Genomic DNA, 56,951 nt, shown 5'->3' with positions numbered 1-56,951 from the left:
TCGATCAGCTCGTCGAAGGCCGGCAGCGGGATGGGCAGCCGCCGGGCGGCGTCGTGCAGGGCCAGCAGCACCGGGTCGTGCCCGGCCGTCTCCGGCAGCCGGTGCAGCGCGTCGCGGACCTCGTCGAGGCGGCCCAGGCGCTCGTCCGGCGGCCGGGACCCGTCGCCGATGTCGTCGATGCGGCGGGCGGTGGCGTACACCGCGGACAGCGCACGCCGGCGGTCCCGCGGCAGCAGCCGGATGCCGTAGGAGAAGTTGCGCGCCTCCCGGCGCGTGATCTCCTCGCAGTGCCGGTACGCCGCCGCGAGGGAGCCGCCCGCGCTCACCCGGCGCTCCTGATCATCAGGCCCAGCCAGGATCTCGCGATGTCGCGCCGGCGGGGCCGCGGCGGGCCGGGCAGCGGGTCGTAGCCGCTGCGCCTCAGGGCCCGCAGCGTGGCGCGGCCCCCGGCGACGTATCCGCCGACCGCCACCCGCGCCCAGCCGTGCAGCGCCCCGACCAGCGGCGTCCCGGCGTCCAGCCACGCCCGGGCCCGGCCGGCCTCGAAGCGCACGAGCGCGCGCAGCGCGCCGCTGGCCGTGGCCGCGGCCAGGTCGGTCTCCGCCACCCCGAACCGGTCGAGGTCGGCCGCGGGCAGGTACACCCGCCCGCGCCGGTGATCCTCGGCGATGTCCTGGAGGTGCTCGAGGACCTGCAGCGCGGTGCAGACGCGGTCCGACCGCGCGATCAGCGCCGGCTCGGGCCGCCCGAACACGTGCAGGACCAGCTCGCCGACCGGATCGGCCGACAGGGAGCAGTACCCGACGAGCTGCTCGACGGTCTCGTAGCGGGTCACCGTCTGGTCGACCCGGTTGGCCTCGATCAGGCGCAGCAGCGGCCCGGCGGGCAGCCGGCACGCGGACACCGTCGGGGCGAGCCCGCGCAGCACCGGGTGCCGGACCGGGCGGCCGTCGTAGAGCTCGCGGACCTCGGCCTCGAACGCGTCGAGCGCCGCCGTGCGGGCCCGGGTGCTCAGGCCCGGCACCGGTTCGTCGCCCAGGTCGTCGACGAACCGCGCGTAGCGGTACAGGGCCAGCAGGTGCTCACGCGTCGCCCTGGGCAACATGCGAAGCGCCACCGGGAAGTTCTCGCCGCCGGCCCGCTGCTGCGGTGCCAAGGGCCCGTCGGGCAGCGCCGTCTGGGTCGTCATGCCGGGCATGGCGGCGCGCTACCCGCGATCCGCGCTCGTAACCTTCGCGGCGCTTCCTGGTGGCGGTCCGGCATCCGGCGCACCGGGGCGGCGCTCATCGGAGGTGGTCGCTCATCCGGGCGAACCGCAGCCCTTGGCGCTCGCCGTCGCCGGCGATCGCCGTCAGCGCGCCGAGGGCCGAGCCCCAGGAGCCGGGCACCGCCGCGCAGTCGCTGTCGTGCAGCAGCAGGGTGGCGCCGCCCCTGATGCCGCCGGAGCGCAGGTGGGCCAGCACGGTGGCGGTGGTGGCGCCGGCCTCCCAGTCGCGGCCCCAGGCGCTCCAGAGCACCGGGCGCAGGCCGAGCCGGACGCCGGCGAGGAGGCTCCCGGTGGACAGCACGCCGTACGGCGGGCGGAACCACCGGGGCGGGGCTCCGCAGACGCCGAGAATCAGCTCGGCCGTGCGGGCGAGCTCGCCGTGCACGCGCCCCGGGCTCATCCGCAGGTGACTGCGGTGGGTCCAGCCGTGCACGCCGATCTCGTGCCCCTCCTCGTGGATACGGCGCAGCAGGCCGGGCGCCCTCGCCGCCATGGTGCCGAGCACGAAGAAGGTGGCGGGGATGCCCAGCCGCGCCAGCGACCGGAGGAAGTGCGGGGTGGAACGCGGGTCCGGGCCGTCGTCCAGGGTGAGCGCGACGGTGCCCGGCCGACCGGCGCCGTTCAGCGCCGGCAGGTGCCGGCGGACCGACGGCAGCGCCGTCACCGCGGGGCCCGCGTGCAGCACCGCCGTGGCCGCGGACACGCTCATCGCCAGAAGCCGTCTGCTCATGCACTCCTCCACGTGGCCGGGCCGGGCGGGACGGGCGGCTACCCGCGGCGGTCGCGCCGAAACCGGGGCCGGTCGCGCCGGCACCGCAGCAAGATTGGAGTTGGGTCGCACCGGCGTTCCCGCCCGCGCGGCGTGCGGCGTGCGACCGGGCCGAACGGCATCGAGAGGAAGGACGGGGTGCCGTGAGTATTTCCCGCCGCCTGGCCGATCTGTTCCGGATCAAGGCCAACAAGGCCCTCGACCGCGCCGAGGACCCACGCGAGGTGCTCGACTACTCCTACGAACGCCAGCTGGAGATGCTGACGAAGGTGCGCCGCGGCGTGGCCGACGTCGCCACCAGCCGCAAACGCCTCGACCTGCAGCTGACCCAGCTGCAGCAGGCCGCCGACCGGCTGCAGGACCAGGCCGCCGAGGCGGTCGACGTGGGCCGCGACGACCTCGCTCGCGAGGCCCTCACGCGCCGGGCCGCCGTCGCCGCCCAGATGGGTGACATCAGCGCCCAGCGCGACGCGCTCACCGGCGAGGAGGCCAAGCTCACGATGGCCGCCACCCGGCTGCAGGCGCGGGTGGAGGCGTTCCGCACGCGCAAGGAGACCATCAAGGCCACCTATACCGCGGCCGAGGCGCAGAGCCGCGTCGGCGAGGCGGTCTCGGGCATCTCCGAGGAGATGGGCGACGTCGGGATGGCCGTGCAGCGCGCCGAGGACCGTACGGCGCAGATGCAGGCCCGAGCCGGCGCGATCGACGAGCTGCTCGCCTCCGGCGCGCTGCAGGATGCCACCGCGACGACCGCCGGCCGCGACGACCTGCGGGCCGCCCTCGACGCGGCACGGGGTGACCAGGGCGTCGACCGCGAGCTCGCCGCGCTCAAGGCCGGTCGGCCCGCGCCGGGCATCGGCGGCGGAGCGCAGCCCCGCGCGGTGGACGCGGGGCCGCCGGACGAGGGGGCCCGGCGATGATCATCAGGAGCACCCGATGCGCACCCGATTTCGCCCCGACCGCCGCCTGACCGCGCGCATGGCGCTGACCGTGTTCCTGCTCGGGCTGCTGTACGTGGCCTTCATCGCCGTCCTCGTCACCTTCTTGCGCTCGGTGGTGGCGGTCGTGGTCATCGCGGGCGGCATGCTGGCCGTGCAGTACTGGTGCTCCGACCGCCTCGCCCTGGCCGGCATGGGGGCCCGGATCGTCGACCCGCGGCAGCAGCCACGGCTGCACGGCGTCATCGACCGGCTGTGCGCCGCGGCCGACATGCCGAAGCCGCGCGTCGCCGTGGCCGACACCGAGCTGCCCAACGCGTTCGCCACCGGCCGCAACACCGACCGCGCGGTGGTGTGCGTGACCACGGGCCTGATGCGCCGGCTCGAGAACGACGAGCTGGAGGCGGTGCTGGCCCACGAGCTGTCCCACATCGCCCACCGCGACGTGGCGGTCATGACGATCGCCGCGTTCCTCGGCGTCGTGGCCGGCATGGTCACCCGCTTCATGTTCTACTCGCAGCTCTTCGGCGGCCGCCGGCGCGCCGACAACCAGACGTACCTGCTGCTCATGCTGGTCATGGCCGTCTCCGCGGTGGTGTACGCGCTGAGCTTCCTGCTCATCCGCGCCCTGTCGCGCTATCGGGAGCTGGCCGCGGACCGTGCCGGCGCCATGCTGACCGGCCGGCCCTCGGTGCTCGCCTCCGCGCTGACGAAGGTGACCGGCGAGATGGCCCGCATCCCGACCCGCGACCTGCGCACCGCGCAGGCGTTCAACGCGTTCTTCTTCGTCCCCGCGATCGGGCCCCGGCCGAGCCTGGCGACCCTGCTCTCCACGCATCCGCCCCTGCGGCGGCGCCTCGACCAGCTGGCCCAGGTCTCGGCCGAACTCGAAAGGGCGGCGCCGCAGGCATGAGATTCCTCGACGCACTGCTGGGGCGCACCAGACCGGTCCAGCCCGACCTCGACGCCCTGTTCGCGGTCCCGGCCGCGGCCACCACGCTGCAGGCCGCCCTCGACCTGGAGCCGACCGGCGTGGGCGCCGTGTGCTTCAGGACGGCCGAGGGCCCGGCCGCCGCCCGGGCCGAGTCCGAGGCGCTGTCGCTGCTCACCGCCGACCAGGCCGCGCGGGTGTCCACCAGCCGGGACGAGTACGGCTACACCTGGATCGCCGGCCGGCACGACCGCGACGACCTGGCCGGCCTGGTCACCGACCTGCACGCGGTGAACAGCACCCTCGCCGACGCCGGCTACGGCCCCAGCCTGCTGTGCACCGTCATCGGCTTCACCGGCGCCACCGACGCCCGCCGGCTCGGCCTGGTGTACCTGTTCAAGCGCGGCACCTTCTACCCGTTCGCCCCCACCGGGGCGCAGACCCGCGACAACGCCCTGGAGCTGCAGATCCGCGCCCAGCTCGGAGGCGAGCTTCCCGTCGAGGCGGATCTGAGCCGCTGGTTCCCGATCTGGACGACCCCGGCCCTGTAGGCCCTCGCAGCGGGGGTTCGGCACCGCGGGACCGGCGTGGTGTAGGCCCGGTGCGGCGGGGTAGTCCGCGGCCCATGGCTGCGGTGCGCTGGCTGCGCGAGAGCGGGCTGACCGGGGAGCTGGCGGCGGAGTTCACCGGGACGATGGTGCTCATCCTCTTCGGGTGCGGCGCCGGCGCGCAGGTCATCGCCGGCGGGCTCGGCGGACACGACAGCATCGCGTGGGCGTGGGGCTTCGGGGTGACGTTCGGGGTGTACGTCGCCGGGCGCATCAGCGGCGGGCACCTCAACCCCGCCGTGAGCGTGGCGTACGCCGTGTTCGGCGGCTTCGAGTGGCGCAAGGTGCTGCCGTACTCCGCGGCCCAGACGCTCGGCGCGTTCGTCGGTGCCCTGCTCGTGCGCTGGAACTACGGCTCGATCCTGCACGCCGCCGATCCGCGGCACACCGTCAAGACGCAGATCGTGTTCTCGACGCTGCCCGGCAACGGCACCCTGCCGGTCGACATGCGCGGCGCGTTCCTCGACCAGGTCATCGGCACGGCGATCCTGCTGTTTCTCATCATGGCCGTGACCGATGCCCGCAACAACGCGCCCCGGTCCAACCTGGCGCCGCTGCTCGTGGGGCTCATCGTCGTGATGATCGGCATGGCCTGGGGCGCCGCCGCCGGTTTCCCCATCAACCCGGCCCGCGACTTCGGGCCGCGGGTCGCGTCGTTCCTCACCGGCTACGGCGGAGCGTTCGTGGACCAGACCGGCTACCCGTACTTCTGGGTGCCGATCGTCGCGCCGCTCGTCGGCGGCATCCTCGGCGCCTGGGCGTACCGGCTCGCCATCGGGCGCTACCTGCCGGCCCGGCGGCACACGCCGGGGAGGGTGGACGTCAGCAGTGGCTGACCGCACCGGCACCCTGTCACCGGCCGCCCGGGACGACGCCGCCGCGGCCCTGACCGGCACCGAGCTCGACGTCGTCGTCATCGGCGGCGGCGTGGTCGGGGCGGGCTGCGCCCTCGACGCCGTCACCCGCGGCCTGAGCACCGGGCTGCTGGAGATGCGCGACTTCGCCAGCGGCACCTCGAGCCGGTCGAGCAAGCTCATCCACGGCGGCCTGCGCTACCTGGAGATGCTCGACTTCCGGCTGGTGCGCGAGGCACTGCGCGAGCGCGGTCTGCTGCTGAGCCGCCTGGCCCCGCACCTCGTCCGGCCGGTCCCGTTCCTCTACCCGCTCACCCACCACGTGTGGGAGCGGGGCTACGTCGGCGCGGGCATCACGCTGTACGACATCATGGCCGGACGCGACCGGGGCGCCCTGCCCCGCCACCGCCAGCTGAGCCGCCGCGCCGCGCTGCGGGTCTGCCCGGCGCTGCGCCCGGACAGCTTCGTCGGCGCCGTGCAGTACTGGGACGCGCAGGTCGACGACGCCCGGCACACCATGTTCGTGGCCCGCACCGCCGCCGCCTACGGCGCGCACGTGCTGTCCCGCGCCCAGGTCATCGGCTTCCTGCGCGAGGGCGGGCGGATCACCGGCGTGCGGGTGCGCGACCTGGAGCGCGACCGCGAGTTCGAGGTGCGCGCCCGGCAGGTCGTCAACGCGACCGGCGCGTGGACCGACGACACCCAGGCGCTGATCGGCGAGCGCGGGCAGTTCCACGTCCGCGCCTCGAAGGGCATCCACCTGGTCGTGCCCCGCGACCGGATCCGCTCCTCCACCGGCATGATCCTGCGCACCGCGACGAGCGTGCTGTTCGTCATCCCGTGGGGCCGGCACTGGATCGTCGGCACCACCGACACGGACTGGACCCTGGACAAGGCGCATCCGGCCGCGACGCGCGCCGACATCGAATACCTGCTGCGCGAGACCAACCAGGTGCTCGCCACGCCGCTGCGCCACGACGACGTCGAGGGCGTCTACGCCGGCCTCCGCCCGCTGCTGGCCGGGGAGTCGGAGCTCACCTCGAAGCTGTCGCGCGAGCACCTCGTCGCCACGCCGGTGCCCGGGCTCGTCGCGGTCGCGGGCGGCAAGTACACCACGTACAGGGTGATGGCCGCCGATGCCGTGGACGCCGCGGTGCACGGGCTGGGCGGGGCGATACCGCCGTCGTGCACCGACCAGACGCCGCTCGTCGGCGCGGACGGCTTCGCGGCCCTGTGGAACCAGCGCGCCGCGCTCGCGACCGGCAGCGGCCTGCACGTCGCCCGGATCGAGCATCTCCTCGGCCGCTACGGCAGCCTCGTCCCCGAGGTGCTGGAGCTGCTCGCCGCCGACCCGCGGCTGGCGCGGCCGGTGCCCGGCGCCGACGACTACCTGATGGCGGAGGTGCGCTACGCCGTGCTGGCCGAGGGCGCCCGGCACGTCGAGGACGTGCTCACCCGCCGGACCCGCATCTCGATCGAGACGTTCGACCGGGGCGTGACGGCGGTGCGCCCCGTGGCCATGCTCATGGCCGACGCGCTCGGCTGGACCGCCGAGCAGGTCGACCGCGAGGTGGACAGCTACCGGCTGCGCGTGGAGGCGGAGCGGGCCTCCCAGACCCAGCCCGACGACCGCACCGCCGAGCGGATCCGCCGCGCGGCCCCCGACGTGGTGCCGGTGGTGCGCGCCGCCTGACGCACACATCGACAGACTTCCCTTCGATCGGCGCCGCTTCCTGAGAGAAGTCGCAGGTGGCCGGGGTGCACAAGGCATCTCGGCAGTTCCGATCGAGGGGTTCACCTGCGCCTGAGAAGCCGCTATGGTCATGGGGCTCGCCGCGAGTGATCGTCACCGTTCCGGTGACGGCGCGGCGGCCCGCCGAGTCGTGCTCGAACGAGCCGGGGACCCAAGCATCACAGGGGTGAATCCGTGCGGCCACGCGCCGCACGGTAGGGCGATCCTCCCGCCCGAATCCGTCAGCTAACCCGGTAGGCGGCACCGGAAGGAGCAGCACATGCACGCCCTCACGCGGGGCCCCACCTCGGCTCATCGCCCAGCGGACCCACCGGCCCGCCCGGATCGCCGCATCGGCTGACGCTCCGGCCCGCACACCGCTGCCCGATCACAACGCCACGACCGCCACTGTCCGCAGTGGACGGTCGATCGCGCATTCCCCCGCTCCGCACCGGACCCCCGGCCCGGAGTCGAACACTGTCGAGGTTTCCCGTGCAGTACCAGTGCAAACCCAATCGTCCCGACAATCTGAACCGTTCGCTCCGGCCGAGGTGCGCCCGTGCCGGCCGATGAGACCATCGGGCGGCACCGGCGGCAGGAGCAGCCCGGCCGTCGCCTCCCGGCCCGCCGCGGCATCGCCCTGTACTCCGCGGCCGCCGTCGTCGCGTTCGCCGTCATCGGCGCGCTGCTGTCGTTCACCTCACACGGCCCGAGCGCGCTGGCCGTGGCCCAGAACGAGTCGTCGAACCTGAGCGCCGACGAGCGGGCGGCCGACGCCGTGAACCGCGCATCGCGCGGCGAGGCGCGAACCGGCGACACGCCCAGCCGGCAACCGTCGCCGAAGGCGAGCGCCGCGGCGAAGCCGTCACCGGCGAAAACCACGGCGCAGCCGCCGCCGGGCACGGCCACCGCCGCGCCGACGACCGCCCCGCCCACGCCGGCGGTCATCGCCCCGATCGGCGGGCTGAGCCAGGCCGAGATGAACAACGCCGTGACGATCATCCGCACCGGACAGCAGATGGGCCTGCCCAGCCGCGCGTTCGTCGTGGCCCTCTCCACCGCGCTGCAGGAGAGCCACCTGCACAACCTCGCCAACTCCAACGTTCCCGAGTCGCTCAACCTGCCCAACGAGGGTGTGGGCAGCGACCACGACTCCGTCGGGCTGTTCCAGCAGCGGCCGAACTGGGGCACCGTCGAGGAGCTGATGAACCCCGCGGAGTCCGCGCGCCGCTTCTACAACGCGCTCATGGAGGTCTCCGGCTGGCAGCAGATGGACGTCACCGTCGCGGCGCAGACGGTCCAGGTGTCGGCGTTCCCGGACGCGTACGCCCAGTGGCAGTCGCTCGCCGAGCAGGTCGTCACCGCCGTGCCGTGATCCGCCCGCGCCCCGGGGTTTGTTAGGCGCCCGGGGCGGCGGGTAGACGCCTGCGGAGACGAAGGAGGTGGGGCGTGACCCAGACCCAGCACCAGGACGTCGTCGACGTCCTGAAGAACCAGCACGCCGAGATCAAGGTCCTCTTCAACCGGCTCGCCGGCGCGCAGGGCGACCAGAGGCGAGCGCTGTTCTTCGACCTGGTCCGGCTGCTCGCCGTGCACGAGAGCGCCGAGGAGCAGATCGTGCACCCGGAGGCCCGCCGGGCGCTGGGTGACCGCGGCGACCAGGTCGTCGACGCCCGGCTCCACGAGGAGTCCGAGGCCAAGCAGGTCCTGTCGGAGCTGTACGACCTGGGCGTCGACCACCCGGAGTTCGACGAGCGGCTCAGCGCGTTCGCGGCCGACGTCATCGAGCACGCCACCCGCGAGGAGGCCGAGGAGTTCGAGCAGCTGCGGCGCACCGTCGAGCCGGAGAAGCTGCGCCGGATGGCCTCCGTGTTCGAGGCGGCCGAGAAGCTCGCGCCGACCCGGCCGCACCCGGCCACGGGTGAGTCCGCGACGGCGAACCTGCTCGCCGGTCCCCCGATCGCCGTCTTCGACAAGATCCGGGACGCTCTGCGCCGGACCTGACCCACGAAGGCCCGCACCGGCCCGCCCGGTGCGGGCCGGAGCCGGTTGGTGTCAGGTGCCGGGCGGTGGGTAGTTCACGCCGCCATGACGGCTACGCAGACGGACGCCGCCCGGGCGGATCGCGGCATCGTGCTACCCGGCGTCGTGCTCGGCGCCGGCCTCGGCGGGTTCGTCGACGGCATCCTGCTGCATCAGATACTGCAGTGGCACCACATGCTCAGCAGTACCACCAGGTATCCGGCGGACACGCTCGCGGGTCTGCGGGTGAACACGCTGTGGGACGGGCTGTTCCACACCTGCACCTGGCTGGCCGTGCTGACCGGCCTGGCGCTGCTGTACTCCCGGATCACGGCGGGGCGCGCCCGGGTGTGGGGTTCGCGTGTCCTGTGGGGCTGGGTGCTGGTCGGCTGGGGCGGCTTCAACCTCGTCGAGGGCACGGTCGACCATCAGATCCTGGGCATCCACCACGTCCACGGCGGACCCGACCAGGGCTGGTGGGACCTGGGCTTCCTCGTGCTCGGCGCCGTCCTGATCGCCGCCGGCTGGCTGCTGCAGCGCTCCGCCCGGCCGGGCCGCCGCACCCGGTGAGCCACGCCCATCCCGCCGGCGGCGGCCTGCTGCCGGTCCTGGTCCTCGCCGGTGCGCTCGGCTACGACGCGATGGCGAGCCTCGGCCGCCGCCACTGGCCCTGGTGGCGCTCGGCGCTGTTCCTGACCGGCGCCGCCCTGCTGGCGGCCGGCCTGGACCCGGCCGTATCGCCGTGGCCGGCGGGCGACTTCCGCACCCACGTGCTGCAGCACCTGCTCGCCAGCATGCTCGCCCCGCTCGGCCTGGTCCTCGGCGCGCCGGTGACGCTGCTGCTGCGCACCGTGCCCGCCCCGACCGGCCGGCAGCTCACCCGGCTGCTGCACACCCGCCCGGCCCGGCTCCTCGGCAGCCCGTGGACGGCGCTGACCCTCACCTCCGGCGGCCTGATCGCGCTCTACGGAACCCCGCTCTACGCCGCCACGGCCCGCGACCCCGGCCTGCACGAGCTCGTCCACGCCCACATGCTGCTCGCCGGGTGCCTGTTCACCTGGGTCGTCGCCGGCCCGGACCCGGCGCCGCGCCGCCCCGCGGTCCGCGTGCGGCTCGTCGTGCTCGGCGTCGCCATCGCCGTGCACGCCACCCTGGCCCAGCTCCTCTACGCCGGGCTGTTCCTGCCCGGCGCGACCGTCCCCGCCGCCCAGCGGCACGGCGGCGCCGCGCTCATGTACTACGCCGGCGACATCGCCGAGTTGCTGCTCGCCTTCGCGTTGGTCACGACGTGGCGTCCCGTGCCCGCACGGCGATCACGCGAGCGCGCGCTGGTGCCGGCGGCGGGAGAGGTCACTCATTGCGGGCGGTCTCCGGTCCGGTGATGCGCGACAGCAGCGGCAGGGTCGCGGCGATGATGGCCATGGACACGGCCAGGCCCAGCGCGGCCAGGGCGTAGTAGGACCAGTCCGGCGCGGCCAGGGTGTAGCCCATCTGCGCGCGCAGGAACAGCTGGGCCGCGGCGAACCCGGTGACCGCGGCCAGCACCGCGACCGCCAGCAGCGGCACCGCCGACTCGAGGGCGACGACGCGGCGCAGGGCCCGCAGCGGGACGCCGGTGAGGCGCAGCAGGCTGAAGGGGCGCTTGCGGTCGGCGATGCCGGCGGCGACGCTCACCGCCAGGCTGCAGCCCGCGATCGGCAGGCTGAAGAGCATGATGACGTCGGCCAGGCGCTGGAACAGCGCCATCTGGGTGCGGGAGCTGCTGCCCCGCTCGAGGTCGGTGAGCGCCGGGACCTCGTAGTCCGGGAAGGCCAGCGTCAGCGCGGTGCGGGCCCGTTCGTGGGCGGCGGTGGTGCCGTCGAGGCCGACGACGACGCTGTCGGGCGGGAGCGCCGCGACCTGCTCGGCGGTGACGGACGCCGCCGGCCAGACGGTCGCCGCGCCCGTGCCGGTGCGCGTGCGGTCGAAGCCGACGAGGTTGCTCCAGATCTGGGCGTACTCGGCGCCGGGGGCGCACGTGCCGTACTGCGGAATCCGCGCGAGATCGGCGCACGCGACGATGCTGGAAGGGCTGGCCGGCCCGTCCTCGGGATTGTCGTGCAGCACGAGGGCGAAGGTCACGCCCGGCACGCGGCGCAGCCGATCGGACACGTCCTGCGGCAGGGTGCCCTGCGGCCCGACGTACTGGTCCATCGTCACCGCCGCGAGGTCGCTGTAGAGCACGCCGCGCTCGAGGTTCATCGTGGTGATGACGCCGGTCGCGACGCTGACGACGAACAGGGTGAGCATGACGCCGCTGATCGCGCGGAACGCGGCCTGCGGGTTGTCGGCGAGCCGCCGCGCCGCCACGAGCGTGGGCAGCCGGCGGGCGTGCCGGGCCATCAGCCGGGCCCCCACCATGGTGATCCACGGGCCGGCGATCACGAGGCCGACCATGGTGATCAGGAAGCCCGGCAGGAAGACGGCGGTCTGTCCGCCGGAGGTTTCGGGCTTGTGACCGATGCAGTACGCCAGCTCCGCGAGCCCCGCCACGACGGGGACCGTCCGCCACGCGCGCGGCGGCTTCGGGGTCACCTGGCGGGCGACGCCCAGCGGCGAGATCCGGACCCGGCGCATGGCGAGCGCGGCCGCGGCGATCGCCCCGAGCGGGACGCCGACCGCGACGAGCACGGCGACGGGCAGGCCGGGCGAGAGATCGGCGGGGAAGAACCGCTCGGTCGTGAGCGGCACCGCCGCCATGGCCGCCCGCAGCGCCGGGAACAGCGCGAAGCCCGCGATCGTGCCGGCCACGGCGGCCGCGCCCGACTCGACGGCGGCCAGCTGGGTCACCTGGCGCGGCGTGGCGCCGATGAGCCGCATCGCCGCGAACCGCTGTTCCCGGCGGGTGGCCGACAGGCGCGTGGCCGTCCCGACGAAGACGAGCAGCGGGAAGAGCAGGCCCCCGGCGACGACGGACAGCACCAGGTCCATGGCGGCGGCCGGGATCTTCAGCGGCTCGGTGGACACCGCGGTGACCTCGTGGGCCCGCGGGATGCCGCCGACCTCGCCGGGGGTGCGGCCGACGACGGCGACGAGCGAGTCCGGCGACTCCAGCGCGTCCGCGTCGATGATCCCGGCCTCGTGCCCCGGGAAGCGCGCGGCGAGCTGGTCGGCGGGGTGCGTGGCGATGAGGTCGTGCAGGGCCGGCGAGACGTAGTACTGCCCCGGCGCCGGCAGCCGCGGCAGGCCCGGCACGGCCGGCGGGTTGGCGCCCTTGAGACCGACGTCGATGCGCCACATCGACCTGCCGCCGAAGAAGTCCCCACGGCCGGCCCAGACGACCGGGTCGGCCGCGGGCCCGCCGGCGGCGGGCTGGCCGCGCAGCCAGGCGCCCCGGCTGACCTGGGCGTCGAGCGCCCGGACGCCGGCGATGGTGGCCAGCAGCAGCCCGGTGCCGAGCGCGACGGCGACGGCGATGACCACGAACCGCAGCAGCGCCTCGCGCCCGTTGGCGAGGGCCAGGCGCAGGCCGAACCGGATCACGACGCGGCCAGGGCGTGCACGCGACCGTCCCGGACGATCACCTCGCGATCCGCGTAGACGGCGACCCTCGGCTCGTGGGTGACGAGCACGACGGTCGTACCGTGCTCCCGCGCCGCCGCCACCATGAGGTCCATGACCTGCTCGCCGGTGAGCGAGTCGAGGGAGCCGGTGGGCTCGTCGGCGAACAGCACCCGCGGCCGGTTGATCATTCCCCGTGCCAGCGCGACGCGCTGGGCCTGACCACCCGACAGCTCCCCCGACCGGCGCCCTTCCAGGCCGGCCAGGCCGATCCGGTCCAGCCACCCGCGCGCCTCGCGCAGGGCGTCGCCGCGCCGCGACCCGCCGAGCAGCAGCGGCAGGGCGACGTTCTCCTCGACGGTCAGCTCCGGCACCAGCTGCCCGAACTGGAACACGAACCCGAAGCGCTCCCGGCGCAGCGTGCTGCGCCGGTGTTCGTTGAGCCCGTCGATGCGCTGCCCGTCGAAGCGGACCTCGCCGGCGCTCGGCACCAGGATCCCGGCGAGGCAGTGCAGCAGCGTGGTCTTGCCGGAGCCCGACGGCCCCATGACGGCGACGATCTCGCCCGGCCCCGCGTCGAACGAGGCCCCGCGCAGCGCCTGGGTCTCCCCGAACGACAGCTCGATGTCGCGGGCCTCGATCACGGCGCTCATCGGCGCACCAGCCCGGCCAGGTGGTCCAGGCGGGCCACGGTGAGCTCGATCCAGCGCAGGTCGGCCTCGAGGTGGAACAGGCCGTGGTCGGCGAGCATCGCCTCGATGAGGTCGTTGCCCTTCTTGATCTCGTGCAGCTCCCGCATCCGCTTGAGGTGGGCGGCGCGCTGGGTGTCGAGATACTCCGCGGCGGGCCGCTCCAGCATCAGCGACAGCATCACCTTGGCGAACAGCACCGTCTGCAGGTGCGGCTCGGGCTCGACGGGCTGGGTCAGCCACGCGTCGACCTCGGTGGCGCCGAGGTCGGTGATGACGTACCGCTTCCGCTCGGGCCCCTCCCCCGCCTCGACCTCGCTGATCACGACCTTGCCGTCGCGGGCGAGGCGGCCGAGGGTCGAATACACCTGACCGAAGGGCAGCGGGCGGCCGCGGCCGAAGAACGTGTCGTAGTCGCGCTTGAGGTCGTAACCGTGGCTCGGCCGGCGCTCCAGGAGGCCCAGCAGCGTGAGAGGAACGCTCATGCGGCTGACCATACACCACAGATATACACCGCGTATATACCCCCGGGTGATACACCGTCGCGACCGGGCGGGCGACCACCCTGGCGCCGCGCCCGGCCGCCGAATGCGGTTCGGAATGCGCGCCCGAGCATTTCACTCCTACACCATGTAGGGGACGTTCAGGATGCATTCAGGTGCACCGTGCGAGGCTCTGCGGCAGGAGGTGAATCCATGCGGCTGTTGTTGGTGGAAGACGAGGTCGGGCTGGCCGAGACGATTCGCGACGGGCTGGCCGTCCAGGGATTCACGACCGACCTGACCTTCACCGGCATCGACGGGCTGTGGGCGGCGACCGAGTCCCCCAACGGGGCCTACGACGCGATCGTGCTCGACATCATGCTGCCCGGGCTCAACGGCTACGAGGTGTGCCGGGAGCTGCGGCGGCGGGAGGTGTGGACGCCGATCCTCATGCTGACCGCGAAGGACGGCGAGTACGACCTGGCCGACGCCCTCGACCTCGGGGCCGACGACTACCTCACCAAGCCGTTCCCGTTCGTGGTGCTGACCGCGCGGCTGCGGGCGCTGATCCGCCGTGGCGCGCCCCAGCGGCCCGTCGTGCTCACCGCCGGCGACCTGCACCTGGACCCGGCCCGGCGCCGGGTGGGCCGCGGCGACCACCCGATCCAGGTGACGCCGCGCGAGTTCGCGCTGCTGGAGTTCCTGCTGCGGCGCGCCGGCGACGTCGTGTCCAAGACCGCCATCCTGGAGAACGTGTGGGACGCCGGATTCGAGGGCGATCTGAACATCGTCGAGGTCTACGTCGGCTACCTGCGCAAGAAGATCGACCACGCGTACGGGCGCTGCGCGATCCAGACCGTGCGCGGCGTCGGCTACCGGCTGGACCCGGATGGCGGCTGACCGCCGGATCGTGGCCGTCGCCCTGCCGCTGGGATTCGCCACGCTCACCGCCCTCGTCGCCGCGCGCTTCGGGCCGCTGCTGCACCTCGACTCCGGGATCAGCGACGCCGCCCTGCGGTTCACGCGGTCGCACCACGTGTGGCGGGCCGTCATGTCGGCCGTCACGCACAGCGCCGACCATCGCGTCCTGCTCCCGGCGCTGCTGCTCGCCGTCGCGTTCGCGGTGTGGCGCCGCGACCGGGCCGGCGTCGTGTTCCTGCTCGCCGCCGCGGCCGCCGCGACCGTGCTGCGTCTGACGGTCCTGACCCTCGTGCACCGCCCCCGCCCGCCCGAGCGGATCACCGCCGCCGCGGGCTGGGCGTTCCCGTCCGGTCACACGACCTCGGCGACCGTCGCGGCGGGCATCCTCGTCGTGCTGCTGTGGCCGCTGCTGCCCAGCGGCCGGGCGCGAGCCGTGCTCACCGCCGTCGCCGGACTGTGGGCGGGGCTGGTCGGCGTCAGCCGCGTGGCGCTCGCCGCGCACTGGCCGACGGACGTGCTCGGCGGCTGGCTGCTCGCGGGCTCCGTCCTGACCGTGCTCGCCATCGTGCTGCGCCCGCGCCCGCGAGATGCCCTCCGGCCACCGCCCGCCGGCTCCCCGCCGGGCGGCGACGGCCCGTAGGCGGCACGCCGGTCACTCAGCCGCCGTGGTCAGCTCCCCAGCGGCAACGGGGTCGCCGCGGCCGCGCCACCCAGCGGGGGCAGCCCGTAGCGGTCCTCGATGGTCCGCAGGACCGAGTAGTGGTCGACCCGGCCGGGGCGGTTGCCCGGGGTGATGCCCGCCCCGGCGACGAGGGTCAGGATCTGGTTGCCGCTGCCGCCGTCGTCCTCGTCGAACGTCACGATCAGCCAGCTGTTGTTCGCCTCGGCCCACCGCGCGTAGGCGTCGAGGTGCTCGCGGGCCCAGGCGTCGCCGGTCGCGACCCCGCAGTCGTGCATGTCGTGGCACAGGTTCGGGACCACGAACGCGACGGTGGGCAGCTGCGCCGGGTCGGCGGGCCACGCGGTGTAGGGCCGGTTCGCCGCGTCGGCGACGTTGTCGAAGTCGGCCCAGGGATTGTGCTTGGCGGCGTACCGCCCGCGCGAGCAGCCGCGGTATCCGGCGGCGGGAAGGTCCTCGGAGTAGCCCGCGAAGGTGTGCCCGGCCGCCTGCAGCTGCTGGGCGAGGTTCGGCGCCCGGCCGGCCCGGACCGGGCAGTGGTCGTCGGTGACGCCCTGGGTCGAGCCGGAGAACAACGCGAGATAGTTCGGCTGGCTCGGGTGGGCGACCCCGTGCGCGTCGGTGAACACGGCTGAGCGGGCCATGAGCGTGTTGAGGTACGGCGCCTCCGGGCGCCCGGCGAGCTGCCGGTAGGACTTGTTCTCGAACACCACGACGACGACGTGGCCGGGTGCTCCGGACGGCCCCGGTGACGCGGAGGACGGGGACGCGGAGGACGGTGACGCGGAGGACGGGGACGCGGTGGACGATGGCGCGGACGGCGGGGGCGGTGCCGGGGCTGGGGCCGGGGCACCACCGCACCCGGCGGCCAGGGACAGCGCCACCGCCGCCACCGCCGTCGCGGTGCGGAGCCGCCGTCTCGCCGCTGCCCGGACCTTCATACCCGGCTCAGTTTAGTCGCCATGCCCAGCCGAGCAGGCGACGATCCCGGGCGCTTCGTTCGTCATCGGGTGAGCGGCAGGCTCACGCGCAGCAGCGCCCCGCCGGCCGGGGACTCCTCGACCGTCAGCGTGCCCCCGTGGGCGGTCACGATGTCGCGGGCGATGGGCAGCCCGAGCCCCGTGCCGCCACCGGCGCGGGAGCGGTCCTCGTCGAGGCGGACGAAGCGGTCGAAGACCCGGTCGCGGTCCGCGGGGCCGATGCCCGGCCCGTCGTCGGCCACGGTGACCTCGGCCGCGTCGTCCTGCGCCCGCACCGTCACGTCGACCGCGTGCTTCGCGTACCGGGCCGCGTTGTCCACGAGGTTGCGCAGCACGCGCTGCAGGTGGTGCGGGTCGCCGTTCACGCGCACCGGCGCCGCCCGCGTCGTGACCCGCAGGCCCGGGTGCTGCGCGGTCAGGCGTTCCCGCTCGAGGTACACGAGGTCGTCGAGGTCCACGTCCTGGTGCCGCAGCTGCAGCCCCTTCTCGTCCACCCGCGCGAGCAGCAGCAGGTCCGCGATGAGCCGCGCCATCCGGTCGCTCTCGCGCCGCATCCGTTCCACGTGCGGACCGTCCCCGAGCAGGTCCAGCCCGGCCAGCACCGTCGAGAGTGGACTGCGCAGCTCGTGCGACGCGTCGGCCACGAACCGGCGCTGCGCGGCGGTCGCGGACTCGATGCGGTCGAGCATCCCGTTCATGGTCGCGGCCAGCGCCGCGATCTCGTCATTCGCCGGCGGTACCGGCAGCCGCATGTGCAGGTTCCGGCCGCTGATCGTCTCGGCCTGCCGGCGCATCGCGTCGACCGGCCGCAGCGAGCGCCCGACGAACAGGTAGGTCGCGACCCCGACGGTCACGGTCAGCAGCGGCAGGCCGACCGCGAGCGCCCCGATCGCGGCCGCGGTCCCGTCGTCGATCTCGTCGATCGACTGGCCCACGAGGACCGTCCGCTGCCCGGCCGCCCCGAGCGCGGTGATGCGGAAGTACTCGTCGTGCGCCACCGGGAGCCGTCGCTGCTCCAGCCGGGTCTGCCCCGCCGGCGGCCGCAGCGCCGAGATCGGCGGGGCTCCGGCGAGCAGCGTCGAGGAGCGCACCACCTTCCCGCTCGCGTCGAGCACCTGCACGATGGTGCGGTCGCGCAGTGACGGCTGGATGAGCGCGGCGAGGGCCTCCTCGTCGTCGATCGCGCCGGCGATCTGGGCGGCCCGCTCGCCGGTGCTCTGGTCGACGTTGCCGGTGAGGATGACCTTCGCGGCGATGACGAACGCCACGCCGGTCAGCACCGACGCGACCGCCACCACGGCGGACGCGGCGAGCGCGGAGCGCATGCGCACCCCGAGCCGCTGCCGAATCCCCGCCGCGAACCTCATCACCCGTCGGACGGTAGCGGCGCGGTCCTGAACGGGGGCTGAATTCAAGCTGTTCTCAGGATCGGCTCGGCACCATGCCGCCTCATGCACCACTTGACCTACCCGGAGGCGATCGTCGTCGGCCTCCTGCAGGGCGTGACCGAGCTGTTCCCGGTGTCGAGCCTCGGCCACAGCGTCTTGCTGCCCGCGCTCGTCGGGGGCCGCTGGGCCCGCGACCTGAGCGTGTCGGCGCCCGAGTCGCCGTATCTGGCGTTCGTGGTGGGGCTGCACGTGGCCACGGCGCTGGCGTTGCTGATGTTCTTCTGGCGGGACTGGCTGCGGATCCTCGGCGGGTTCGGGTCGTCGTTGCGGTACCGCCGCATCATGACGCCCGAGGAGCGCCTCGCGTGGATGATCATCGTGGCCACGATCCCCGTGGGCGTCACCGGCCTGCTGCTGGAGCACACGTTCCGCACGGTCCTGGGGCGCCCCGTGCCGGCGGCGGTCTTCCTCACCCTCAACGGGATCGTCCTGCTCGGCGCCGAACGGCTCCGCCGCCGCGCGCCCGCCCAAGATCGGACCACCGGCGATCCGGACGAGCGCCTCGCGTCCGGCTCGTTCTCGCGCGCCCTGCAGATCGGCAGCGCGCAGATCCTGGCCCTGCTGCCGGGCATCAGCCGCTCCGGGGCGACCATGGGCGCGGGGCTGCTCAAGGGGCTGTCGCACGAGGACGCGGCGCGCTTGTCGTTCCTGCTCGCCACGCCGGTCATCTTCGCCGCGGGCGTGCTGAAGGTGCCGGACCTGGCCGGCCCGCTCGGCGCCGGCATCCGCGGCCAGGTCCTGGCGGGCAGCGTGGCCTCCTTCGCCGCCGCCTACCTGTCGGTGCGTTTCCTGACGCGGTACTTCGAGCGGCGCACCCTGACGCCGTTCGCGCTCTACTGCGTCGCGGCCGGACTGGCGAGCCTGGGCTGGCTCACGCTCGGCTGAGCCCGGACGCGGTGCGGGCCGCGCCTCAGTACGACGCGAAGGTGCTGATCGAGGAGGCGGCCCGGCGGCCGACGTGATCGACCGGGCGGGACGAGCCCTACCCGGACACCTCCTTCGACTTCCCCGTCGCGTAGCGCGGGAGCCGCACCGTGACCCGCAGACCCCCGTCCGCCGCGGCCGTGAGGTCGAGGGTGCCGTCGTGGGCCTGGACGATGCTCTTGACGATGGCCAGGCCCAGGCCGACCCCCGCCTGGTCGCCTCGGATGCGGTCGGTGCCGCGCCGGAACGGCTCGGTGAGCGTCGCGACCAGCTCCCGGCCGAGCCGGTCGCCGGTGTTCTCGACGCTGAGCACGACGGTGTCCGTGCTGACGGCGGTGGCGACCCGCACGCGGCCGTGCTCGGGCAGGTTGTGGATGATCGCGTTGTGCACGAGGTTCGTGGTCATCTGCAGCAGCAGCGCGGGCGAGCCGCCGGTGCGGGCGACGTCGCCGCAGATCTCGAGGGTGACGCCGTGCTGCTCGGCCAGCGGCAGGAGCGTCTCGCCGGCCTCCTCCGCGAGGAGGGACAGGTCGACGGGCTCCCGGTCGAAGGAGCGCTGGTCGGCGCGGCTGAGCACGAGCAGGGCCTCGGTGAGGCCGATCGCGCGGGTATTGACGGCGCGGAGGCGCTCGACCAGCTCGCCGGGGTCGGTGGTGCCCTCGCGGCGGGCCACGTCGAGCAGGGTCTGGGTGATCGCCAGCGGGGTCCGCAGCTCGTGGGAGGCGTTGGCGGCGAACCGCCGCTGCTCGGCCACGTGGGCCTCGAGCCGGGCGAGCATGCCGTCGAAGGCGTCGGCGAGCTCGCGGAACTCGTCCTGGCGGCCCTCCAGCCCGATCCGGTGCGACAGCGACCCGGCCGCGGCCGCGCGGGTGGCGTCGGTGATCCGGGCCAGCGGCGCCAGCATCCGGCCCGCGAGCATCCACCCACCCACCAGCCCGAACACCAGCAGGAACAGCATCCCCTGCTCGGCCCGCGGCGCGAACGCCACGAGCAGGTCGTGCCGGCTGGGGCCACGCAGGACCAGCGACCGCGGCGGCCGGACCTCCGGCGGGTCGGGCACGTAGCGCAGGAGGAACACCCACACCAGGCCGAGCAGCAGGGCCCCGGCGACCATGAGGAACCCGGCGTAGCTGAGGGTGAGCTTGAGCCGGACGCTCAGCCCGGGCCGCCTATCCACGGTCGCCTCCGGCGTCGATGCGGTAGCCGACGCCGGGCACCGTCGCGATCAGCCACGGCTCGCCGAGGCGCTTGCGCAGGGCCGAGACCGTGATGCGCACGGCGTTGGTGAACGGGTCGGCGTGCTCGTCCCAGGCCCGCTCCAGCAGCGCCTCGGCGCTGACGACCCCGCCGTCGGCCCCGACCAGCACCTCGAGCACCGCGAACTGCTTCCTCGTCAGCGCGACGTACCGCCCGTCGCGGTAGACCTCGCGGCGGAACGGGTCCAGGCGCAGCCCGGCGATCTCCCGCACCGGCGGCCGGCTGTGTCCGCGCCGCCGGTGCAGGGCCCGCAGCCGCAGCACGAGCTCCTGCAGCTCGAACGGCTTGGTGAGGTAGTCGTCGGCGCCGAGCTCGAATCCGGAGGTTTTGTCGTCGAGCCGGTCGGCCGCCGTGAGCATCAGGATCGGCAGGCCGCTGCCGGAGGCGACGATGCTCGCGGCGACCTCGTCGCCGGAGGGCCCGGGAATGTCACGATCGAGGACGGCGATGTCGTAGGCGTTGACGCTCAGCAGCTCCAGCGCCGTGTCGCCGTCGCCGGCGATGTCCGCCGCGATCGCCTCCAGTCGCAGACCGTCGCGGATGGCCTTGGCCATGTCGGGCTCGTCCTCGACGACCAGCACACGCATGCGGCCGATCCTACGAGCCCGAACATATCGTGGGCGTACCGGAAAGCGGCTTTGCTCAGGCCGGGACCAGGACACGCTCGGTCACCGGGCTCCTCGACGCGCGCCAGCACGCGAGGCCGATCGGCAGGTCGACCCAGCACGACAGGATGCGGTAGAGCAGCACCGCCGCCGCGGCCGGGGCGGCGGGCGCGCCGGCGGCCGTGAGCGCGACGAGCAGGCTCGCCTCGATGACCCCGATGCCGCCCGGGGTCGCCGGGATCTGGCGGACGAGCTGCGCGACGAGGTAGCCGGTCACGATGGTCGTGACGGGCACCGCGAGGCCGGTGGCGCGCACGGCGCCGATGAGGCACGCGAGGTCGGCGAGCCAGTTGAGCACCGCCATGCCGATCACGGCGAGCCATCGCCGCGTCGGGACCGAGCCGGCCAGCGTCAGGGTCCGCCGCAGCGTGGTCCGGATGCGCCCGTCGTCCGCCGTCTCCACGACCGGCCCCGGGCCGCCCGCGCGGCGCACCGCCCTGGCGTGCAGCGCGACGAGCACGCCGAGCACGACCACGGCCGCGCCGATGCCGAGCGCGGCGGCCGACGGGCGGGCCAGCAGCAGGACGTTGCCCGCGTAGAGCAGGGCCAGCCCGGCGATCGACGCCGCCCCGGACAGCAGCATCACGGCGGCCGCGACCGGCCGGGGCGCGCCGTGGGCCCGGAACCGCCCGAAGGCGTAGCCGGCCGACACCGCGGACCCGGCCGGCAGCGCGGCCGCCATCGCCGAGCGCGTGTACGTGAGCCCGAGCGAGACCCCGGGCCCCATCCGCACCGCGAACGCGCCGAGCAGGAGCCGCTGCTGCTCGGAGAACGCGACCATGGAGAGGCCGGACAGCACGACCGCGCCGGCCAGCCAGCGCGGGTCGGCCGTGCGCAGCGCCTGCCACGTCCGGGATGCGGACGGCAGGTGGCCGCGCAGCTCCAGCGCGGCCACGACGACGCCCACCACGAGCAGCCCGGTTCGCCAGTACCGTTTCACGCCCATCAGACTCGGCGCCGAAGGTAAGAGCGAGCGCGATCCGCGGCTAAGAATTGCGTGAGAAATCAGCCCGCGGGGTCGCGCCGGTGCCCGGGTGAGCGCCGCGACGGTAGCGCGGCCCGGCTCGCGGGCCCGGACCTACACGGCCGGGAGCCAGGCCCGGAGCAGCTCGACGAACTCGACCACCGCCGCGGCCGCGACCAGCAGCGACAGCGTCGACACCGCCGCCGAGCCGCAGACCGTGGGCCCGCCGCGCCGCAGCCGGGACGGCGCCGGTCGCACCAGGGCCTCGACCCGGCGCACGGTGCTGGACCCGTCGAAGCCGAGCGACGCCACCGGGGCGTGGGCGGCCAGCGCCACCTTGGCGATGGTCTGCGCGACGAGCCGGCGGTCGGCGACGCTGCGGGCCGCGTCCTCGTCCGCGCTGCGCTCCACGAGCAGGCCGATCGCGGACTCGACCGGGCGCAGCAGCGGGTTCACGGCCGTGGCCAGCGCGGCGAGGGCGTCGGTGCGGTGGTGGCGGCGGTCCAGGTGCGCCCGCTCGTGCGCGAGCACCGCGGCGCGCTCGTGCGGGTCGAGCAGGCGCAGCAGGCCGCTCGTCACCAGGACGTGCCCCCGGCGGCCGCGGCCGGGCGGCACGGCGACCGCCCGCGGGCTGTCCCAGTCGGCCACGACCAGCCCGCCCGCGGGGCGGCCGGCGGCGTGCAGCTCGCCGGCGACGGCCCGGCGCCGGCGCATCCGCACGGCGATCCGCGCGGCGATCCACGCGAGCACCGCGCCCGCGACGAACGCGATCGGGTCCGCAACGGGCTCCGGCAGCGGCTCGCCCTGCGTCACCGACAGCCGCGCGTAGCGCTGGACCGCCGGCAGGTCGTCGGCCAGCGTCGCGGCCACGAGCACGAGGCACACCGCGCCGGAGACGGCGGTCACCAGCGCTCCGGCCGCGAGGGCCCGCGCGGCGCGCTCCGGTCGCCCGGCTCGGGTGGCGACGCGGGCCAGCGGCCACAGCAGCGCCGGCAGCAGCGCCGGGACGTAGACGAGCCAGCTCACGCCGGGTCCGCGTCGCGGAGCAGGGACCGCAGCAGCTCGGCGTCGGCGGGCTCGAGCCCGGCGGTGAACTGCCGCAGCACCGCGTGCCGGTCGCCGGGGCCGTCGAGCACCGCCCGCATCCGCCGCGCCGCCGCGCTGGCCTGGTCCTCGGCCGGGAAGTACTCGTAGCCGCGCCCGCCGGCCAGGCTGACCCGGCGGCGCACCAGGCCCTTCTCCTGCAGCCGGGTGAGGATCGTCTGCACGGTGTTGTAGGCCAGGTCACGCCCGAGCGCCTGCTGGACCTGCGCCGGGCTCAGCGGGCCGGCCGCGGCCCACAGGACCGTCATGACGTCCGACTCCAGCGAGCCCCACGCGCGCCGTTCCGGGCTCATCGTCCCGCCCGGGGCTGGTGAGAACGCATGGCGACAGGGTACCGCCCCCGGCGCGTCGTCATGTCGAACGGGCTGGTGCTCGCCGAGCCGCCGGCGCGGGCCGCCCGCTGACGGGGGACGGCACGAGCAGCAGGACGCAGGCGGCGACGAACAGCGCCACCAGCAGCCACCCGTGCAGCACCGCGGGCATGGGAATCCAGCGGGCCACGAACAGGCCGAAGCACGCCGACATCGTCCACCACGGCAGCGCGTGCCGGGCGCCGGCGAAGTCCCAGACGACCGTGCCCACGACGACGCCGGCGATGTAGTACTTGTTGCCGCCGGGCTCCAGCACCAGCCGGGAGGCGACGGTCAGCAGCGGGATCGCCGCCCACCGGCCCCGCCACGCGGCGAGCGCGCCCAGGGTCAGGGCGAGCGCCAGCTGCGCCGGGCGGTCCCAAGCCGGCGTGCGGGCATCGTGGATGCCGAGCGCGTGCAGCGCCGAGACCGGGGCGTTCTGGATGGTGTACCGCAACGCGTTGCTCGTCCCCGGGTCCCCGGCGAAGAACGGCACCCAGGCGACGGCCACCGCACCGGCCAGCGCCGCCGCGGCCGCGACGCGGGGGCGCCAGGCGGGCAGCAGGAGCAGCAGCGCGGCGAAGCCGAGCGCCCACGGCTTGGCGTCGGTGGCCAGGCCCAGCAGCAGGCCGGTGAGCCCGGCGCGCCCGGCCCGGGCGGCCCGCAGCGCGGCGACCGACAGCAGCAGCGCGAGGACGTCGTCGAGGTGGACGACGCCGACGGCCAGGAACATCCACACGGGCAGGAAGGGCGCCGCGGCCAGCGCGAGCCGGGCGTCGTCGCGCTGCCGTCCCGGCACCAACCCGCGCACGAGCCACAGCAGCAGCAGTCCGGCGGCCGCCCCGAGGATCTGCCCGGCCAGCAGCGCGAGCACGTGGCCGGCCGGGAGCAGCGCCAGCACGGCCAGGAAGCTCAGCGGCCCGATCTGCAGGATCGGCGCGGCCGCGTACAGGTGCAGCCCTCCCCTGACCGGATCGTCGGCGTCGGCGAGCGCGTTCGCCCCCTGCAGGAAGAAGTGCCACGACGAGCCGCCGCCGACGGCCATGATGCCGAACCAGGCCGCGGCCCAGCCCAGCACCAGATAGCCGATCGTGCGCGTGGAGAGCCGCCGTGCGAGCATCGCCGCACGCTATGCGCGCGAAACTGAACCCGCGCTGAGTCGGGCCCGCCCGGCATGACCGCGCCGGCCCTCGGCGTTTCAGCGCGCTTTCAGTTTCGGCCCGACAGTCTGGCGCGCATGCGTTCGACATGGTCGCCACGTGCCGTCGTTGCCGACGAACCCGCGCACCCCGCCGCCCGGAGCCCGCTCGCCAAGGTGCCGCAGGTGACGGGCCTGTTCTGGGTCATCAAGGTCCTGACCACCGGCATGGGCGAGACGGCCTCCGACTTCCTCGCGCACACCGTCGCGCCGCCGGTGGCGGTCGGGCTCGGTGGGCTCGGCTTCGCCGCCGCGCTGATCCTGCAGTTCCGCGTGCGCCGCTACGTGGCCGGCGTCTACTGGTTCGCCGTCATCATGGTGAGCGTCTTCGGCACGATGGCCGCCGACGTCCTGCACGTCGGCCTCGGCGTGCCGTACCTGGTCTCCACCATCGGCTTCGCGATCGCGCTCGCCGCGATCCTGGTCGTCTGGTACGTCAGCGAACGCACGCTGTCCATCCACAGCATCACCACGCCGCGCCGGGAGTGCTGCTACTGGGCCACCGTGCTGGCCACGTTCGCCCTGGGAACCGCCGCCGGCGACCTCACCGCCATGACGTTCGGCTGGGGATACCTGCTGTCCGGCGCCGTCTTCGCCGCCGCGATCGCGGTGCCGGCGCTCGCCTTCCGCATCGGCAGGCTCAACGCGGTGGCCGCGTTCTGGGCCGCGTACGTGATCACCCGGCCGCTCGGCGCCTCCTTCGCGGACTGGATGGGGGTGTCGCACGAGCGCGGCGGCCTGGGTCTGGGCACCGGGCCGGTGACCGCGGCCTGGGCCGTGCTCATCGTCGTCCTGGTCGGATATCTGGCCGTGACCCGCGCCGACGTCGAGCCTGCCCAGCGCTGAGCTTTCAGCGGGCATTCAGGTCGGAAGGTCTACGTTTGCCCCGATTTCCAGGGAAACGACATCCGTCGTGCAGTCGTGAGGGAGAGCTGTGTCCATAACCGCCAGCAGGCCGGTGCGTTCACGCGGATGGCTGACCAAGGTGCCCGCGATCACCGCCACGTTCTGGGTCATCAAGGTCCTGTCGACGACGATCGGCGAGACGCTCGCGGACTACCTGAACGTCAACGTCGGCCTCGGTCCCGCCGTGACCGACGGGATCATGTTCGTCCTCCTCGTGGCCGCGCTGATCATGCAGTTCCGCACCCGCGCCTACACCCCGTGGATCTACTGGCTGTGCGTGGTGCTGGTGAGCATCGTCGGCACCCAGATCACCGACTTCTTCACCGACACGCTGGGCGTGCCGCTCGCCGTCAGCACCGCCGTCTTCGCGGTCATTCTCGCCGCGGTCTTCACGATGTGGTACCGCCAGGAGCGCACCCTCGCGATCACCTCCGTCAACACACCCCGCCGCGAGGCCTTCTACTGGGCCGCGATCCTGACCACGTTCGCGCTCGGCACCGCCGCGGGCGACTTCGCCACCGAGGCGCTCAACCTCGGCTTCCGCAACGGCGCTCTCGTCTTCGGCGGCCTGATCCTGGCCACGTGGATCGCGTTTCGCCACGGCGCCGGCCAGGTGCTGACGTTCTGGATCGCCTACGTGCTCACCCGCCCGCTCGGCGCCTCGCTCGGCGACCTGCTCACCCAGGACAAGGACCTCGGCGGGCTGGCCCTGGGCGCGAGCGCCACCAGCGTGCTGTTCCTGGCCGCCATCGTCGTGCTCGTCGTGCGCGAGCAGGTGCTGGTGACCCGCCACGGCGTCGTCGAGAAGGGCGCCGGCCCGAACGGCGGGCGCGGCCGGGACTACGCGTGGGCCGGTGCCGCGGCCCTCGCCGTCGTCGTCGCCGGTTTCGGGCTCAGCGTGGCGCAGGGGTCGCCGCAGGCTCCGGACACGCAGGCCGACGTCGCCCAGGACACGGTCACGGCGGGCGCGTCAGGCGGCTCGGCCGCGGCGCAGGCGGTACACCCGACGACCAAGCTGGGCAACCTCAGCAGGTTCGCGGTGATCGTGTCCGACGTCCAGGCGAAGGTCACGCAGCACGACCTCGCCGGGGCCAAGACCCGGGTCAAGGACCTCGAGGTCGCCTGGGACGACGCCGAGGCCGGGCTCAAGCCGCGCGACGCCACCAGATGGCACCAGCTCGACGACCAGATCGACGCCGTGCTCACGGCGCTGCGCGCGGCGAGCCCCACGCAGGCCGACTGCGCGTCCGCCGTCGGCACGCTGATGAGCACGCTGAACAAGTTCGACGGCGTCTGACGCGCACCGGGCGCCGCCGGTCGGGCCCGGCCCGACCGGCGGTGTTCAACGCATTCTCAGGTTCCCGGCGTCACGATGCGTACCGCGCGGCACGCCCGCGGCTGCGCGTGGCATACGTGCCCGGAAACCGTCGCTGGTACTGGAGAGGAATCATGGACGACGTTCGCATAGACGTGTCCGGGCTGCGCAAGCAGTACGGCGACGTGGTTGCGGTGGACGACCTGTCGTTCACCGTCGAGCCCGGCCGGGTGACCGGGTTCCTCGGCCCGAACGGGGCCGGCAAGACGACCACCCTGCGCATGCTGCTCGGCCTCGTCACGCCGACCGCCGGCACGGCGACCATCGGCGGGCTTCGCTACACCGAGCTCGCCGAGCCGGCGCGGATCGTGGGCGCGGTCCTGGAGGCGTCCTCGGCGCACAAGGGCCGCACCGGCCGCAACCACCTCCGCGCGTGCTGCATCACCGCCGGTCTGCCCCGGGCCCGGGCCGATGAGGTGCTCGACCTGGTCGGGCTGTTGCCCGCCGCCGATCGCAGCTTCAAGGGCTACTCGCTCGGCATGCGCCAGCGGCTCGGGATCGCCACCGCCATGCTCGGCGACCCGCGGGTGCTGATCCTCGACGAGCCCGCCAACGGCCTGGACCCCGAGGGCATCCGCTGGATGCGGGAACTGCTGCAGGGACTGGCCGCCGAAGGCCGCACGGTGCTGGTCTCCAGCCATCTGCTGTCGGAGATGCAGGCCCTGGCCGACGACGTCGTGATCGTCGCGGCCGGGAAGCTGATGCGGCAGGGGCCGGTCGCCGAGGTGCTCAGCTCGGTCGGCGGCGACGCCCGCGTGCACGCGCGCACCCCCGAGCCGGACAAGCTCAGCATCGCGCTGCGGCAGTTCGGCGGCACGGTCACCGCGGAGGGACCGAACCGGCTGTGCGTCACCGGGATGGCCGCCGACGCCGTCGGCGACGCCGCGCTCGCCGCCGGGATCGCGCTGCACCAGCTCACCACCGAGCAACCTGACCTCGAGGACGTGTTCCTCGACCTGACCCAGGCGAAGGCGGCCATCCGATGACGCGACTCGTCCGCGCGGAGCTGTTCAAACTGCGCACGACCAGCCTGTGGTGGCTCTTCGCCGGCGCCACACTGGTCAGCACCGCCCTCATGCTCGCCGTGAACCTCGTGCAGGCCCACGAGCTGCTCCAGCCGTTCGACAAGTTCGTGGCGCTGCACGCGCACGGCCGCAACGTGGCGCAGATGCCGCCGGAGTTCCTCAACCGGCTGCGCGGCGAGTGGAATCTGGGCCACAGCGCGGTCACCCAGGCCGCCACGATCTTCACCGCGGGGCAGCTCATCGGGGTGCTGCTGGCCTGCCTGCTCGGCATCGTGCTCATCACCAGCGAGTTCCACCAGCAGACCGCGACCACCACGTTCTTGTTCACCCCGCACCGCGGCGCGGTCATCGCGGCCAAGCTCGTCACGGCCGTCATCGTCGCGGCCGCGTCCTGGCTCGCCTCCACCGTGCTCGCGCTCGTCGTCGGCGCCATCTTCCTCGGCAGCGAGGGCTACGGCACCCAGCTGGGCCAGTGGGGCGTCGTGCGCGCGATCCTGCTCAACCTCGCCGCCTACGCCATCTGGGCCGTGTTCGGCGTCGGCTTCGGTGCGCTCATCCGCAGTCAGCTCGCCGCGACCGTCGCCGCCACCGTGCTGTACCTCGTCGGCGCCGCCGCCGCGAGCGGCGTGTTCGACCTGCTCCACACCTACGTCATCAAGCGGGACTGGATGCTCACCGCCCAGGTGATCGTCCCCCCTGTGGCGTCCACGGTCATGATCTCGCCGACGAAGACCTTCGACCAGAGCCCGGCGCAGTGGGTCGGCGCCGCGGTCCTGCTCGGCTACGGCGTCGTGACCGCCCTCGCCGGCACGCGGCTGCTGCAGACCCGCGACATCTCCTGAAGGGTGATACCCGACCCGGTCCGCGGTGCGCGAACGGAGCCGGCGGCCCGCCGCCGCGGCCGGCTCAAGCCCGCGGACCGGGACTGCGGCAACCGCCGCTCGCGCGGCCGGCGGCGGCCCCGTGCAGCGGCGGCGGGCCTGAACCGGCGCCGGTCCGTCAGGCGCTCACCGGCGCCGGCCTGCGCACCAGCGGCAGCAGGAAGAGGACCAGGACCGGCACTCCATAGGCGATCCAGACGACGGTCTCCAGCACCGACGGCTGGGGTGTGAAGTTGAACAGGCCGCGCAGCAGCTCCGCGTACCACGAGGTCGGCGGCAGCACGCCGGTCAGGTCGAACGCGTAGTCGGTCCGGCCGGGCAGGATGTTGGCCTCCTGCAGGTCGTGCACCCCGTACTTGAAGATACCGGCGGCCACCAGCACCAGCAGCGCACCGGTCCAGGTGAAGAACTTCGTCAGGTTGATCCGCAGCGCGCTGGCGTACAGCAGCCAGCCCAGCACGACCGAGGTGGCCACGCCGAGCGAGATGCCCACGATCGGCTGCCAGGTGTCGGCGCCCTGAGCCGCGGCGAAGAACAGGATCGCCGTCTCCAGGCCCTCGCGGGCCACGGCCAGGAAGGCCATGCCGGCCACCGCGAACGGGCCGACCTGGATCGCGTCCTCGAGCTTGCCGCGCAGCTCCTTCGCCAGCTGCCGGGCCATCCGCCGCATCCAGAAGATCATGAAGGTCACGAAGACGACGGCGATCAGCGAGGCGATCCCGTCGACCAGTTCCCGGTTCGGGCCGGACAGGTACGCCGTCCCGGCCTGCAGGAGCGCGGCCACCAGGATCGCGAGCAGCGCCGCCACGGACACCCCGGCCCACGCCCAGCGCAGCAGGTGCTGCCGGCCGCTCTTCACCAGGAACGCGACCAGGATCGAGACCACGAGGGTGATCTCGAGGCCCTCACGCAGGCCGATCAGGTAGATGGCGGTCATGCCGTGCTCCGCGGGTCAGCCGGGCCTTACTAAGGTCAGCATCACCTTATGCGATGTTGCACAATCGCACCACCTACAGCATGTAGGAGTACCTTCAGCGCATATTCGGGTGCACCGTTCTTCGACGGCATCGGCAACGGTTCGTGGCGAGCCGGCGGCTACTGGGCCCGGGAGCGAGCCCGGGCCCGCAGCAGCTCGATCGCGATCGGGACCACCGACAGCACCACGATCCCGAGGAGGATGAGCTCGATGTTGTCGCGCACGAACGCGATCTGGCCGAGGAAGTAGCCGAGGACGGTCACGCCGCAGGACCACAGGACGCCGCCGATCACGTTGTAGAGCACGAACGTGCGGTAGTGCATGCGGCTCGCGCCCGCGACGATCGGGGTGAACGTGCGCACGATCGGCACGAAGCGCGCGAGCACGATCGAGCGCGCACCGTACTTGTCGAAGAACCCCTGCGCCCTGGTCAGGTTCGACTGCTTGAACAGCCGCGCGTCGGGGCGGCGGAACAGGGCCGGCCCGACGCGGCGGCCGAAGATGTAGCCGACCTGGTCCCCGGCGATCGCCGCGACCGACACGAGCAGGCACACGAGCCACAGCGGCTGGTGCAGGTACGTGCCGGAGGCGACCAGCAGACCGGTCGTGAACAGCAGGGAGTCGCCGGGCAGGAAGAACCCGATCAGCAGGCCCGACTCGGCGAAGACGATCGCGAGGATGCCGATCAGGCCGAACGTCGAGATGAGGTACTGCGGATCCAGAAGATGCACGAGGGGGCCAATCTGTTATCGGTGGGCGACGGCAGCGGGAACGACACGTGCGGCGTGCGCGGGCCGGTAGAACACCGCCGTCATGACCATCGCGAACGCGAGCCACGCACCGGCCTCGAGCACGGTCGAACGCGTGGTCAGGCCGACGGTGCCGGCCAGCACGGTGGCGTACCCCGAGGCCGGGCCGGCACCGAGGTCGAGCGCCACACGGCCGGCACCGGGCAGGACGCCCGCGTGCTGCAGCCCGTGCACGCCGTGTGTCAGCAGGCCCGCCGCCATCGGGATGAGCATCGCGCCGGCGTTCGTCAGGAGGCGACGGGGATCGGTCCCGGCGGTGGCGCTCGACGCGACCCAGCCGAGTCCGACCGCGGCGGCCGCACCGATGACCGACGTCACGCTCGCCCCCGTGCTCAGCGCGGCGAGGAAGGCGATCGCGGCCACCGCCCAGCCACTGACGCCCAGCGCGTCCTCGAGCCGGCCGGTGGGCTCGCCCCGCAACGTGCGCACGCTCCGGCGCATCCACAGGATCAGCACGGCGACGCCCGCGACGGCCGCGAGCGACGCGATCGCCTCGAACAGTTCCGGCCGCCCGCGGGCCGCCACCCAGGCCGCCGCCGATGCCGGGACGGCACCGAGCAGGCCGAAGCCGACGGCCGGCAGCCGGGCGCGGCGCCCGGTCCTGCTCAGGAACGTCATCAGGGTCGCGACGACGATCGGTCCGGCGAAATACACGGCGCAACCATCCTCCGACACGTTGTAGGTCACGTTCGATGGAACATTACCCAGCCATTCCTGAAAGAACCTTGAGTGGCGCGGCCTGGGCGGCCGCACCGAGCGGCGGCAGGCCGTAGGCGTCCTCGATGGTCCGCAGGATCGCGTAGTGGTCGACGCGCCCGGACCGGTCGCCGGGCCGCACGCCGGCGCCGAGCACCACGGTCGGGATGTGGTTGCCGTCCGTGCCGTTGTCCTCGTCGAACGTGAGGATCAGCAGGCTGTTGTGCGTCTCGGCCCAGTCCGCGTAGGAGCCGAGCGTGCGCCGCAGCCAGGCGTCGGCGTCGCCCTTGGGGCAGTCGTGCATGTCGTGGCACAGGTCCGGCACGACGAAGGCGACCGTCGGCAGCCGGTCCCAGCTGCGGGGCAGGTCGGCCAGCGGCCGGTTCAGCCCGGACGGCACGCCGGCGAAGTCGGCCCAGGGGTTGTGCCGGCGCACGTACGTGCCGCTGGAGCAGCCCGTGTACCCGGTGAACGGCAGCGCCTCGGCGTAGCCGGCGAAGGTCAGGCCGGCGTCGAGCAGCTGGCGGCCGAGGTTCGGGGCGTCGAAGGTGCGGCGGATGCAGGTGTTGTCGGTCACACCCTGGGTCGAGCCGGAGAACAGCGCGAGGTAGTTGGGCTGGCTCGGGTGCGTCTCGCCGTAGGCCTCGGTGAAGTTGGCGCCCCGCCGGGCCAGCGAGGAGATGTAGGGCGTCCGCGGGTGGCCGATGACGGCGTCGTAGCGCTTGTTCTCCATCACCACCACCACGACGTGGTCCGGCCGCGGCACGGGGGCGGCCAGGGCCACCGGGGCGGCGAGCACGGGCAGCGCGGCGGCGAGGAGCAATGTGGTCATTCGCATGCCTACATCTTGTCGGATAGTTCGCGAAAGGGATTGATCGGACACACCGAAACCGCATTCAGGCTGCTTTCAGCCGCGCCTTTCCACCATTCGCCGCATGAATCAGCCCATCGCGGTGGTGTCCGCGAGCTTCGGGTCCGGCCACGACGGCGTGGCCGCGGAGCTGACCCGGCGTCTGACGTCACGAGGCTTCGACGTCCGGCGCCACGACTTCGTCGACCTGGTGCCGGGGCGCCTCGGCCGGCTGCTGCGCGAGGGCTACCACCGGCAGCTCACCACCGCCCCGCGCACCTGGGGCTGGCTGCTCGCCGCGGCCGGCGCCGGCTCGGCGACCGCGGCCCGCATGACGGCCCTGGCCGACCGGGCGCTGCTGGAGGCGACCGGCGACGCCGCCGCCGTCGTGTCCACCTATCCGCTCGCGAGCCAGGCCCTCGGCCGCCTGCGCGCACAGGGCCGCCTCGCCGCCCCCGTCTGCACCTATCTGACCGATCTCTCGGTCCATCCTCTCTGGATCCACCCCGGCGTCGACGTCCACATCGGACTCCACGACGACGTGGCCCGTCACGCGAAGGAGCTCGGCGCCGCGGACGTTCGCGTCGCCGCGCCCGCCGTCGGCCCCGGTTTCACCCCCGCGCCCCGGACCGGCGGCCGGCCGCGCGCCCTCATCGTCGCGGGCGCCTGGGGCGTCGGTGAGATCGAACGCGCGACCGCCGACATCGCCGCCACCGGCGCCGCGACCCCGGTCGTCGTCTGCGGCCGCAACGAACGGCTCCGCGGTCGCATCCAGCGCCGGGGCGACGCGATCGCGCTCGGCTGGGTCGACGACATGCCCGCGCTCATGCGCACCTGCCACGTCGTGGTCCAGAACGCCGGTGGCCTGTCCTCCCTCGAGGCGCTCACCGCCGGGCTTCCGGTGCTCACCTACCGCTGCATCCCGGGCCACGGCCGCACCAACGCCGAGGTCCTCGACCGCATCGGCTGGGTGCCGTGGATCCGCGACCGCGCGGGCCTGGCCGCCGGGCTGCGCCGCGCCCTGAGCGATCCGCCACGCTTCGCCCCGGCCCCGGCCCAGGCCGAGGACGTCATCGCGGAGCTGGCGGCATGACCGCGTCCACAGTGGAGTTCGCGGCCACCCTCGCCCCGCCGCTGACCGCGATCACGCCGCTGCGGCGCGCCTACATGCCGCGCCTCGCGGGCATCGGCCGGCCCGGTCACGTCGCGCTCACCTTCGACGACGGCCCCGACCGCCGCAGCACGCCGCACATCCTGCGCATCCTCGACGAGCACGACGTGCGGGCCACGTTCTTCCTGCTCGGCTCGATGCTCGCCGAAGACCCGCAGCTCGGCCGCGAGCTCGTCGACGCCGGTCACGAGGTCGCCGTCCACGGCTGGCACCACCGCCTGCTGCTGCGCCGCGGCCCCGCCGCGACCGAGCTCGACATCACCCGCGCCCGGTTGCTCATCGCGAACGTCACGGGCCGGACGCCGCGCTGGTACCGCCCGCCGTACGGCGTGTTCACCCTCGCCGCCCTGCGCGCCTGCCGCCGGCTCGCGCTGACACCGGTGCTGTGGACCGCCTGGGGCCGCGACTGGGAGGCCGGCGCCACCCCGGACTCGATCGTGCGGACGGTCACCCGGCGGCTGTCCGGCGGCGGCACGGTGCTGCTGCACGACACCGACGTCACCTCCGCCCCCGGCTCGTGGCAGCGCACCGCCGCCGCCCTCCCGGCCCTGCTCGGCTGGGCCCGCGAGCGCGGCCTGAGCGTCGGCCCGCTCGCCGAGCACATGGCGGCGCCGCGATGACCTGGCTCGTCACCGGCGGCGCCGGATACATCGGCGCGCACGTCACCGCCGCGCTGCTGGCCGCGGGCGAGCCGGTCGTGATCCTCGACGACCTGTCCACCGGAGACGCCCGCCGCGTGCCCCCCGGCGTCCCGTTCCTGATCGGCGACGCCGGCGACCCCGCGACCATCCGCGACACGCTGCACCGGCACCGCGTCACCGGCGTCATGCACCTCGCCGGCAGCAAGTCCGTCCCCGAGTCGTTCCACAAGCCGCAGTGGTACCACCGCCAGAACGTCACGGTCGTCGAGAACGTCCTCGACGCCATGGCCGAGGCCGGCGTGACCCGGCTGGTCTTCTCGTCCTCGGCCGCCGTCTACGGACTCCCCGCCTCACCCACCGTCGCGGAGGACGCCCCGGCCCGGCCCATCAACCCGTACGGCCAGAGCAAACTCGACGCCGAACACGCCGTCGCCGACTCCCCCGGCGTCTCCTGGATCGCCCTGCGCTACTTCAACGCCGTCGGCGCGGCCGCCGCGCACCTCGGCGACCACGGCACCACGAACCTGCTCCCCCGCGTCCTGCGGGCCGCCCGCACCGGCGAACCGCTCACCGTCACCGGCACCGGCCTGCCGACCCCGGACGGCACCGCGATCCGCGACTACGTGCACGTCGCCGACATCGCCGCCGCGCACCTGGCCGCCGGGGCCGCGGTCACCACGGGCCGCCGCGCCCGCGTCTACAACGCCGGCACCGGCACCGGGCACTCCGTCCTCGACGTCATCCACGCCGTCGAACGCACCACCGGCACCCCGGCGCCGTGGACCCCCGGCCCGCCCCGCCCCGGCGATCCGGCCGCGGTCGTCGCCGACGTCACCCGCATCGGCAGCGAGCTCGGCTGGCGGGCCCGGCACACCCTCGACGACGCCGTGCGCTCGGCCTGGCTCGGCGCTGCCGCGAACGCGGCGTGACGAGCGCCGACCCGGCCGGGCGCACCGCCGGGCGCGACGGCGGCTACCCGACCGTCTCCAGCCAGGCCTGCCAGGCCTCGATCTCGGCCGAGCGGTCCCGGTCGTCGTAGAAGTGCGCGGTCGCGAGGACCGTGTCGTTGTACCCGTGGATCAGCAGGTAGGTCGCGTCGGCGGTGCGCATGCCCACGAACTTCGGCGCGACGACGTTCTCGATGGTGCCGTCGACCGGCTCGATCCCGGGCACGGACAACCGGGCCGGCCGGCCGTCGGCCGCGTCCGGGCCGGCTCCGAGCGCGGCCGTCAGCTGCGCCCAGACGTCCTCGCGCACCGGCCCCGGCAGGAACATCGAGCTGGTCGCCGTGCGCGGCGCGAAGTGCTCGAGGTAGACGGCGAGCTTCGTCATGTACGCGTGGTCGCCGATCTTCAGCCCGTTGTACTCCGCCTCCCAGTCGTCGCCGAGCAGGCCGCTGTGCACGGCCCGGATCACCGAGCCGCCCCCGTCGCGCGCCTCGATGAGCCACTCGAAGGCCATGAAGGTGCCGTCCGGGCCGGGCTCCTCGCGCGTGGAGTACCGCTTGCCCGGCTCCCACTCGATGATCTCCGACTTCGCGGTGTTCCCGAACATCTCGAACGTGGCGGTGCGCGCGTCGCCGTCGATCTCGGAGCGGCCCATGAACCAGGAGTCCACCCCGGGCCCTGTCGTGATCGCCGCCCACACCTGCTCGGGTGTGGCGTCGACGGTGAACTCCTCGCGGACCTCGAACGGATGGGTCATCGCTGCTGCTCCTCTGCTGGTGGGTCGGCGTCTTCGGTGATGCTCGGGTGCACCGCGACAACGACGCGATGCGGCCGGCCGGCTTCACTGTGGTACTTGCTGGTGATCTTGATGAGGGCGTCGGTGAGCTCGTTGATGAACGCGGCCCGGTCGGCCGGCCTGGCGAAGCGCACCTCGGCGTCGAGCCCGAACGTGGCCAGCGGTTTGCCGGCCCGCGCCGCGCCGGTGATGAGCGCGCCGGTCTCCCGGACCAGCCGGGCCGCGAGCGCGAGCAGCCAGCGGGCCGACAGCCGGTCGGGCGAGCGCGCCGGATCGGGCGCGACCGCCGCGAGCGCGGCCGGCGAGATGACGTAGGCCGCGGCCGACGCCCGCACGACGCGCTCGGTCATGTTGCCCTTGCGCCGCTCCTCGACCAGCTCCACGAGCCCGTGCTGCTCCAGCGTCCGCACGTGGTAGTTGACCTTCTGCCGCGCAAGGCCCAGCCGGGCTGCGAGCGTGGTCGCGGTGTGCGGCTCGGCGAGCTCCGCGAGCATCCGAGCGCGGATCGGATCGAGCGAGACCTCCGCGGCGGCGGCGTCCTCGATCACGGCAACGTCCTGCATGCCCCCAATCTGTCACCGACAAATTTTTTTGTCAAGGGTTCCGCTGTCCGCGAACCGCGCTGACCGGACGTCCGATCACACACGTCTACCGCTTCGACGACGGCCTGGTGGCCGAGATGGAGATCCGCGACATCGACACGACCGCCTGACCGACCGCTTCAGCCCGTCAGTCTCGCCCGAGTCACAGCACCGTTCGCTCGGCGTCAGCAGGAGCGGCCGGACGTGCCGGACCCCGCCGGATGGATCTTGACGGAGCAGCCGGGCATCGGCTCCTCCACCGGCATCGAGCTGGTGTCGTCCGGCGCGGTGACGAGCCGAGCCGGCCGAAGGCGACACGTCGACGGCCGGCGACGACGACGGGGACGGCGCCGGCGAGTTCCCACGGTCGGCGGCGTCTCCTGGTGGCGCTGCTGCGGGAGGGCCCACACGCCGGCTGTGGCCGCCAGCACCAGCACCCTCGCGATGCCGAGGCCGCCCGCCGCGCGGTGCGACGCCGAGCCCGCTGCCGAATCGCGCCCACCGAAAGGATCACCACCCGGCTCGCCGGCGCGCCCACAACGGCCGCCAACTCCGCGACCGGCAGTAGGCCTCCTGAACGGCGGCCTCGGCCTCGGTCAGATCGCCACCCGTCGCGTGCAGCTGCCTACCACCCACCGGTACCCGGCGGTGTAGAAGGCACCGAAATCGGCCCACTCACGCGTCGTCGACCATCATGGATGGAGTCATGCAGTGGTCACGCCCCAGCGCCGGGGCCGGTTCCCGGGCCGGGATGTCCAGAAACAGACTGCCCGGAGCGGCGCCCGGCCGGCTGGGCCGAGCCGGCTCCGGGCCGCCCGTTGGACGGTCAGGTCGCCCGGGGCAGGACGAGGCGGAAGTGTGCGCCGTCGAAGGCCGGGTGGCCGGAGCGGGCGGCCATCAGGTCCAGCTCGCCACCGACGCGCTGAGCCACGCCGCGCGCGATGTGGAGACCCGCGCCGCGGCCCTCGCCGCGTGTGGAGACCTGGGGGCGGAAGATGCGGTGGCCGTTGCCCACCTCGCTCGGCACGCCCGGGCCGTTGTCGAACACGTCGATCAGGACGTCGTCGACGTCGGCGGTCACGGTCAGCAGTACCCGCCCGGCCGCCGACGCCGCCTCGACGGCATTGGTGAGCACGGCGTGCAACGCAACGTAGGCGCAGCCCTCCGGCACGTCCGCCCACACCTCGCCGGGCACCTCGACGAAGAGCTCCGCACGGGGGAACGCGGCGGCGAACGCGCCGCGCAGCTCGGCAATCACGCCCGGGATGTCAGCCCGGCCCGTCCCGCGCGTTGCCGCGTCCAAGAGGGCCTTGTCGGGCATGGCCAGGCCGCTGCGGGCCGCGGCGAGCGCGGCTACGTCCAGCGGATCGGCGTGGCGCAGCCGCTGGAAGTCCGGCCACGACTCGGCCAGGGCGAACCGGAAAGCGTCCCAGTCCGGCAGCCCGTTGTCCTCGCCGCCGGCCGCCCCGCCAGTCCCTGAACGCTCCCGCAGGCTGTCCAGGGCCGTGGCCAATCGCCGGTCTGCGACGCCTACCAGACCGACCAAAACGCCGCAGTGGCGCAGCTGTACCCGGTCATCGCCGATCCGCGCGACCAGCCGTAGCGGCGCCAGTTTCGCGATGCCCTCTCGGAGCTCGTCCTCCCATTCGGCGCCCTCGTGGCGCAGTGCCACCGTGAGCACCATCGCATCCAGTGTCACATCCTCGCCGGGCTGGGCGGTGGCCAGCGCCGCCCAGAAGGCGGCAACGGCGGCCGGGGAGTCACGCACCGCGTACAGGACGGCGGCCTCCACGGCGGCGCTCTGCTGGTCGTTGGTGTTCCAGTCGCGCACCAGATTGAGCCGATCGGTATTGCGCTTCGCGGTGGAGCGGGCCAGCAGGTCGAGCAGCGCGTGCAGCACCCGCGGCTCGAGCGCCGTCTGAAAGGCCAGGTACTCAGCCGTCCGTACATCGCCGAAACCGGCGAGGTCGGTGAGCCACCGCAGGGTGCGCCAGGCGACATCCGCATCGGAGCCCAGCAACGCGGCGAGCGCCGACGGGGAGCCGGCGCCGAGGGCGGCCAGCGGCCAGCGGCGGCCCAGCAGCCGCAGCAGCGCGACACGACGGCCGGTCGTAAGCGGAACGAGGCGCAGCAGGTCGAGCAGGACGAGCACGGCCACCGGGGATCGACCGGCCGGGTTGGGTTCCAGGTCCGGGCCGATGGCGATGATGAACGGACCGACGCCCGGGAGCTCGGGGACGGATCGGGTGCCGGGCGCGGCGACGAACAGCGGCACGTTGCGGGTGGCGGTGGCCCGGAACGCTGACGGCAGGCCCTCGCCGAAGACGTTGCGCAGCGTCGTGAGGTGCCCGCCGACGACGGGGTGCACGTCGGCGGGGTCGGCCGGACCGCCCAGGAATCCGTCCAGCGCGGCGGCGAACGCCTGAGCCTCTGTGGCGCCGCCGCCGGTGAGCCGGTCGGCCTCGTCGAGCAGCCGCACACCGGACTCGTCCGCGGGCAGCCAGAGGTCGAGGTCCGGGGGCCGCGACTCGCCGGGGTTCCTGTGCCACCGCAACACCTGCCGCGGGCTCTCGTCGGCGAAGGGCCAGTCGGGCAGCTGCGGCACGGCCTCCGGTCCCGGATCGTCCGGCTCGCCGTGGTCGAGGATGTGCCTGGCCGCCCGCAACTGGCTCGAGCCGGCCAGCTCCCGCACCATCGCTGCGGCCGTGCCGCCGCTGTTGGGCGCGTCGCGCAGCCGGGCTCGGATTCCCTCGGCCTCCGCCTCGATCCACGTCGCCAGCTCGTTCTCGGCCTCCCGCAGCCGGCGGTCGGCTTCGGGCCACGACTCGCAGCTGAGCTGCTCCAGCGCGGCGGTGTCGACGCGGTGCGTGGCGCCGGCCGCCTCCGCCTGGGCGGCGAACCGGCTGAGCCGCACGGCGAGCTCGGCAAGCCGCTGCGAGCGTGCCAGCTCCAGCGCGTCGTACCCACGGTCGAGCTGGTCGGCGGTGAGCGCCTCGCACTGTTCGATCATCCGCTCGGCGACGGCGAACCAGCCGTCCGCGACGAGCGAGGTGAGCACGTCGGGCTCTGTCGCGGCGGCGAGCACCCCTTCGAGCACCGCGGCGGTGACCGCCTCGGCCGGTGGGTCGTCGGACTCGACGAGCAGCCGCACCAGCCGGGCGAAGCGGAACCGGCCCGGCCAGGCGCGCACGAACTGGGATGTCAGGTCGATGTCGATGTCGCTCATCGCCGCCCCCGCGCCCACCAGCGCAGCGGCGCCAGCCGGTCCAGCATCGCCAGCGGCGGCTGGTCGTAGCCGTCCGGCGCGGCGCTCGCCTCGGAGAACAGCCGGTCCCAGCCGTCGGCGAGCCGATCGGCGAATGACCGGAAGCCATGCATGGCCTGGACGCCCTCCGCGTCCTCGAGCTCCACGACCGGCGCGTCAGCGACGACCCGGGCGGAGCGCACGAGCTCCTCCAGTCGCCGCACGAAGCTGTTCTGCCGGTGCCACTGCATCGCGGGTACACCGGCCCGCAGAATCAGGTCGTTGAGATACTTGCGCACGTCCAGCGGGAGGCCGGGCGACACGGCGTCGCGCTCCGGCCGCTCCAGCCGGGCCGCGTCCCGGATGCGCGTCAGCAGACCCTCGGGCGCGAACAGCGCGTCGTGCAGCGCCACGCCGGTCTCGAAATCGAACCGGCCCCGCAGCCGCTCGATCTTGTCGATGTCGGCGACCAGCCGCAGACGCCGGGCCTGCAGGTCCACGATGTTCGTCGCCCGCAGCTGCTCGGCGGCGAGCGCGTCCAGCGGCGGTATGCCTTCGGTGTGCACCGCCACCTCAGCCAGCTCCCGCCACGCGGCCGGCAGGTTCGGCGCGAGCACCTCCAGCGCGCCCTTGCCCTCCGCGCCGCCCCACAGCATCCGCTCGGCGAGCGCGCCGGCCGCAGCGGCCAGCTGCGCCGGGCCGGGGTGGTCGTCGACGACGAGAGCGGCCGCGCCGGCGGCCGCGCCGAGCGGCCCGGCTTCGATAGCCGCGGCCAGGGTCGCCGCCGAGGCAAGGGCGCCGAGCCGGTCCTGCAGCAGACGGGCCAGCAGCGCGGCCTCGACGAAGCTGCGCCGCTGCCAGGCGTCGGTGACAAGCCACCGGGCCCAGCCGCGCGCCTGGCCCATCTCCGCCACCGCCGGCACGCCCAGCAGAGCGGAGACCGCGGCGCGGATCTCGTGCCGGGGCACGTCGGCATCCAGCCATACCTCGACGCCGTGCCACGGATCGGCGACACCCCGCAGCCGCTCGGCGACCCGTCGGCCGAACAACTCCCGCGAGCCGGCCAGCCGGGCCTCGAGGAGTATCGGCAGGGCCACCTGGTCGACCTGGCCGGGCTGCGCCGCAACGGCCGGCGTCATCGCCGCGGGAGCCGGGGCCGCCGCGGCGTGCGCCGCACCGACGGCCGCGGCGATCTCCTGCGCGACCTCTTCGCTGCGGATGTGCACGCCGACCTGGCTGCGCTGGCCGCGACGGGCCGATGCCTGGGCGTCGCTCAGCGGCGAGAAGCTGCCGACGAGGACCTCGGCGTCGGCGATGACGAGCCGGCCGCACTGCCGCTCCAGCAGCACCGGGATCTTCTTGGGCGGGGCGGTCCGGCCCGGCGCCGGGCGGGTTGGCGCGGAGCGGATCTGCGGGTGGGCGACCAGGACGACGGCGCCGGCCGCCATGCGATCGCGCAGCGCTGTGGCGATGTCGCCCTCCAAGGCGTGGGTGTCGATGCGGTCATCGGTGACCACGAGCCGGCGACGGGCGGCGCGCAACCCGTACCACAGCTGCGTGCGATGCTGCCCGTCCCGCACGATCTCGACGACGGCATCGGGCCCCGCCTGCGTCTGGTAGGCCTGGACGAGCGCGGTGTGATGCTCCGCCCACGAACTCTGCAAGATCTTGACCACGGCCGCGTCGACGTCGTCCCGGTCGAAGCTCGGCAGTGGCACGTCCAGGACCGCGGGACCGCCGGTGTCGGCGATGTCGTCGTGCTCGAAGTCCTGTGCGTCGGCCTTGATCAAACGGCCGACCTGGTAGTGCGGGAACGCGCTGCGGGCCCAGAGCAGCAGGTCGATGACGGCGCTGGGCGGGTTGGGTCCGGCGGAGCCGGGCTCGATGAGCACGCTGGCCTCCCGCTCGACCGGCGGGATGGCCGACAACGGGCCGTGGGAGCCGACCAGCGCCCGCTGGTCGTCCTGGACGATGAGGCAGGCCTCGGTGCGGGCGCTGCGCCGTGCGACGAGCACTCGCTTGCCATGGAGCAACTGCAGCTCGTCCAGGGCGGCACGAACCCGATCGGGGAGCGAATCGGTGTCGCCACTGCCCCACAGCACCACCAGCCACACGCCGCGGCCGAGGGCCTCGCGCAGCGCTGGAAGCACGACGGCGAGCCGGCTGTAGTCGATGGTGGGAGTGGCGATGACGATCTGCCGCCGGGCCTGCTGGATCAGGTCCGGCACCGCCCATTCGTAGGCTTCGGCGCGGTTGATCACGGTGATCGCGGCACGGGCCCCCTTGGCCGCGGCGAGCTGCTCCTCCACCCGCCGGGCCAGCCGCTGCAGCGTGCGCTGACGTTCGGCGACCTGGGCGAGCTCGACATCGGGCAGGTCATTGATCGTCTCGGCCATGCGGTGCAGCAACCGGTCGACGCGTTCGGGCGCCTCCACGGTGAGCTCGGCCTGGCTGTGCAGGCGACGCACCGCCGGATGGTCCGGCTCGCGGTCGGCGAGGTCGACGACGTAGTCGCTGAGCCGCTGCCACGCCGCGCCGGTGCCCCACTTGGCCAGCTGAACGTCGATCACGAATCGGTCGCTGCGGGTGTCGCGCTTCGTGGTCGCGGTCAGGTGCAGCCAGCGCACCGCCGACACGGGGCGCATCATCGGGTTGCCGAAGTTGACGCCGAGCACCGTGGTGCGGCTGCCGAGCCGCGTGTCGCTGCGGATCGCCGCCTGCACCGCCCGCACCAGCTCCGCGGGCGGCAGGTCCGCGACGGTGACGCCGTGGCGCAGCGGGAGCTGCACGCTGCGCTCGCTGGGCCGCACATCGGCGAGCCGGTCGGGCAGGATGAGGCCGGTGATGGGCTCGAAGATGAACTTGCGCGTCTCGACCCGCTGCTCGGCGCCGATCAGCCGCTTGTGCTTGGCCAGCAGATCGCGGGCCGTATCGGACAGCTCCACGGTGCTGCTGTCGAAGTCGACGGTGACGTAGCCCTTGCCCCACAGGGTGCCGATGACGTCGACGATGATTCGCTGCGGTACGGCGAAGAGCCGGCTCTGCTCGCGCACCGTCTTGTAGCCCAGCAGTAGGGCTCGCGCGACGAGGTCCTCGAGCGTGGTGGCCTCACCAGCGCGGCCGAGGGTGACCTGGACCGTGATCTGCCGCGCCGGGATGGCCAGCTCCACCGGGATGCTCATGAGCGCTCCAGCCATTCGCGGGTTCGCTCGATGTGCCCGAAGCGCTCGATGACGCGAGTCAGCAGCCGCCAGGTAGGGCCCGCGTTCTCGGCGAAGTGCTCGAAGTCGCCGACCAGCACGAGCAGCCGCCGAGCCCGGGATAGTAGTACGTTGGCCACCTCGTCCTGTCCAACATGCCCGACGTTGTGGGCCGGGTCGTCGGACACGCGCCGGGTACGGACCAGCGACACGACGACCCGCTGAGCCTGCCGGCCCTGGAACGAGTGCACGGTGTGCACCCGGTTGCGCAGTACGTCGCGCCGTTCGAGCTTCTTGACCTGTGCCCGGTACGGCGTGAGCACGACGAGGCTGTCGCGGGTGTCGCCCTCGTGGCCGGGCGGGGCCGCCGCGGGCGACATCTGGTCGACCATCTTGTCGATGAGCTCGACCTCGCCGTCGTTGGACCAGGTCGGCTGGTCGACGCAGTTGGGGTAGCCACGGGTGTCGAGCCAGACGAGAGGCCGGCCGGCCAGATAATGCGGCACGACGACGCCGTGCTCCTGGCGGGCGGACTCGTCGGTCTCCAGGAAGCTGCGGGGCAGCCCGTTGTCGAACTCGGGCGGGTCGAGCGGGTAGAAGGCCCGGCTCACCGGCTCGGCGATGGTCGGGTGCATCCGGAACTGCCGGTTGAGGTGGCCGAGCCCGTCCAGCGAGCCCGCGGTGCGGAAGATGGTGGCGAACAGGTCCAACGCCTCCAGCCGACCGGCCATCTGGCGATAGTGCTGCTTCACCTTCTCGTCGGGGTGCAACGCCAGGCTTTGCAGGAAGGTGCGCACATCCTCGCGGCGGAACGCGCCGATCTGCCGGTGGTCGCCGACCAGCGTCCAGCGGGAGCCCAGCACCAGCGGAATGACGATCTCCGTCGGCCAGGCCTTGGCCGCCTCCTCGACGATGACCCAGTCGAAGGCGTCGGTGAGCGAGTCGGCGCCGTCGGCGAGGGTGGCGGCGATGGAGCAGGTGGCCAGCACGACATTGGTTCCGGTCCGGATCCGTTCGGTGAGCTCCACCTGGCTGGAGGTCACCGCATCGCGCCACTCCTTGGCGAGCTTGGCGCCCTCGACAGTCTTCTCGTCGGCGCCCGGCGGAGGCTCCTCCCGGCCCGCCAGCTCGTCCTCGATGTCGCGCGCGAGCCGGCTGGTCAGGTTGTCGATGGTGTAGGGCTGGATGCTCTTGCCGACAGTGTCCTTCTCCTTGCCCTCGGCGGCCTCACGCAGGACGAGTACGTCGGTGGGCAGCGTCGCGACGAGCTTCTCGGCCAGGTTGTCCAGCGCGTGGTTGGACTGGGCGCTGACCAGCACCCGGGCGCCCCCTTCGGCCTTGACGAAGCGCAGCAGTGCCTGCGCGATCGTGTTGGTCTTGCCGCTGCCGGGCGGGCCCTGCAGGGCGTAGAAAGGCTCGTACGACAGCATGGCCTCGACGATCTCGGCAGCGTTGCCGAGGAGTTGCTTGGTGCGTTCCACGCTCCAGCGGTTGCGGCCCAGATCGAACGAGCTCGGCGCGCGCAGCGTAGTCACCAGCCCGGAGAGGTTCTGCAGCGACTGGCGCGCGCGGATCTGCCGAGACAGCTGCGGCCGGGACCCGCTGTCCTCGTGGGGGCGAAGCCAGCCGGCCGGTGGCAGGGGCTTGTTGTCCAGCGCCATCACCTCGATGGTGTTGGCGTCGCGGCGCGTCATGAACCGGGCCACCCGCGGCGTGCCCACGAAACCCGGGGTGTCGGTGCGGCTGTCGACGTCGAGCAGGACGAGTTCCGACTCGCTGTCGAGGCGCTGCACGAAGTCGCCGAACGCCGGGCGCCGCGCCGGGTCGGCGGCGTAGGCGACCAGCAATGGGTTGCGGTGCCGCCAGGCGTCGTCGCGGCGCTCGTCGTAGGTGAGCAGCATCCCGTCGGCGGTGCGGAACGGATACGTGCGGGCGTCGAGCACGACCCGCTGGTAGTCCAGCAGGAAGTCGACCGACTGCAGGAACTCCTCGTCGAGCACGTTGCGCCGCTGCAGCCGCCGGACCGACTCGGTCAGCCGGCGCCACGACGGGCGCCCCTTGCGATGGAAGTCGATATTCTGCCCGGGCCGGAAAGCCACGATGTCCACCGACGGGACCCGGCGGCGCGGCTGGGCGGTGAAGAGCTCCTGGGCGTACTCGTGCTCCCGCAGATACTTGATCAGCAGTACGTCCTCGTGGACGTGCTCCTCCTGACCGCTGATGCCGTACTCGCGCAGGTAGGCGCAGAACCACACGGCCCGCACCCCGATGAGGATCCACTCGGCCTGCGCCAGCACCTCATCCGGCCCGGTGGCATAGCCGCGCGCGCCGAACCGGGAGTGCACCAGCGCGGCCTGGGCCAGCTCCTGCTCGAAGAACGCCTTGAGCTCCTCCCGGCCCGCCGCGTCGGTCGGGCTGCGGGAGATCCATCGTCGGTGGTTGTAGACGTAGTCCGCCGATTCGTCCGGCATGAAGGCCACCAGGAACGGCTTGTCGGGCATCTCCTCCCAGTCGCCGCGGATGGCGTCCCAGTCGCCCTCGACCCGGCGTGACAGCTCGAAGGACGTCTTCCGGTCACCGGGGCGGCTGCTGAGCATGTTGCGCAGCAACGCCTTGAGCCGGGCGGGCAGGGCCGCGCGTTCGGTCAGGTGGGTGTGCATCGCCCGGTGCAGCACCGCGAGGGCCTGGATCCGCCCGACGCCGTCGCTGCCGGCGACCGCGGCGAGCTCGTCCGGCAGCACCTGCGGGATGCCGCCGCAGAAGAGCTCCCAGCCGAAGACGCCGAGGCCGAAGATGTCGGTGCTCTCCCAGTCCCGCCGGCTGTGCTGGCGGTCGTCGAAGATGTACGTGTGCATCTCCGGCGCCAGGTAGGCGAAGTGCCGGACCCGGTCGGTCTCGGTCAGCTCCCGCCCGACCGGCGGCGCGGGGTTGGTGTAGAGGCGCCGCACCTGGGTCCGCACCTCGTTGACATCGCCGCTGACGACCCGCCGGATGATGTTGCCGATGAGCGTGCTCATCTCGAACCGGGCCAGCGACAGCTCAACCTCGCGGTCGTCGCCCCGCAGATCGAAGCGGATCGCGTCAGGGGTCAGGCGCCGGTGCATGATCCGCGCCCCGTGGAGCTGGCGTAGCGCGTCGAGCAGCACGGTGAACTGCTCGAACGCGGCCAGCGGATTGGCCGCCGCCCAGCGCACGGCCTCGGCGAGGTCGATCGGGCGGCCTTTGGTCTCGGTGCGAGTGAAGGCCAGCCGCTCGCCGCGCACGAAGCGGGCGTCGGTGATCGCCGGCAACCCGGAGTGCCCGAGCGGCTTGAGCCGCAGCATGGTCTTGGCCGACCGCTCCCACAGCTCACCGGCGAATCCGTCGATGTTGAGAAAGACGGTGACCTCGTACTCCTCCTCGTGCTGGCGCAGGCGCCCCTGCACGATGAGCTCGTCCACGACGTACCGGGCCGGCTCGACGGAGACGAACCGGCCGTACGGGGCCTGCGGCCGGCAGAAAAGCCGGTCGATGAGCGCCTGCGGATCAGTTGTCATGTCGGCGCTCCCACTGTTCGGCCGGTCAGGTGGTCGAGGTGCAGGCCCAGCCGCAGCGTGCCCTCGTCGGTGCCGACGAGCAGGTCGGCGCCCTCGGCCGCGAGCGTGACCACACGCAGGCCGAGCGGGATGGTGTGCAGCAGCGCGCCGTCCTCGGGGTCCCAGAGGCGTACGCTGCCGTCGTCGCCGCCGGAGACCAGCAGCGGTGGCCCGGCCGGCCGGAGCACCACGGCGAGCGCGTTCACCCAGTCGTCGTGGCCGACGAGCGGCTTGCCGCGGGGCAGGCCGGTGGCGGCGTTCCAGACCCGGATCGTGCCGTCGTCGAACGCGGTGGCCACGAGGCTGCGCCGGTCCGCCCCGACAAGCGCGATGGCGCGGCGCAACGGCCCGGCCCCTGGCGTGACGGCGAGCGGAACGGGACTCGACACGCCGGGAGGGGTGACGCTGACGGCGCCGTCGACCGTGGCGACGACCCGGACCTCCCGGCCCGCCGCGTCGATCAGCGCCCAGACCCGGTCGTCACGGCCACCGTCGGCGGGTTGGGCCGCCACTTCGGCGACGGCCGGCTCTGGCGCCGGGCCGTCGGCCCGCGGGTCAGGCTCCCACACGCGGATCGTGCCGTCGTCGGCTCCGCCGGCCAGCCGTGTCTCGCCGCGGCGGCCGGGCAGGACGGCGAGGCAGGTGACGGCCCCGGCGTGGCCGGTCAGCGGCGCACCGGCCGGGGCGTCGGCGCCGGGCCGCCACAGCCGCACGGTGCGGTCGGCACCGCCGCTGGCCACCAGCGGGCCATCCGCGTGCGGCAGCGCCGCGAGGGCCAGCACCCCGCCGGCGTGGGCGGCGACGGGCCGTGCGGACCAGTCCGTCGTGTCCCACCAGATGATGGTCCCGTCGTCGGCGCCGGCGACCAGGTGGCGACCGGCGAGGGCGATCACCCGCAGCGGCGCCTCGGCGGCGGGCAGCAACCGGACCAGACGCCCCGTCGCCGGGTTCCAGATGCGCACGGTGCGGTCGGTGCCGGCCGTCGCCAGCAGCACGCCGGCCTCGGCATCGGCGAACGCGGTGATGGCGTTGACCGCACCACGGTGGCCGGGCATCGGCCGGCCGAGGAGCCGCCCATCGGCCGTCTTCAGCACCCGCACGACACCGTCGAACCCACCGACGGCGAGCGCGGCCTGCCCGTCGACGGTCGTGAAAACCGCGAGGGCGGTCGCCGGCGCGCCGGACTCCTCCATCCAGCCGGCCGCGGTCCGGCCGGTCAGCGGCTCGACCGCCCGCACCGGGGTCCGCACCCCGGCCAGGGCGAGGCGCACGTCGCGCTCGGCGTCCGGCCAGGCCACCAGCGCGACCACCGCCTCCGGATCGGCTTTGAGGACCGGGCGCACGGCCGAGCCGGACGTGGGATCCCAGGTCCACACCCGTCCGTCGCGACCGGCGCTGGCCAGGACGATGTCGTCGGCGCCGGTGCGCCACGCGGCCAGCGCGGTGACGGCCGCGCGGTGCCCCGTCAGGGTCAGGTGCAGCGGATGGTGGCGCAGGTCGGCTGCACGGATCTCCCAGGCGGCCGACGACCGCCCCGGGTCGGCGGTCGCGGCCCGGCCGTGCACTCGTGCGGTGCCCAGCTGGCGCAGGCCGGGCCGGTCGGCGGGCGTGCCCAGGGCCGCGAGGTGCGCGGACATGAAGGTGCCCTGCACCTGGTCGGGCAGCGTCCTGAGGCCGCCGCGATGGCGCAGGACGTCGGCGGTGACGGCGCGGATGTCCAGGCGATCCAGGACGGCGGGGTGCGCGCCGAGGGCCGCCCAGCCGTCGGGCACGGTGGCCAGTGCGTGCCCGGAGAGGTACCGCTGCAGGTACGGGTTGATGCTCGGCTGCTGCGCCGCGGCCACCAGGGCGGCGAGCACGAGCCGCTGCCGCCGCGGCGCCTCGGGCCGGGCGAGGTAGTGCTCGTGGAAGGTGCGATGGGCCAGGCGGTAGACGCTCTGGCCGTCGTCGGCGTCGAGCATGATGTACGGTCCGGCAAGTTCGAGCACCGCGTCGAGGTCGTCGTTGCTCAGCTCGGACTCCGGCTCGGCGAGGGCCTGGGCGCACGCCCTCCAGAGCTGGTCCGCGCGGGGAATGCCGCGACCCAGCCCGTAGGCGAGCGCCTCCAGAAATGCCGCCGCGGCAGGGTGTTCCGCCGACATCCGCTCCACCGCACGGGCGAACATGGCGCGGTGCCCCAGCGCGAGCAGGCCGTCAAGGCGGGCACGCCGCCCCGGCAGCAGCAGGGCCGGCTCGGCGAGGATCTCGCGGACGGCGAGCCTGGCGTAGAGGAAACCGCGCTCGATGCCATCTGCGGAGTCGCCGCTGGCGATCCGCTCGGCGGCGTGCCGAACGCCGTCATCCAGATCGGCGCCAAGGCGGCGCCGCAGTGCCTCGTCGCGCAGCAGCCGGCGCTGGACGTATCGGTGCAATGCCTCAGGCTCCCGTTGCACCCAATGAGCATCCACGTGATTCAGCGTCCCGTCACCCAACTCGTCCAGCAGGTGGCGTTCCCCGCCGGGACGGGCCGTGCCGGCGGGCCGGGTGCCGACGATGATCCGCACCCCCGGCAGGCCCGACAGGTCCGCGAACAACGCGGCCAACGGCGTCGGGTCGGCCGCCTCGTCGAGGCTGTCGGCAAGCAGTACGAGCGGATCGGCCGTGCGCTCGCGGAAGGCGCGCAGCAGGGCGGCACCGCACTCGCTGGGCGACACCGAACCGGGGCCCAGCTCGACGCCGATCACCTGGGCCAGTCCGGCGGCCACGTCCTGAACCGTGGCCCCGGTCAGGTGCAGCGACACGTCGACGGCCGGCAGGCGGTCCGCCTCCGCCCACCCGTCGTCGGTGAGCCCGGTCGCGGCGAGCGCTCGGACGATCTCGGGTCGGGCATGCAGCAGCACGTTGCCCAGCAGCGCCGACTTGCCGACGCCGGCGGCGCCGGTCACCGCGAGTAACCCGTGCTCGTGGTCGGTGAGCCACCGCAGGATCGCGGCGCGGTCGGCGTCGCGGCCGACGAAGAACCAGCCGAACTCGCCCAGGTCGGCGGCCATGCCCTTGCGCGCGAAGTGGGCCTGCTCGTGGGGCCCGAGCCTGTCGATGACGTCACGCAACTCGGTGTACACGTCGACCGGCGCCGATACGGGCTCGATGCGGCGGGGCGGGCGCAGCCGGGCGATGTCGGTGGTGCCGCCGACGTTCACCGAGCCGCGGTCTCGCAGCCGGATCTTGATCCGCGTGCCGAGGTCGTCGAGGGAGATCTCCGTGTCATTGTCGTTGTACTCGGCGCAGACCGCGCCCAGCGCGGCGCTGAAGGCGCCGAGGTGGCCCTCGCCGAGATCCCGGCCGGACCCGACGACCATGACGCCCTCGGCGGCGCGGCGCTCCAGCAGGTCGGCGTAAACCTGCTGGGCGAACCGGGCGCCGCCGCACGCCTCGACGACGACGATCGCCCAGTGGCCGCTGCCGGCCCGGCGGGAATGCTCGTCGGCCACGTGGTCGGCGAACGCCACCGGTCCCAACCGGGCATCCTCATCATCGCCCGCGGCGCCGCGGACGATGAGGTGCGCCTCCTTCTCGTTGGACGCGCCGTGGCCGAGCCAGAACAGGGCGGAGCTGCGCGGCTCGCCCGGTTTCGCCCACCGCCTGAGGCGTGCGTCGACCGCGCCGAGATCGCGCTCCGGCGCCTTGGCGTCCCAGGCCACCACGACGCCGCCGAACCGCGCGAAGAGCTCGCCGATCGCCTGCGCCTCGGCCTCCGCCCCGTCGAGGTCGTCCCAGGCCGGGTCGACGTACTGCGACGCGACCATCGGCACGACGTCGAACGCCCCGGCTGTCACGGCGCTTCACCGACTGCCCGCGTCGGCCGCTCCCACGAGCACCAGGCCGGTGACCGAGTCCGAGCCGCCGGTCACCGTCACCCGGTAGAGTCCCGGCCGCGCCACTGCGACATCGGCGCTCAGCGCGTCGCCCGCGGCGTCGGGCCGCGGCCTGCGGTCGGCGACGACGGGTGGTCCGCCGCCGGCCGGGCGGACGCTCACCACGACCCGGGCCGGGTCGTTCTTGCCGATGATCCGCACTGTGAACGGCGCGCCGACGGTGGCCACGTCAGGCAGCTCGACACCGAGCACATCCTCCTCGCCGAGCACCGCGCCAGGATCGGGCGAGCCGGTGACGCGGCCGAGCACGAGATCGAGCGCCCCGGGAGCGTAAGGAAGCGCCCCGTGCTGCTGAACGACCGGGATCTCCGGCGTGTCCGCCCGGCCCGCGGCATAGCGGTACACGGTGCCGTCACCGTGGAACGTGAACTCCAGGGGCCGGCCGATCGCGTCGCGGACGAGTTCGCCGTCGGCGTGACGGCGGTAGCCGCTCGGCGAGGGAATGACGCGCCCGTCGCGCAGCTCGGCGCTCACGGTGGTCGGCTGCCCGATGCCGGCGATGCAGGCGTGTTCCGGCAGGTGTACGGCGGGCAGCCGCGCGCCACGCTCCAACGCCCGGCGGGCGAGGTCCGCATCACCGCCGATCCCGGCGACGTCGGCCGGGCGAAGCGCCACCACGTCGTCGTCGGTGCGGATGCAACGGTAGGTCGGCAGGAGGTCGTGCAGACCCGGCATGGTCGCGGCGAGCTCGCGCAGTGCCTGCCGGGGGAAGGGCAGCGGCGTGCCCTCGCCATGCGCGAGGATCTGCAGCGTCTTCACCGACCCGTGGAACGGCGTGCCGAGAGTGATCACGCGGCGGACCTCGTCCATCGACCCGCGGGCGGCCAGCGCCGCGACGACCAGGCCCCCCATCGAGTGCGCGACCAGGACCAGCCGGCCCTCGTCGCCGTCGGCGTACAACCGCCGGGCCTGCTGGTACGCCGGATGCGTCCACCACCGCTCGAGGTGCTCGTGCATAGCGCGCTCGAGCAGGCCGGCGTTATGCTCCACGCTCAGCCGCCAGTCGTACGCGAACTCGAGCACGGCCGCCGGATCGGCCACGACTCGGCCCAACGCCCTAGTCAACGCCGTGTAGGGCTCGATGCCACCGATGACCGGGGCCCAAGCCGGGCCCTTGAGCAGCCCGGCCGGCTCGACACCGCCCGGGTCGCCGTCGCGCACACGCAGCGCGGCGAGCGCCTCCGCGGCGCTGTGGCGGGCCGCGATCGCGACGGCAACGCCCGCGCTCCACAGCGGTTTGCGGGTGGCGGCGTCGACGAGAACGCTGCCCATGATCCCAGGGATGACCACGACTGCGTCGTGCGTGCGGTCACCGTCGTGTACTGCGGCTGCGAGGGGGTCGACGCCGGCCATGTCGGCAAGGCTAGGGCCCCGGACCCTCCGCATCCCGCCGTCGCGCTCTGCTGTGTCCTTTTCCGAGCCAATCATGTCCGAATGGCTGGCTTCGACGACCGTTCAGGCCGCCGGTTCCGGCACGGGTCGGCGCCACCGTCCGGGGCCGTCCGCGCACGGCCGTCGTCCGGCTGCGGGCGTGGCGGCCGCGAACGCAGGCCCAGCGCGGCGTACACGGTCTCGGGATGCCTGGCGGCTGTCCGCGCCGCGCGATCCTCGAAGTAGATCCAGAAGTGCAGTCCGTGGTTTCGGCGCTCGGCGTAGACGTACAGTGCCAGGGCGTCCCGCGGCCGCACGATGTTCGTCCCGCGGGCGCCGATGACCAGGCTCTGCTCGATCATGCCGTGCGCGACGAGCTTGCCCAGGTCGTCGCAGAACAGGCCGATGGTGTTCGCGTGGGTGCGGGCCGGCTCCGGCAGTACTCAGAAGTCGCCGTGGTGCTCGTGCTCCTCGGCCAGGTCTGATACGCGTGATCGGCGCCACCCTCGGCGCCGCCGCGTGCATCATCGCCGGCCTCCCCACCGCCGGCCCCGCACGCAACACGATCGTCCTCCTGCTGTTCTTCGTGGCGTACCAGCAGCTGGAGAACTACGTCCTCGCCCCAGGGTGTACCGCAACTCGGTACGGATGCCAGCCGTGCATGTGCTGCTCGCCACGCTCATCGGTGCCACCCTCATCGGCCTCCTCGGCGCGCTGATGGCGATCCCGGTCGCCGCCGCGATCCGGGCGCTCACCGCACCGGCGCTACAGGCCAGACGCGACCGGGGAACCACGTGACAGCCGTCGGCCCGCAGACGCGGCAGTCGCCGGCACGCCGCTCGGTCCGCCGGACTGACCACTGCGGCGGCGCCGGCTGGATAACCCTCCTGCTGGGCGTCGATGTCGTGTGTGATTTCTTCGGCCGCTGCGCGGGTGGGATGTCTGCCACGTCGGCGTGACCGGCCGGATCGGATCGGCTCCGGGCCCGTTCGTGAAGCAGGACGTCGGCGGTGAAGGCCGGACACACCACGGGGTGCGGCATGGTTGTGCCGAGGTCCTGCCGTTGATGCTTCAAGGAGATCCAGCAGCGACCGTGGTGTGGGGGTGGACGCGGTCGAAGCTGATGGGTAGGTGTCGTGGGCCGCGGAGTACGGGGTTGGGCCGGTACGGTGGCGGGTCGGCGAGCAGGCGGGCGTTTTCCAGCCGCCGAGCCAGTTCGCGCAGGGCAATCTGGGTTTCCAGCCGGGCCAGCGGTGCGCCGAAGCAGTGGTGGACGCCGCCGCCGAAGCCTAGGTGCTGGCTGTCTTCGCGGTGGAGGTCCGTGCTTTGCAGGTCGTGCCGCTCGGGGGCGAATCGGTCGGGATCGCGGACGTGGTCGGGATCGCGGCTGCCGGCGGCGAGGACGAGGTGCATCGTGGCGCCGGCCGGGATGGTCGTGGACGCGATGCCGATGTCGTCGAGTGCCTTGCGGACCAGCATGTGCACCGGAGGTTCGTAGCGGAGGAGTTCCTCGACCGTGGGGATGACGTAGTGGGGCTCGTGGCGGATGCGCTCGAGTGTGCCAGGGTGCCGGAGCAGGGTCAGCATGCCGTTGGTGATGAGGTTGACGGTGGTCTCATGTCCGGCGACGAGCAGCAGGGAGGCGTTGGTGAGCAACCCGGCCTTGGACATCGCCTCCAGGATGTGCTCGTCTGCCGCCATCGCCGAGAGCAGATCGTCGCCCGTCTTCTGCCGGTGCGCGTCGACCAAGGTTGCGAAGTAGCGGCCCATCTCGGCGAAGGCCTCATCGGCGTGGTGGCGGGCCTGTTCGGCTTCTTGGGGTTGCGGGCCGATGCCTTCGACGATGGCGTCGGCCCAACGGTGGAAGCGGGGTTCGTCCTTCAGCGGCACGCCGAGCAGCCGCCAGATCGCCGTCACCGGCAGCGGGTAGGCGAAGTCGTCGACCAGATCGACCTCGGTCCGGCCGGCGAAGCGGTCGATCAGCGCGGTGACGATGTCCACCAGCTGCGGGGCCATGCCATCGATCCGTCCGGGCGTCTCGGGCGGGCCGTAGTGACGGTTGACGAGCCGCCGCATGCGGTCGTGTTCCGGCGGGTCCGTGCCGATGAAGCCGCCGAGCGTGACAACGTCCCGGGAGCTGGTCCGGGGGTCGTGCAGCAGGGCGACGATGTCGCGGTACCGGCTGACGACGTAGGTGCCGTCGGCCTCGCGCACGACCGGGTTCGTGCGCAACTGCCGGTAGAGCGAGTAGGGATCGGCCCGGTTGGCGGGGTCGAGGATCTGCTCGAAGACACTGGCCGTTGCCATGGCGCGTCCTTCCGCGACTGATCGACGGCGGCAGGGTGACGGCGGCGGGTTCAGCCGCTGTGCACGAGCACAGCACGGCGTTCGCTCGGTTGGTGGCCGGTGAGCACCACCGTGGCATGGGCGGACGGCTCGGGCCGCACCTCGGCCGGTACCGGCTGCCGGGCTTCGGGCTGGTCGACGGTGCGCCATCGCGGCGGAAACGGGGCGGCCTGCTCGATCAGGCGGCCGTAGAACTGCAGCCACATCCCGTGGTCGAAGGTGACCGCGGCGGTGATGCGCCCGCGGCGGCCGTAGACGGCCACGAACCGGCGCTCGGCCGTCGACCCCTGGGTGATGATCAGCTCATCGGCGAACGTGGGCACCCCGATGGATTTGATCTCGGTGCCGAACTGCGTGGACCAGAACACGGGCAGGGCCAGGTGCGGCCACCGGTCGGGCTCGGTGCTGATCATGTTTTGCGCGGCGATCTCGGCCTGGTCGACGGGGTTGCCCCAGTGCTCCATGGCCATCAGCTGGTAGTCGTAGACCGGGTGCGGGAAGCGGGCCACATCGCCGGCCACGAAGACGTCGTCGGTGACCAGACCGTTGGCGTCGAACGCGCGACACCCGGCGTCGCACGCCACACCCCAATGCCCGGCCGCCAACCCCGAACCCTTGAGCCACTCGACGTTACGCCGCGCACCCAGCGCCGCCACGGCGACCTGGACGTCCACCGTGGTGCCGTCCGACAGCCGCGCTCGGCGAAGCCGGCCGTCCGCGTCGCCTTCCAGCGCGTCCACCGCCACCCCGCAGCGCAGATCTACGCCGGCGTCGCGCTGCGACTGTCCCGCGACCCGGCCCACCACAGCGCCCAAAGCGCCGGCCAACGGGGCCGGCCCCCGGTCGACCACCGTGACCGGCAGTCCAAGCTCCCGGCAGTCGGAGGCGACCTCGCTGCCGATGAACCCGGCCCCGATCACCAGCACGTGCCCCGGCGCGGCGGCCAGCCGCTGCCGCAGCCCGGCGGCGTCGTCCCGGCTCCGCACCGTGTGGACGCCGTCGAGCGCCGCCTCATCGGCGTTGGGCCACGGCCGCGCCCGCACTCCGGTGGCGATCAACAACCGGTCGAAACCTACCGCTTCCCCGTTCGCGAGCAACACCCGCTTGTCGCGGCGATCGAGCCCGACCGCCGGCTGCCCCAGCCGCCAGTGCGCATCCAGCGTCTCGCTGCGTGGCAACGCCGTGTGGTCGGGCGGCACCCATCCGGTCAACACGTGTTTGGACAGTGCGATCCGGTCGTAGGGCCGGTACGGCTCGTCGCCGATCAGTGTCAGGGATCCGGTGAAACCCTCACGGCGCAGCATGTCCGCGGCCCGCAGCCCGGCCAGCGAGGCACCGACGATGACGATCCGCTCGACGCCCGCGGCACGCTCCGCCGCCCGCGCGCGGGTCACGGTCTCACCCGCCCGATAGTCGAGCACAATGGCTCGCACGGGACAGGCCGCCGCCACCCGCAGCACCTTCTCCCGCTGCTCATCGCCCGGATTCGGCTCGTACACCAGCGCTTCATCGCCGGGCATCCGGAACAGCTCCGGTGCAGCGAACGCACACTGCCCATACCCCTGGCACCGGGTCAGATCGACCACCAGCCTCATGCTTGAACGCTAGGTTCACACCCTGTACCACCACCTCATCCCACCCAGGCGAAATCGGGCGACGACCACGAGAGCTGCGCGGCGTGGTGATCCGCGACGCCGACCTCGGCCGCAACAGCGGCGTTGATCTGGTCGATGATGGCCTCAGGGCTCGTTGCGGATCGCGTAGCGGTGCATCGTGACGCCCTGCTCGAACGAGCGCTGCTCCAGCAGGTCGAGGTCGATGGGCAGGTCGTAGTCGTCGAAGAGCGGGCGGCCGAAGCCGAGGATCGAGGGGTGGGTGTAGAGCACCAGCTCGTCGAGCAGCCCGGCCCGCAGCAGCTGGGTGGCGAGCGTCGCGCCGCCCACGCCGATGGCGCCGCCGGTCCCGGCGCGCAGGGCGGCCAGCCGCTCGATCGCGTCGTCGCCGCCGATGATCCGGGTGTTGTGCCCGGCGCTGCGGCGGGTGCGGGAGACGAGCACCTTGGGCGCCTCGGTCCAGATCTCGCCGTACTCACGCAGGAAGTCCGGCAGCGACGCGTCCTCGCGGGCCCGCGGCCAGTACTCCTCCATCGTCTCGTAGATGACCCGCCCCTGGACCATCGCCGCGAGCCCTCGCGCCCGGGCGTTGAAGTCGCGGTGCAGCGCCTCGGTGATGCGAAGCCACTCGCCCGCGCCGTTGTCCCCCGGCACCTGTTCGATCCGCAGGTCGAGGGACACGTTCATCCAGTACACGAAGCGGCCCATCAGCCCCTCTTCCCCGTAGTGATTGCAATCCGCAACTACTATATGGAGGCTGTCAAGGACGAGGAGCGCCCTGGTGCCGCGGCCGGTGGACGTGGTCGTCCGGCCGGGTGGTGTGGCGCAACCTGCCGCCCGCGTTCGTGTACCGCGCGGGTCTCGGCACGGGGCGACGGTCCGGGGCGCCGTCCCCGGACCGTCGCGTCACTGGCGCTGTTCTCGCGGCTTCGATCAGCCGCGCAGGCCGGCCATGCCCGCGGCGCTGATCTTGGAAAAGCGCAGGGACTGGCCCGGGTCGGCGTTGCCGCCGGGGGCGTTGTCCTGCTCGTAGTTGGAGTTGTGGTAGCCCTTGGCCCCGATGCCGCGGTAGAAGCCCTTGTAGTTGATGTCGCTGCGGGGGTCACCGAACGGGATCCAGCTGTAGCCGTCGCCCACGCCGTCGGGCTGGCCGGTGGCGTCGCCGTCCTTGGCGTGGAACAGCGCGTAGCGCTTGGTCTGCTTGGCGACCTGGGCGGTCGGGTCGAAGATGTCCTCGACGCGGTTGCCGTTCCAGTCGTAGCGCCAGCGGTGCTGGTGCTGCGCCACGTGCGCCCAGTAGACGTCCATCTCGACGACGACGAGGCTGGGGTCGGTGATGTCGAGGTAGTGCTGCATGAGCCGCTTGCCGGACTCGCCGCGGACCTGGGTCGGCGCGATCGGCGCACCGGTGGTGCGGTCCTGCGTGACGGTGACCATCGGGCCGTCCTGCAGGAAGTTGTACGCCGGCGAGTGGTTGTGGGTGTACATGTGGATGCCCCACTGCCCGACGGCGATCTCGTTGATCGCCTGCCACTTCTCGCCCGCGAGGGTCCACGGCTCGATGTTGCGGTTGTTCGCGCTCGTCGGGTCGCTGCCCGTGCCCATGAACGGCATGCCGAGGATCGACGCGAACTCCAGCTCGGTCTGCAGCCGGTCGTAGTCCGCGGTGGCCATCTTGCCACCGGCGCTGCCCGGGCCGTTCCAGGTGTTCG

At 73.5% G+C, this 56,951-nt stretch carries 50 protein-coding genes and 1 riboswitch (2 of these 51 running past the window's edge); of the genes, 20 read left to right on the top strand and 30 right to left on the bottom strand.

Translation table 11 applies throughout. The features are described 5' to 3' along the window. From hpnD to ACQP2P_RS20375, 3 genes are all read right to left on the bottom strand, one after another. Positions 1-326, bottom strand: the start of a protein-coding gene (hpnD, locus tag ACQP2P_RS20385; RefSeq protein ID WP_433618200.1) for a presqualene diphosphate synthase HpnD. 544 nt of this gene lie to the left of the window's left edge; the window shows 326 of its 870 coding nt (coding positions 1-326); its start codon is at positions 324-326; the stop codon falls past the left edge of the window. Beyond that, positions 323-1,189 (bottom strand): squalene synthase HpnC, encoded by an 867-nt coding sequence (hpnC, locus tag ACQP2P_RS20380; protein ID WP_433618199.1) that lies wholly within the window; start codon positions 1,187-1,189, stop codon positions 323-325. Before hpnC ends, hpnD begins: the two co-directional genes overlap by 4 nt. Positions 1,190-1,283: 94 nt before the next feature. Continuing rightward, on the bottom strand, positions 1,284-1,997 hold the full coding sequence (locus ACQP2P_RS20375) for a polysaccharide deacetylase family protein (RefSeq protein WP_433618198.1): 714 nt from the start codon (positions 1,995-1,997) through the stop codon (positions 1,284-1,286). A gap of 182 nt (positions 1,998-2,179) precedes the next feature. Between ACQP2P_RS20375 and ACQP2P_RS20370 the strand changes: the two genes are divergently transcribed. The 9 genes from ACQP2P_RS20370 to ACQP2P_RS20330 all read left to right on the top strand — a co-directional run bounded on the left by ACQP2P_RS20370 (position 2,180) and on the right by ACQP2P_RS20330 (position 10,503). Further along, a complete protein-coding gene (locus ACQP2P_RS20370; protein WP_433618197.1) occupies positions 2,180-2,956 on the top strand; it encodes a PspA/IM30 family protein in 777 nt (258 codons plus the stop codon). A 16-nt stretch (positions 2,957-2,972) separates the two neighbouring features. Next, positions 2,973-3,887: a zinc metalloprotease HtpX gene (htpX, locus tag ACQP2P_RS20365; RefSeq protein ID WP_433618196.1), complete on the top strand. Its 915-nt coding sequence runs from the start codon at positions 2,973-2,975 to the stop codon at positions 3,885-3,887. Further along, entirely contained in the window at positions 3,884-4,456 is a 573-nt protein-coding gene (gene pspAB, locus ACQP2P_RS20360) for a PspA-associated protein PspAB (RefSeq protein WP_433618194.1), read from the top strand. The genes htpX and pspAB overlap by 4 nt, the downstream gene beginning before the upstream one ends. A 74-nt stretch (positions 4,457-4,530) precedes the next feature. Next, complete coding sequence (locus ACQP2P_RS20355; protein WP_433618193.1) at positions 4,531-5,349, top strand: MIP/aquaporin family protein; 819 nt, start codon at positions 4,531-4,533, stop codon at positions 5,347-5,349. After that, the gene (locus tag ACQP2P_RS20350; protein WP_433618192.1) at positions 5,342-7,060 is read left to right on the top strand and encodes a glycerol-3-phosphate dehydrogenase/oxidase; all 1,719 of its coding nucleotides are present in this window, start codon (positions 5,342-5,344) and stop codon (positions 7,058-7,060) included. Before ACQP2P_RS20355 ends, ACQP2P_RS20350 begins: the two co-directional genes overlap by 8 nt. Positions 7,061-7,231: 171 nt before the next feature. Next, positions 7,232-7,375: riboswitch (cyclic di-AMP (ydaO/yuaA leader) on the top strand. Positions 7,376-7,658: 283 nt separating this feature from the next. After that, the gene (locus ACQP2P_RS20345) at positions 7,659-8,474 is read left to right on the top strand and encodes a hypothetical protein (protein ID WP_433618190.1); all 816 of its coding nucleotides are present in this window, start codon (positions 7,659-7,661) and stop codon (positions 8,472-8,474) included. Positions 8,475-8,548: 74 nt separating this feature from the next. Then, positions 8,549-9,103, top strand: a complete 555-nt coding sequence (locus ACQP2P_RS20340) for a hemerythrin domain-containing protein (protein ID WP_433618189.1) — start codon at positions 8,549-8,551, stop codon at positions 9,101-9,103. A gap of 84 nt (positions 9,104-9,187) precedes the next feature. Next, entirely contained in the window at positions 9,188-9,691 is a 504-nt protein-coding gene (locus ACQP2P_RS20335; protein ID WP_433618188.1) for a DUF2243 domain-containing protein, read from the top strand. Further along, entirely contained in the window at positions 9,688-10,503 is an 816-nt protein-coding gene (locus tag ACQP2P_RS20330) for a cytochrome c oxidase assembly protein (RefSeq protein WP_433618187.1), read from the top strand. Before ACQP2P_RS20335 ends, ACQP2P_RS20330 begins: the two co-directional genes overlap by 4 nt. On the opposite strand, the gene ACQP2P_RS20325 is transcribed toward ACQP2P_RS20330, so the two are convergent. From ACQP2P_RS20325 to ACQP2P_RS20315, 3 genes are read right to left on the bottom strand one after another with little or no spacing between them, the layout of a single operon-like run. Continuing rightward, entirely contained in the window at positions 10,472-12,643 is a 2,172-nt protein-coding gene (locus ACQP2P_RS20325) for an FtsX-like permease family protein (RefSeq protein ID WP_433618185.1), read from the bottom strand. The two genes, ACQP2P_RS20330 and ACQP2P_RS20325, sit on opposite strands and share 32 nt — an antisense overlap. Next, complete coding sequence (locus tag ACQP2P_RS20320; RefSeq protein WP_433618183.1) at positions 12,640-13,314, bottom strand: ABC transporter ATP-binding protein; 675 nt, start codon at positions 13,312-13,314, stop codon at positions 12,640-12,642. Before ACQP2P_RS20320 ends, ACQP2P_RS20325 begins: the two co-directional genes overlap by 4 nt. Next, positions 13,311-13,835, bottom strand: coding sequence for a PadR family transcriptional regulator (locus ACQP2P_RS20315; RefSeq protein WP_433618181.1), 525 nt, complete (start codon positions 13,833-13,835; stop codon positions 13,311-13,313). The genes ACQP2P_RS20320 and ACQP2P_RS20315 overlap by 4 nt, the downstream gene beginning before the upstream one ends. Before the next feature lie 210 nt (positions 13,836-14,045). Between ACQP2P_RS20315 and ACQP2P_RS20310 the strand changes: the two genes are divergently transcribed. Next, positions 14,046-14,732 carry a response regulator transcription factor gene (locus ACQP2P_RS20310; protein WP_433618180.1) on the top strand — a complete coding sequence of 229 codons (687 nt, stop codon included), beginning with the start codon at positions 14,046-14,048 and terminating at the stop codon, positions 14,730-14,732. Beyond that, the gene (locus ACQP2P_RS20305) at positions 14,722-15,393 is read left to right on the top strand and encodes a phosphatase PAP2 family protein (protein WP_433618178.1); all 672 of its coding nucleotides are present in this window, start codon (positions 14,722-14,724) and stop codon (positions 15,391-15,393) included. The genes ACQP2P_RS20310 and ACQP2P_RS20305 overlap by 11 nt, the downstream gene beginning before the upstream one ends. Positions 15,394-15,422: 29 nt before the next feature. Here ACQP2P_RS20305 and ACQP2P_RS20300 read toward each other — a convergent pair whose 3' ends face one another. Both ACQP2P_RS20300 and ACQP2P_RS20295 read right to left on the bottom strand, forming a co-directional pair. Continuing rightward, positions 15,423-16,145, bottom strand: coding sequence for an alkaline phosphatase family protein (locus tag ACQP2P_RS20300; protein ID WP_433618177.1), 723 nt, complete (start codon positions 16,143-16,145; stop codon positions 15,423-15,425). A gap of 290 nt (positions 16,146-16,435) precedes the next feature. Further along, positions 16,436-17,779, bottom strand: coding sequence for a sensor histidine kinase (locus ACQP2P_RS20295; RefSeq protein WP_433619192.1), 1,344 nt, complete (start codon positions 17,777-17,779; stop codon positions 16,436-16,438). Positions 17,780-17,863: 84 nt separating this feature from the next. Between ACQP2P_RS20295 and ACQP2P_RS20290 the strand changes: the two genes are divergently transcribed. Next, on the top strand, positions 17,864-18,745 hold the full coding sequence (locus ACQP2P_RS20290; RefSeq protein WP_433618175.1) for an undecaprenyl-diphosphate phosphatase: 882 nt from the start codon (positions 17,864-17,866) through the stop codon (positions 18,743-18,745). Positions 18,746-18,842: 97 nt separating this feature from the next. Here the strand turns inward: ACQP2P_RS20290 and ACQP2P_RS20285 are convergent, their stop codons facing one another. The 6 genes from ACQP2P_RS20285 to ACQP2P_RS20260 all read right to left on the bottom strand — a co-directional run bounded on the left by ACQP2P_RS20285 (position 18,843) and on the right by ACQP2P_RS20260 (position 24,244). Further along, positions 18,843-19,961, bottom strand: a complete 1,119-nt coding sequence (locus ACQP2P_RS20285) for a sensor histidine kinase (protein ID WP_433618173.1) — start codon at positions 19,959-19,961, stop codon at positions 18,843-18,845. After that, the gene (locus tag ACQP2P_RS20280; RefSeq protein ID WP_433618171.1) at positions 19,954-20,628 is read right to left on the bottom strand and encodes a response regulator transcription factor; all 675 of its coding nucleotides are present in this window, start codon (positions 20,626-20,628) and stop codon (positions 19,954-19,956) included. Before ACQP2P_RS20280 ends, ACQP2P_RS20285 begins: the two co-directional genes overlap by 8 nt. 55 nt (positions 20,629-20,683) lie before the next feature. Continuing rightward, on the bottom strand, positions 20,684-21,646 hold the full coding sequence (locus tag ACQP2P_RS20275; RefSeq protein ID WP_433618170.1) for a lysylphosphatidylglycerol synthase transmembrane domain-containing protein: 963 nt from the start codon (positions 21,644-21,646) through the stop codon (positions 20,684-20,686). Between the two features lie 138 nt (positions 21,647-21,784). Then, a complete protein-coding gene (locus ACQP2P_RS20270; RefSeq protein WP_433618169.1) occupies positions 21,785-22,696 on the bottom strand; it encodes a M56 family metallopeptidase in 912 nt (303 codons plus the stop codon). Then, positions 22,693-23,067 (bottom strand): BlaI/MecI/CopY family transcriptional regulator, encoded by a 375-nt coding sequence (locus ACQP2P_RS20265; protein ID WP_433618168.1) that lies wholly within the window; start codon positions 23,065-23,067, stop codon positions 22,693-22,695. The genes ACQP2P_RS20270 and ACQP2P_RS20265 overlap by 4 nt, the downstream gene beginning before the upstream one ends. A 58-nt stretch (positions 23,068-23,125) precedes the next feature. Next, the gene (locus ACQP2P_RS20260) at positions 23,126-24,244 is read right to left on the bottom strand and encodes a hypothetical protein (RefSeq protein WP_433618166.1); all 1,119 of its coding nucleotides are present in this window, start codon (positions 24,242-24,244) and stop codon (positions 23,126-23,128) included. A gap of 204 nt (positions 24,245-24,448) precedes the next feature. Here ACQP2P_RS20260 and ACQP2P_RS20255 point away from each other — a divergent pair, with 204 nt between their 5' ends. The 4 genes from ACQP2P_RS20255 (at position 24,449) to ACQP2P_RS20240 (ending at position 28,470) form a co-directional block, all read left to right on the top strand. After that, positions 24,449-25,168 carry a COG4705 family protein gene (locus tag ACQP2P_RS20255; protein WP_433618164.1) on the top strand — a complete coding sequence of 240 codons (720 nt, stop codon included), beginning with the start codon at positions 24,449-24,451 and terminating at the stop codon, positions 25,166-25,168. Between the two features lie 112 nt (positions 25,169-25,280). Next, entirely contained in the window at positions 25,281-26,525 is a 1,245-nt protein-coding gene (locus ACQP2P_RS20250; protein ID WP_433618162.1) for a COG4705 family protein, read from the top strand. Between the two features lie 152 nt (positions 26,526-26,677). Then, the gene (locus ACQP2P_RS20245; protein ID WP_433618161.1) at positions 26,678-27,589 is read left to right on the top strand and encodes an ABC transporter ATP-binding protein; all 912 of its coding nucleotides are present in this window, start codon (positions 26,678-26,680) and stop codon (positions 27,587-27,589) included. Beyond that, positions 27,586-28,470 carry an ABC transporter permease subunit gene (locus tag ACQP2P_RS20240; RefSeq protein WP_433618160.1) on the top strand — a complete coding sequence of 295 codons (885 nt, stop codon included), beginning with the start codon at positions 27,586-27,588 and terminating at the stop codon, positions 28,468-28,470. Before ACQP2P_RS20245 ends, ACQP2P_RS20240 begins: the two co-directional genes overlap by 4 nt. Before the next feature lie 157 nt (positions 28,471-28,627). Here ACQP2P_RS20240 and efeU read toward each other — a convergent pair whose 3' ends face one another. The 4 genes from efeU to ACQP2P_RS20220 all read right to left on the bottom strand — a co-directional run bounded on the left by efeU (position 28,628) and on the right by ACQP2P_RS20220 (position 31,822). After that, positions 28,628-29,446, bottom strand: a complete 819-nt coding sequence (gene efeU / locus ACQP2P_RS20235) for an iron uptake transporter permease EfeU (RefSeq protein ID WP_433618159.1) — start codon at positions 29,444-29,446, stop codon at positions 28,628-28,630. Between the two features lie 158 nt (positions 29,447-29,604). Further along, the gene (locus tag ACQP2P_RS20230) at positions 29,605-30,216 is read right to left on the bottom strand and encodes a DedA family protein (RefSeq protein WP_433618158.1); all 612 of its coding nucleotides are present in this window, start codon (positions 30,214-30,216) and stop codon (positions 29,605-29,607) included. Positions 30,217-30,231: 15 nt separating this feature from the next. Then, positions 30,232-30,948, bottom strand: coding sequence for an FTR1 family protein (locus tag ACQP2P_RS20225; RefSeq protein WP_433618157.1), 717 nt, complete (start codon positions 30,946-30,948; stop codon positions 30,232-30,234). A gap of 46 nt (positions 30,949-30,994) precedes the next feature. Beyond that, positions 30,995-31,822: an alkaline phosphatase family protein gene (locus ACQP2P_RS20220; RefSeq protein ID WP_433618155.1), complete on the bottom strand. Its 828-nt coding sequence runs from the start codon at positions 31,820-31,822 to the stop codon at positions 30,995-30,997. Positions 31,823-31,925: 103 nt separating this feature from the next. Between ACQP2P_RS20220 and ACQP2P_RS20215 the strand changes: the two genes are divergently transcribed. The 3 genes from ACQP2P_RS20215 to galE are packed head-to-tail and all read left to right on the top strand — an operon-like array spanning position 31,926 to position 34,581. Then, entirely contained in the window at positions 31,926-32,933 is a 1,008-nt protein-coding gene (locus ACQP2P_RS20215; protein WP_433618154.1) for an MGDG synthase family glycosyltransferase, read from the top strand. Further along, positions 32,930-33,631, top strand: a complete 702-nt coding sequence (locus ACQP2P_RS20210; protein ID WP_433618153.1) for a polysaccharide deacetylase family protein — start codon at positions 32,930-32,932, stop codon at positions 33,629-33,631. The genes ACQP2P_RS20215 and ACQP2P_RS20210 overlap by 4 nt, the downstream gene beginning before the upstream one ends. Further along, on the top strand, positions 33,628-34,581 hold the full coding sequence (gene galE / locus ACQP2P_RS20205) for a UDP-glucose 4-epimerase GalE (RefSeq protein ID WP_433618151.1): 954 nt from the start codon (positions 33,628-33,630) through the stop codon (positions 34,579-34,581). The genes ACQP2P_RS20210 and galE overlap by 4 nt, the downstream gene beginning before the upstream one ends. Positions 34,582-34,624: 43 nt before the next feature. Here the strand turns inward: galE and ACQP2P_RS20200 are convergent, their stop codons facing one another. The 8 genes from ACQP2P_RS20200 to ACQP2P_RS20165 all read right to left on the bottom strand — a co-directional run bounded on the left by ACQP2P_RS20200 (position 34,625) and on the right by ACQP2P_RS20165 (position 51,642). Then, on the bottom strand, positions 34,625-35,356 hold the full coding sequence (locus ACQP2P_RS20200) for an SRPBCC family protein (RefSeq protein ID WP_433618150.1): 732 nt from the start codon (positions 35,354-35,356) through the stop codon (positions 34,625-34,627). Continuing rightward, the gene (locus tag ACQP2P_RS20195; protein WP_433618149.1) at positions 35,353-35,958 is read right to left on the bottom strand and encodes an ArsR/SmtB family transcription factor; all 606 of its coding nucleotides are present in this window, start codon (positions 35,956-35,958) and stop codon (positions 35,353-35,355) included. The genes ACQP2P_RS20200 and ACQP2P_RS20195 overlap by 4 nt, the downstream gene beginning before the upstream one ends. 844 nt (positions 35,959-36,802) lie before the next feature. Then, positions 36,803-39,202 carry an ATP-binding protein gene (locus ACQP2P_RS20190; protein ID WP_433618147.1) on the bottom strand — a complete coding sequence of 800 codons (2,400 nt, stop codon included), beginning with the start codon at positions 39,200-39,202 and terminating at the stop codon, positions 36,803-36,805. Then, positions 39,199-42,402 carry a hypothetical protein gene (locus tag ACQP2P_RS20185; RefSeq protein WP_433618145.1) on the bottom strand — a complete coding sequence of 1,068 codons (3,204 nt, stop codon included), beginning with the start codon at positions 42,400-42,402 and terminating at the stop codon, positions 39,199-39,201. Before ACQP2P_RS20185 ends, ACQP2P_RS20190 begins: the two co-directional genes overlap by 4 nt. Next, positions 42,399-45,956 carry an AAA domain-containing protein gene (locus ACQP2P_RS20180; protein ID WP_433618143.1) on the bottom strand — a complete coding sequence of 1,186 codons (3,558 nt, stop codon included), beginning with the start codon at positions 45,954-45,956 and terminating at the stop codon, positions 42,399-42,401. Before ACQP2P_RS20180 ends, ACQP2P_RS20185 begins: the two co-directional genes overlap by 4 nt. After that, on the bottom strand, positions 45,953-49,810 hold the full coding sequence (locus tag ACQP2P_RS20175) for an AAA family ATPase (RefSeq protein WP_433618142.1): 3,858 nt from the start codon (positions 49,808-49,810) through the stop codon (positions 45,953-45,955). Before ACQP2P_RS20175 ends, ACQP2P_RS20180 begins: the two co-directional genes overlap by 4 nt. A gap of 6 nt (positions 49,811-49,816) precedes the next feature. Then, on the bottom strand, positions 49,817-51,262 hold the full coding sequence (locus tag ACQP2P_RS20170) for a lipase/acyltransferase domain-containing protein (RefSeq protein ID WP_433618141.1): 1,446 nt from the start codon (positions 51,260-51,262) through the stop codon (positions 49,817-49,819). Between the two features lie 71 nt (positions 51,263-51,333). Further along, positions 51,334-51,642, bottom strand: coding sequence for a hypothetical protein (locus ACQP2P_RS20165; RefSeq protein ID WP_433618140.1), 309 nt, complete (start codon positions 51,640-51,642; stop codon positions 51,334-51,336). Between the two features lie 295 nt (positions 51,643-51,937). Here ACQP2P_RS20165 and ACQP2P_RS20160 point away from each other — a divergent pair, with 295 nt between their 5' ends. Next, positions 51,938-52,078, top strand: coding sequence for a hypothetical protein (locus ACQP2P_RS20160; RefSeq protein WP_433618139.1), 141 nt, complete (start codon positions 51,938-51,940; stop codon positions 52,076-52,078). Positions 52,079-52,351: 273 nt separating this feature from the next. Here the strand turns inward: ACQP2P_RS20160 and ACQP2P_RS20155 are convergent, their stop codons facing one another. The 4 genes from ACQP2P_RS20155 to ACQP2P_RS20140 all read right to left on the bottom strand — a co-directional run. Continuing rightward, entirely contained in the window at positions 52,352-53,587 is a 1,236-nt protein-coding gene (locus ACQP2P_RS20155) for a cytochrome P450 (protein WP_433618138.1), read from the bottom strand. 50 nt (positions 53,588-53,637) lie between these two features. Further along, positions 53,638-55,221, bottom strand: coding sequence for an FAD-dependent oxidoreductase (locus tag ACQP2P_RS20150; protein WP_433618137.1), 1,584 nt, complete (start codon positions 55,219-55,221; stop codon positions 53,638-53,640). Between the two features lie 144 nt (positions 55,222-55,365). Next, entirely contained in the window at positions 55,366-55,947 is a 582-nt protein-coding gene (locus ACQP2P_RS20145; protein ID WP_433618135.1) for a dihydrofolate reductase family protein, read from the bottom strand. Between the two features lie 225 nt (positions 55,948-56,172). Continuing rightward, on the bottom strand, positions 56,173-56,951 hold the 3' portion of the coding sequence (locus tag ACQP2P_RS20140; protein ID WP_433618133.1) for a sugar phosphate isomerase/epimerase family protein. 526 nt of this gene lie beyond the right edge of the window; the window shows 779 of its 1,305 coding nt (coding positions 527-1,305); the start codon falls outside the window, past its right edge; the stop codon is at positions 56,173-56,175.

The organism is Dactylosporangium sp. CA-139114 (assembly GCF_050955725.1).
In the GTDB taxonomy this organism is placed as follows: Bacteria; Actinomycetota; Actinomycetes; order Mycobacteriales; family Micromonosporaceae; genus Dactylosporangium.
Note: the sequence above shows the minus strand (reverse complement) of the source record. Positions and strands in the feature narration are given on the sequence as shown.

Bases quoted from the DNA above. Each gene is read 5' to 3' on its own strand.
- ACQP2P_RS20295 (WP_433619192.1), bottom strand. From the start codon at position 17,779: ATGAGGTTCGCGGCGGGGATTCGGCAGCGGCTCGGGGTGCGCATGCGC.
- ACQP2P_RS20240 (WP_433618160.1), top strand. From the start codon at position 27,586: ATGACGCGACTCGTCCGCGCGGAGCTGTTCAAACTGCGCACGACCAGC.
- ACQP2P_RS20155 (WP_433618138.1), bottom strand. From the start codon at position 53,587: ATGGCAACGGCCAGTGTCTTCGAGCAGATCCTCGACCCCGCCAACCGG.
- ACQP2P_RS20335 (WP_433618188.1), top strand. From the start codon at position 9,188: ATGACGGCTACGCAGACGGACGCCGCCCGGGCGGATCGCGGCATCGTG.
- ACQP2P_RS20170 (WP_433618141.1), bottom strand. From the start codon at position 51,262: ATGGCCGGCGTCGACCCCCTCGCAGCCGCAGTACACGACGGTGACCGC.
- ACQP2P_RS20215 (WP_433618154.1), top strand. From the start codon at position 31,926: ATGAATCAGCCCATCGCGGTGGTGTCCGCGAGCTTCGGGTCCGGCCAC.
- ACQP2P_RS20190 (WP_433618147.1), bottom strand. From the start codon at position 39,202: ATGAGCGACATCGACATCGACCTGACATCCCAGTTCGTGCGCGCCTGG.
- ACQP2P_RS20245 (WP_433618161.1), top strand. From the start codon at position 26,678: ATGGACGACGTTCGCATAGACGTGTCCGGGCTGCGCAAGCAGTACGGC.
- ACQP2P_RS20265 (WP_433618168.1), bottom strand. From the start codon at position 23,067: ATGAGCCCGGAACGGCGCGCGTGGGGCTCGCTGGAGTCGGACGTCATG.
- hpnC (WP_433618199.1), bottom strand. From the start codon at position 1,189: ATGACGACCCAGACGGCGCTGCCCGACGGGCCCTTGGCACCGCAGCAG.
- ACQP2P_RS20310 (WP_433618180.1), top strand. From the start codon at position 14,046: ATGCGGCTGTTGTTGGTGGAAGACGAGGTCGGGCTGGCCGAGACGATT.
- ACQP2P_RS20375 (WP_433618198.1), bottom strand. From the start codon at position 1,997: ATGAGCAGACGGCTTCTGGCGATGAGCGTGTCCGCGGCCACGGCGGTG.
- ACQP2P_RS20290 (WP_433618175.1), top strand. From the start codon at position 17,864: ATGCACCACTTGACCTACCCGGAGGCGATCGTCGTCGGCCTCCTGCAG.
- ACQP2P_RS20195 (WP_433618149.1), bottom strand. From the start codon at position 35,958: ATGCAGGACGTTGCCGTGATCGAGGACGCCGCCGCCGCGGAGGTCTCG.
- ACQP2P_RS20180 (WP_433618143.1), bottom strand. From the start codon at position 45,956: ATGACAACTGATCCGCAGGCGCTCATCGACCGGCTTTTCTGCCGGCCG.
- ACQP2P_RS20320 (WP_433618183.1), bottom strand. From the start codon at position 13,314: ATGAGCGCCGTGATCGAGGCCCGCGACATCGAGCTGTCGTTCGGGGAG.
- ACQP2P_RS20220 (WP_433618155.1), bottom strand. From the start codon at position 31,822: ATGACCACATTGCTCCTCGCCGCCGCGCTGCCCGTGCTCGCCGCCCCG.
- ACQP2P_RS20280 (WP_433618171.1), bottom strand. From the start codon at position 20,628: ATGCGTGTGCTGGTCGTCGAGGACGAGCCCGACATGGCCAAGGCCATC.
- pspAB (WP_433618194.1), top strand. From the start codon at position 3,884: ATGAGATTCCTCGACGCACTGCTGGGGCGCACCAGACCGGTCCAGCCC.
- ACQP2P_RS20165 (WP_433618140.1), bottom strand. From the start codon at position 51,642: ATGATCGAGCAGAGCCTGGTCATCGGCGCCCGCGGGACGAACATCGTG.
- ACQP2P_RS20355 (WP_433618193.1), top strand. From the start codon at position 4,531: ATGGCTGCGGTGCGCTGGCTGCGCGAGAGCGGGCTGACCGGGGAGCTG.
- galE (WP_433618151.1), top strand. From the start codon at position 33,628: ATGACCTGGCTCGTCACCGGCGGCGCCGGATACATCGGCGCGCACGTC.
- ACQP2P_RS20210 (WP_433618153.1), top strand. From the start codon at position 32,930: ATGACCGCGTCCACAGTGGAGTTCGCGGCCACCCTCGCCCCGCCGCTG.
- ACQP2P_RS20145 (WP_433618135.1), bottom strand. From the start codon at position 55,947: ATGGGCCGCTTCGTGTACTGGATGAACGTGTCCCTCGACCTGCGGATC.
- ACQP2P_RS20185 (WP_433618145.1), bottom strand. From the start codon at position 42,402: ATGAGCATCCCGGTGGAGCTGGCCATCCCGGCGCGGCAGATCACGGTC.
- ACQP2P_RS20200 (WP_433618150.1), bottom strand. From the start codon at position 35,356: ATGACCCATCCGTTCGAGGTCCGCGAGGAGTTCACCGTCGACGCCACA.
- ACQP2P_RS20150 (WP_433618137.1), bottom strand. From the start codon at position 55,221: ATGAGGCTGGTGGTCGATCTGACCCGGTGCCAGGGGTATGGGCAGTGT.
- efeU (WP_433618159.1), bottom strand. From the start codon at position 29,446: ATGACCGCCATCTACCTGATCGGCCTGCGTGAGGGCCTCGAGATCACC.
- htpX (WP_433618196.1), top strand. From the start codon at position 2,973: ATGCGCACCCGATTTCGCCCCGACCGCCGCCTGACCGCGCGCATGGCG.
- ACQP2P_RS20260 (WP_433618166.1), bottom strand. From the start codon at position 24,244: ATGCTCGCACGGCGGCTCTCCACGCGCACGATCGGCTATCTGGTGCTG.
- ACQP2P_RS20315 (WP_433618181.1), bottom strand. From the start codon at position 13,835: ATGAGCGTTCCTCTCACGCTGCTGGGCCTCCTGGAGCGCCGGCCGAGC.
- ACQP2P_RS20305 (WP_433618178.1), top strand. From the start codon at position 14,722: ATGGCGGCTGACCGCCGGATCGTGGCCGTCGCCCTGCCGCTGGGATTC.